Source organism: Pseudomonas sp. 50_B, assembly GCF_017491625.1.
Classification (GTDB): domain Bacteria; phylum Pseudomonadota; class Gammaproteobacteria; order Pseudomonadales; family Pseudomonadaceae; genus Aquipseudomonas; species Aquipseudomonas danubii.
This window is the reverse complement of the sequence record NZ_JAFGYX010000031.1, coordinates 1-57,042: the sequence shown is the minus strand read 5'-3', so window position 1 is coordinate 57,042 and position 57,042 is coordinate 1. Positions and strand designations below refer to the sequence as shown.

General features: G+C 63.8%; 51 protein-coding genes (1 of these 51 only partly in view). 17 read left to right on the top strand and 34 right to left on the bottom strand.

The window, feature by feature from the left end:
* The 11 genes from J5M73_RS28600 to J5M73_RS28550 all read right to left on the bottom strand — a co-directional run.
* Positions 1-1,890, bottom strand: partial view of a TonB-dependent receptor gene (locus J5M73_RS28600; protein ID WP_207816705.1) — the 5' portion only. Its footprint begins 579 nt before the window's first position; 1,890 of the gene's 2,469 nt are visible here — the first part of the coding sequence; it begins with the start codon at positions 1,888-1,890; its stop codon lies beyond the left edge, outside the window.
* Positions 1,891-1,915: 25 nt separating this feature from the next.
* Positions 1,916-2,413, bottom strand: a complete 498-nt coding sequence (locus J5M73_RS28595) for a RidA family protein (protein WP_115581768.1) — start codon at positions 2,411-2,413, stop codon at positions 1,916-1,918.
* Positions 2,414-2,501: 88 nt separating this feature from the next.
* Complete coding sequence (locus tag J5M73_RS28590) at positions 2,502-4,079, bottom strand: FAD-dependent oxidoreductase (RefSeq protein ID WP_102861546.1); 1,578 nt, start codon at positions 4,077-4,079, stop codon at positions 2,502-2,504.
* Between the two features lie 370 nt (positions 4,080-4,449).
* The gene (locus J5M73_RS28585) at positions 4,450-5,661 is read right to left on the bottom strand and encodes a dipeptidase (protein WP_207816703.1); all 1,212 of its coding nucleotides are present in this window, start codon (positions 5,659-5,661) and stop codon (positions 4,450-4,452) included.
* A gap of 128 nt (positions 5,662-5,789) precedes the next feature.
* Complete coding sequence (locus J5M73_RS28580; protein ID WP_060837934.1) at positions 5,790-6,752, bottom strand: ABC transporter substrate-binding protein; 963 nt, start codon at positions 6,750-6,752, stop codon at positions 5,790-5,792.
* Positions 6,753-6,764: 12 nt separating this feature from the next.
* Positions 6,765-7,574, bottom strand: coding sequence for a class II aldolase/adducin family protein (locus tag J5M73_RS28575; RefSeq protein ID WP_115581765.1), 810 nt, complete (start codon positions 7,572-7,574; stop codon positions 6,765-6,767).
* Between the two features lie 335 nt (positions 7,575-7,909).
* Positions 7,910-8,848: a D-isomer specific 2-hydroxyacid dehydrogenase family protein gene (locus tag J5M73_RS28570; protein WP_207816701.1), complete on the bottom strand. Its 939-nt coding sequence runs from the start codon at positions 8,846-8,848 to the stop codon at positions 7,910-7,912.
* Entirely contained in the window at positions 8,845-10,050 is a 1,206-nt protein-coding gene (locus tag J5M73_RS28565) for an acyl-CoA dehydrogenase family protein (protein WP_207816699.1), read from the bottom strand. Before J5M73_RS28565 ends, J5M73_RS28570 begins: the two co-directional genes overlap by 4 nt.
* Positions 10,047-10,826: an ABC transporter ATP-binding protein gene (locus J5M73_RS28560; RefSeq protein ID WP_115581763.1), complete on the bottom strand. Its 780-nt coding sequence runs from the start codon at positions 10,824-10,826 to the stop codon at positions 10,047-10,049. Before J5M73_RS28560 ends, J5M73_RS28565 begins: the two co-directional genes overlap by 4 nt.
* A gap of 2 nt (positions 10,827-10,828) precedes the next feature.
* Positions 10,829-11,650, bottom strand: a complete 822-nt coding sequence (locus J5M73_RS28555) for an ABC transporter permease (protein ID WP_207816697.1) — start codon at positions 11,648-11,650, stop codon at positions 10,829-10,831.
* Between the two features lie 246 nt (positions 11,651-11,896).
* On the bottom strand, positions 11,897-12,784 hold the full coding sequence (locus tag J5M73_RS28550) for a LysR family transcriptional regulator (protein ID WP_207816695.1): 888 nt from the start codon (positions 12,782-12,784) through the stop codon (positions 11,897-11,899).
* Positions 12,785-12,890: 106 nt separating this feature from the next.
* Here J5M73_RS28550 and J5M73_RS28545 point away from each other — a divergent pair, with 106 nt between their 5' ends.
* The 7 genes from J5M73_RS28545 (at position 12,891) to J5M73_RS28515 (ending at position 20,620) form a co-directional block, all read left to right on the top strand.
* On the top strand, positions 12,891-13,520 hold the full coding sequence (locus J5M73_RS28545) for a cysteine dioxygenase (RefSeq protein ID WP_207816693.1): 630 nt from the start codon (positions 12,891-12,893) through the stop codon (positions 13,518-13,520).
* A complete protein-coding gene (locus J5M73_RS28540) occupies positions 13,517-15,100 on the top strand; it encodes a rhodanese-related sulfurtransferase (RefSeq protein WP_207816692.1) in 1,584 nt (527 codons plus the stop codon). Before J5M73_RS28545 ends, J5M73_RS28540 begins: the two co-directional genes overlap by 4 nt.
* Before the next feature lie 199 nt (positions 15,101-15,299).
* Positions 15,300-15,848 carry an RNA polymerase sigma factor gene (locus J5M73_RS28535; RefSeq protein ID WP_102861537.1) on the top strand — a complete coding sequence of 183 codons (549 nt, stop codon included), beginning with the start codon at positions 15,300-15,302 and terminating at the stop codon, positions 15,846-15,848.
* Positions 15,845-16,807, top strand: a complete 963-nt coding sequence (locus tag J5M73_RS28530) for a FecR domain-containing protein (protein ID WP_102861536.1) — start codon at positions 15,845-15,847, stop codon at positions 16,805-16,807. Before J5M73_RS28535 ends, J5M73_RS28530 begins: the two co-directional genes overlap by 4 nt.
* A 120-nt stretch (positions 16,808-16,927) precedes the next feature.
* Positions 16,928-19,489: a TonB-dependent receptor gene (locus tag J5M73_RS28525; protein WP_102861535.1), complete on the top strand. Its 2,562-nt coding sequence runs from the start codon at positions 16,928-16,930 to the stop codon at positions 19,487-19,489.
* Positions 19,490-19,699: 210 nt separating this feature from the next.
* Entirely contained in the window at positions 19,700-19,990 is a 291-nt protein-coding gene (locus J5M73_RS28520; protein ID WP_240321955.1) for a hypothetical protein, read from the top strand.
* Between the two features lie 9 nt (positions 19,991-19,999).
* Positions 20,000-20,620: a hypothetical protein gene (locus J5M73_RS28515; protein WP_102861533.1), complete on the top strand. Its 621-nt coding sequence runs from the start codon at positions 20,000-20,002 to the stop codon at positions 20,618-20,620.
* 402 nt (positions 20,621-21,022) lie between these two features.
* Here J5M73_RS28515 and J5M73_RS28510 read toward each other — a convergent pair whose 3' ends face one another.
* Positions 21,023-21,328, bottom strand: coding sequence for a ribbon-helix-helix domain-containing protein (locus J5M73_RS28510; RefSeq protein ID WP_102861531.1), 306 nt, complete (start codon positions 21,326-21,328; stop codon positions 21,023-21,025).
* 14 nt (positions 21,329-21,342) lie between these two features.
* Positions 21,343-21,924 (bottom strand): DJ-1/PfpI family protein, encoded by a 582-nt coding sequence (locus J5M73_RS28505; RefSeq protein WP_102861530.1) that lies wholly within the window; start codon positions 21,922-21,924, stop codon positions 21,343-21,345.
* A gap of 254 nt (positions 21,925-22,178) precedes the next feature.
* On the opposite strand from J5M73_RS28505, the gene J5M73_RS28500 reads away from it, so the two are divergent.
* Entirely contained in the window at positions 22,179-23,093 is a 915-nt protein-coding gene (locus tag J5M73_RS28500) for a DMT family transporter (RefSeq protein WP_102861529.1), read from the top strand.
* On the opposite strand, the gene J5M73_RS28495 is transcribed toward J5M73_RS28500, so the two are convergent.
* From J5M73_RS28495 to J5M73_RS28475, 5 genes are all read right to left on the bottom strand, one after another.
* A complete protein-coding gene (locus tag J5M73_RS28495; RefSeq protein WP_207816690.1) occupies positions 23,081-24,298 on the bottom strand; it encodes an SAM-dependent methyltransferase in 1,218 nt (405 codons plus the stop codon). The two genes, J5M73_RS28500 and J5M73_RS28495, sit on opposite strands and share 13 nt — an antisense overlap.
* A gap of 169 nt (positions 24,299-24,467) precedes the next feature.
* On the bottom strand, positions 24,468-25,085 hold the full coding sequence (locus J5M73_RS28490; RefSeq protein ID WP_060837908.1) for a TPM domain-containing protein: 618 nt from the start codon (positions 25,083-25,085) through the stop codon (positions 24,468-24,470).
* Between the two features lie 29 nt (positions 25,086-25,114).
* Positions 25,115-25,873 carry a TPM domain-containing protein gene (locus J5M73_RS28485; RefSeq protein ID WP_207816688.1) on the bottom strand — a complete coding sequence of 253 codons (759 nt, stop codon included), beginning with the start codon at positions 25,871-25,873 and terminating at the stop codon, positions 25,115-25,117.
* A gap of 33 nt (positions 25,874-25,906) precedes the next feature.
* Positions 25,907-26,857, bottom strand: coding sequence for a TPM domain-containing protein (locus J5M73_RS32125; protein ID WP_102861526.1), 951 nt, complete (start codon positions 26,855-26,857; stop codon positions 25,907-25,909).
* A complete protein-coding gene (locus tag J5M73_RS28475; RefSeq protein WP_102861525.1) occupies positions 26,857-27,465 on the bottom strand; it encodes a LemA family protein in 609 nt (202 codons plus the stop codon). The genes J5M73_RS32125 and J5M73_RS28475 overlap by 1 nt, the downstream gene beginning before the upstream one ends.
* A gap of 399 nt (positions 27,466-27,864) precedes the next feature.
* Here J5M73_RS28475 and bglX point away from each other — a divergent pair, with 399 nt between their 5' ends.
* A complete protein-coding gene (gene bglX / locus J5M73_RS28470; RefSeq protein WP_102861524.1) occupies positions 27,865-30,156 on the top strand; it encodes a beta-glucosidase BglX in 2,292 nt (763 codons plus the stop codon).
* 231 nt (positions 30,157-30,387) lie between these two features.
* On the opposite strand, the gene J5M73_RS28465 is transcribed toward bglX, so the two are convergent.
* The 9 genes from J5M73_RS28465 to J5M73_RS28425 form a co-directional block, all read right to left on the bottom strand.
* On the bottom strand, positions 30,388-31,545 hold the full coding sequence (locus J5M73_RS28465; RefSeq protein ID WP_102861523.1) for a phosphatidylserine/phosphatidylglycerophosphate/cardiolipin synthase family protein: 1,158 nt from the start codon (positions 31,543-31,545) through the stop codon (positions 30,388-30,390).
* A 1-nt stretch (position 31,546) separates the two neighbouring features.
* Positions 31,547-32,128 carry a YceI family protein gene (locus J5M73_RS28460; RefSeq protein ID WP_102861522.1) on the bottom strand — a complete coding sequence of 194 codons (582 nt, stop codon included), beginning with the start codon at positions 32,126-32,128 and terminating at the stop codon, positions 31,547-31,549.
* A 100-nt stretch (positions 32,129-32,228) separates the two neighbouring features.
* On the bottom strand, positions 32,229-32,999 hold the full coding sequence (locus J5M73_RS28455) for an IclR family transcriptional regulator (protein ID WP_102861521.1): 771 nt from the start codon (positions 32,997-32,999) through the stop codon (positions 32,229-32,231).
* Between the two features lie 85 nt (positions 33,000-33,084).
* Complete coding sequence (locus J5M73_RS28450; RefSeq protein ID WP_102861724.1) at positions 33,085-34,527, bottom strand: amidase; 1,443 nt, start codon at positions 34,525-34,527, stop codon at positions 33,085-33,087.
* A gap of 17 nt (positions 34,528-34,544) precedes the next feature.
* Positions 34,545-35,855 carry an MFS transporter gene (locus J5M73_RS28445; protein WP_102861520.1) on the bottom strand — a complete coding sequence of 437 codons (1,311 nt, stop codon included), beginning with the start codon at positions 35,853-35,855 and terminating at the stop codon, positions 34,545-34,547.
* 98 nt (positions 35,856-35,953) lie between these two features.
* Complete coding sequence (locus J5M73_RS28440) at positions 35,954-37,129, bottom strand: M20 aminoacylase family protein (protein ID WP_102861519.1); 1,176 nt, start codon at positions 37,127-37,129, stop codon at positions 35,954-35,956.
* Between the two features lie 173 nt (positions 37,130-37,302).
* Complete coding sequence (locus J5M73_RS28435; protein WP_102861518.1) at positions 37,303-37,632, bottom strand: amidase; 330 nt, start codon at positions 37,630-37,632, stop codon at positions 37,303-37,305.
* Positions 37,629-38,726 carry a serine hydrolase gene (locus J5M73_RS28430; protein ID WP_102861517.1) on the bottom strand — a complete coding sequence of 366 codons (1,098 nt, stop codon included), beginning with the start codon at positions 38,724-38,726 and terminating at the stop codon, positions 37,629-37,631. Before J5M73_RS28430 ends, J5M73_RS28435 begins: the two co-directional genes overlap by 4 nt.
* A 153-nt stretch (positions 38,727-38,879) precedes the next feature.
* Positions 38,880-39,779 carry an acyl-CoA dehydrogenase gene (locus J5M73_RS28425; protein ID WP_115581749.1) on the bottom strand — a complete coding sequence of 300 codons (900 nt, stop codon included), beginning with the start codon at positions 39,777-39,779 and terminating at the stop codon, positions 38,880-38,882.
* Positions 39,780-39,919: 140 nt separating this feature from the next.
* Between J5M73_RS28425 and olsB the strand changes: the two genes are divergently transcribed.
* Together olsB and J5M73_RS28415 are read left to right on the top strand one after the other, a co-directional pair.
* Positions 39,920-40,675 (top strand): L-ornithine N(alpha)-acyltransferase, encoded by a 756-nt coding sequence (olsB, locus tag J5M73_RS28420; RefSeq protein ID WP_102861515.1) that lies wholly within the window; start codon positions 39,920-39,922, stop codon positions 40,673-40,675.
* Positions 40,675-41,469 (top strand): lysophospholipid acyltransferase family protein, encoded by a 795-nt coding sequence (locus J5M73_RS28415; RefSeq protein ID WP_102861514.1) that lies wholly within the window; start codon positions 40,675-40,677, stop codon positions 41,467-41,469. Before olsB ends, J5M73_RS28415 begins: the two co-directional genes overlap by 1 nt.
* A gap of 104 nt (positions 41,470-41,573) precedes the next feature.
* Here the strand turns inward: J5M73_RS28415 and J5M73_RS28410 are convergent, their stop codons facing one another.
* The gene (locus J5M73_RS28410) at positions 41,574-42,155 is read right to left on the bottom strand and encodes an ACP phosphodiesterase (protein WP_102861513.1); all 582 of its coding nucleotides are present in this window, start codon (positions 42,153-42,155) and stop codon (positions 41,574-41,576) included.
* Between the two features lie 153 nt (positions 42,156-42,308).
* Here J5M73_RS28410 and J5M73_RS28405 point away from each other — a divergent pair, with 153 nt between their 5' ends.
* From J5M73_RS28405 to J5M73_RS28395, 3 genes are read left to right on the top strand one after another with little or no spacing between them, the layout of a single operon-like run.
* Positions 42,309-42,611, top strand: a complete 303-nt coding sequence (locus J5M73_RS28405; RefSeq protein WP_016965050.1) for a metalloregulator ArsR/SmtB family transcription factor — start codon at positions 42,309-42,311, stop codon at positions 42,609-42,611.
* 18 nt (positions 42,612-42,629) lie between these two features.
* Positions 42,630-43,796, top strand: coding sequence for an MFS transporter (locus J5M73_RS28400; RefSeq protein ID WP_102861512.1), 1,167 nt, complete (start codon positions 42,630-42,632; stop codon positions 43,794-43,796).
* Positions 43,797-43,829: 33 nt separating this feature from the next.
* Entirely contained in the window at positions 43,830-44,879 is a 1,050-nt protein-coding gene (locus J5M73_RS28395; protein ID WP_102878651.1) for an alkene reductase, read from the top strand.
* A gap of 64 nt (positions 44,880-44,943) precedes the next feature.
* On the opposite strand, the gene J5M73_RS28390 is transcribed toward J5M73_RS28395, so the two are convergent.
* Positions 44,944-45,828 carry a DMT family transporter gene (locus J5M73_RS28390; RefSeq protein ID WP_102861510.1) on the bottom strand — a complete coding sequence of 295 codons (885 nt, stop codon included), beginning with the start codon at positions 45,826-45,828 and terminating at the stop codon, positions 44,944-44,946.
* Between the two features lie 162 nt (positions 45,829-45,990).
* Positions 45,991-46,623: an efflux system transcriptional repressor EmhR gene (gene emhR / locus J5M73_RS28385; RefSeq protein ID WP_207816709.1), complete on the bottom strand. Its 633-nt coding sequence runs from the start codon at positions 46,621-46,623 to the stop codon at positions 45,991-45,993.
* 265 nt (positions 46,624-46,888) lie between these two features.
* Here emhR and emhA point away from each other — a divergent pair, with 265 nt between their 5' ends.
* From emhA to adeC, 3 genes are read left to right on the top strand one after another with little or no spacing between them, the layout of a single operon-like run.
* Positions 46,889-48,046 carry an efflux RND transporter periplasmic adaptor subunit EmhA gene (emhA, locus tag J5M73_RS28380; protein ID WP_102861508.1) on the top strand — a complete coding sequence of 386 codons (1,158 nt, stop codon included), beginning with the start codon at positions 46,889-46,891 and terminating at the stop codon, positions 48,044-48,046.
* Between the two features lie 3 nt (positions 48,047-48,049).
* A complete protein-coding gene (locus tag J5M73_RS28375) occupies positions 48,050-51,193 on the top strand; it encodes an efflux RND transporter permease subunit (protein WP_102861507.1) in 3,144 nt (1,047 codons plus the stop codon).
* Positions 51,190-52,650 carry an AdeC/AdeK/OprM family multidrug efflux complex outer membrane factor gene (gene adeC, locus J5M73_RS28370; RefSeq protein ID WP_207816684.1) on the top strand — a complete coding sequence of 487 codons (1,461 nt, stop codon included), beginning with the start codon at positions 51,190-51,192 and terminating at the stop codon, positions 52,648-52,650. The genes J5M73_RS28375 and adeC overlap by 4 nt, the downstream gene beginning before the upstream one ends.
* A gap of 66 nt (positions 52,651-52,716) precedes the next feature.
* Here adeC and J5M73_RS28365 read toward each other — a convergent pair whose 3' ends face one another.
* The 4 genes from J5M73_RS28365 to J5M73_RS28350 form a co-directional block, all read right to left on the bottom strand.
* A complete protein-coding gene (locus J5M73_RS28365; protein WP_207816683.1) occupies positions 52,717-54,663 on the bottom strand; it encodes a DUF692 family multinuclear iron-containing protein in 1,947 nt (648 codons plus the stop codon).
* A gap of 15 nt (positions 54,664-54,678) precedes the next feature.
* Positions 54,679-55,839, bottom strand: a complete 1,161-nt coding sequence (locus J5M73_RS28360; RefSeq protein WP_115581746.1) for an HEXXH motif-containing putative peptide modification protein — start codon at positions 55,837-55,839, stop codon at positions 54,679-54,681.
* Between the two features lie 20 nt (positions 55,840-55,859).
* Complete coding sequence (locus tag J5M73_RS28355) at positions 55,860-56,330, bottom strand: GNAT family N-acetyltransferase (protein WP_240321954.1); 471 nt, start codon at positions 56,328-56,330, stop codon at positions 55,860-55,862.
* 93 nt (positions 56,331-56,423) lie between these two features.
* On the bottom strand, positions 56,424-56,681 hold the full coding sequence (locus tag J5M73_RS28350) for an Os1348 family RiPP precursor (protein WP_102861503.1): 258 nt from the start codon (positions 56,679-56,681) through the stop codon (positions 56,424-56,426).
* Between the last annotated feature and the right edge of the window lie 361 nt (positions 56,682-57,042).

Genomic DNA, 57,042 nt, shown 5'->3' with positions numbered 1-57,042 from the left:
CTCCACCAGGATCTGCGACACCGCCGGGCCCTTGAGGATGCCGGTCTGGAGGATGCGCTTGTCGATGTCGATCAGGTAGAAGTCAGCGGTCAGGCGCAGCCGTTCGGTAGGCTCGGCGGTGAAGCCCAGGCTGTAGTTGCGCGAGGTTTCCGGCTCCAGGTCCTTGGCCCCCAGGGCGATGGCTTCCGGCGAGTTGGGGCGCATCTGCTTGGTGCGCACCGAGCTGGTGGTGCCGCCCGCGCCGAACTGGGTCACGGTGCTGGTGGTGGAGAACACGCTCTGGGCCAGGGACGGCGCGCGGAAGCCGTTGCTTACCGCCGCCCGCACCGCGTAGCCGGGGAGGAACTCGTAGCGCGTGGTCAGCTTGCCGCTGGTGGTATCGCCCACCCCGAGGTTGTACTTCTCATAGCGCGCCGCCGCGCCGACGTACCAGTTGGGGGTGATGTTCAGGCCGAAATCCACATAGGCGGCTTCACTGTGGCGCTTGAGGCTGTAAGCGTCTTCCGGCGTGGTGCCATTGACCGAAAACAGCCCCGGGTCCGGTACCACGCCGGCAAAGGGACCGGTGGCCGGGACGTAGCTGCCCTGGTTGTAGGAGTTGGGTTCGCCCTCCTCCAGGGCGTATTTCTCCCAGCGGTATTCCACGCCGAAGGAGGTTTCCAGCGGGCTGCTCCAGCCGATGTCCAGGGCTCGGGAGAAGTCCAGGTTGTTGGTCCACTGGTCAAACACCAGATTGCCCAGGTGGAAGTCGTGCTGGCCGTAAGGACCGTTGGAAATGTTCAGGTTGTTGGCGGTGTCCAGCACCCCGCGATCCTTGCCATAGGTGCTGGACAGGTCCCAGTCCCAGCCGCCCAGCAGGCCCTTGGCCCCGCCGGCGACCTGGAAGTCGGTCTCGCGGATCTCCCGCCGCGCCTGGCCGCCATTGGGATATGGCGCGTTGGGTACTCCCGCCAGGCTGGTGATGTCGGTGGGTTTGCGATGGCCCAGGTTCTTGTTGCTGTTGCGGTAGCTCAGGGTCGAGAACGAATACAGCTTGAGGTCGTCGGCCAGAGGCAGCTCGGCGTTGTAGGCCAGGCTGGTGGTGCGGTCGCGACCCAGGCCGTATTCGGTGCCCCAGCCCTGGCGATTGCTTTCTCGCGGGTCCGGCGAGCCGTCGGGCTGATTGAAGTACAGCTGGCCGCTGGCGGCGCTGGAACGCTCGTAGGGTTCCTGGAGCTTGGCGTCCCAGGACAGGTTGATGAAGCCGCCGTCCTCCCCCAGCTTGTTGCCCCAGTTGAAGGCCTCGTGGCCGGTGGTGCCATCGCCGTCGTAGTACTGGCCCAGGGTGGTGTCCGAGGTCAGGCCCTCGGCGTTGCGCTTGAGGATGATGTTGATCACCCCGGCGATGGCGTCGGAGCCGTATTGCGCGGCGGCGCCGTCGCGCAGCACTTCGATGCGTTCGATGGCGGCCGTGGGAATCAGGTCCAGGTCCACCGGCACCGAGGCGTTGCCGACTCGGGCCCCGTTGTTGATCAGCGCCGAGTTGTGCCGACGCTTGCCGTTGATCAGCACCAGCACCTGATCACCGCCCAGGCCACGCATGCTCACCCCACGCACCAGGAACGCCGTGCCACCGCCGTTGATGGTGGGCACGTTGAACGACGGCAAGAGGCGCCCGAGCATTTCTTTCAGGCCGTTCTGGCCGATGCTGCGCAGCTGTTCGCTGTCGATCACATCGATCGGCGCCGGGCTGTTGGTGACGGTACGTTGCTGGCTGCCGCGCACGCCGGTGACCACTACGGTGCTGAGGGTTTCATCGGCGGCCAGCAGCTCCACCGGGGTTGCCAGGCTCAGCAGGCCAAGGCTCAGGGGCGCGGCGCCGCGAACGATTTTATGCAAGGAAATACTCATGACTTCAGATCCTTTGACAGGCGCCTCAGCGCGCTCGGGCGGCGACGGTTTCGACTTCGATCAAGGCGCCGGGCAGTACCAGCCCCGCCACTTGCACCGTGGTCCGGGCCGGTTTGAGCGGCTGTTTCTCGGTGCCGAAGAACTCGCGAAAGGCCACTTGCAGGCCGTCGAAATCCAGCTTGCCGCCCAGGGCCGGGTCGCCCACCAGGTAGATCCGCAGTTGCACCACATCCCCCAGGGTCAAGCCCTGGCTAGCAAGAATGGTTTCCACCTTGCGCAGCACCACCCGGGCCTGGGCCTCAGTGTTACCGGCAGCGTGGATCTGTTCCTTGGGCGCCTTGGGGTCCACCGGGTCCGGCAGCAGGCCGGAGAGGTAGGTCAGCTCGCTGTTGGCGGGCAAGGTCACCGATTGCAGGATCGGTGAATGGGGATAGGTGGACGGCACGCGCTGGATTCCCGCAGCCCAGCTGCTGCTGGCGGCGCACAACAGGCCCAGCCCTACGACGGTGTTTTTCAAAGACATGCAAAGACGCTCCAAGGTTGTGTTTGCCAGCCTCGGAGGTCCGCTACCCGGCAATGGGTGACTGCTGTTTTATGAGTGCTCGGCTTTTTCAGGCCGTTTGCTGTAGCGACGAGCCTTGCGCCCGTTGAAAAAGTTGCCGTACCACCCGCCGCGCGGCACCGGCAGCGGCTTCCTGCCAGATGCCCACGCCGCTGTGGGCCAGGCCGTCGCTGGTCAGGTAGACCCGCCCCTGGGGCTGGTTGAGCAGGCTGTAGTCCGGCTCGGCCACTTCATGACTGATCCACGGGCCGAAGTTGTAGGGGATCTTGCCCCAGGCAATCACCAGCGGCTTGCGCAGTTCATGGCTGTGGCCGGGGTGCAGCAGCTCCACCGCCTGACGGGAAATCTCGATCTGCTGGGCCAGGGTTTTCTCCCCGAACTTGCGCGCGGTTTCACCGTTGTTGTAGGCCGCCACCAGCACCCCCTCGGCCTGGTTGAACCCGCCGCTGGGGTACCACAGCCCGGAGGCTTCCTGATTGATGAACGACAGCCCGCCGTAGATCTGATACTGGCTTTCCCAGAAGCGCCGCGACTGCCAGGCCACCTTGTTGGCGTAGCCGAACTGCACCGCAGCAATAGCCTCGCGTACCGGTGCGCTGAAGTTGTTCTGCACCTTGGCCAACAGCGGCAGGGGCAAGGAACTGATCACGTAGTCGGCCTTAAGGCTCTGGGTGCGGCCGCTGCGGCGATCCAGGTAGACCACCTCGACACCGTCGGCCCGGTTGGTGATGGCGCGCACCTCGCTGTGCAGCCGCAACTGCCCTTGCAGGCGCCGGGCAAAGGCCTGGGGAATGCGGTCCATGCCACCCACGGGCTGGAACATGGTGGGCGAGAATTCCGGGTATTCATCGATCATCAGCGCCGTGGTCAGCGCCGGGTTGAGCAAGGTCTGCAACGGCAGCGGATCGTTCTTCTGCGCCAGTTGGTCACCGGCGCCGGGCCAGACCTTGTAGCCGGAGCGGGCCGATCCCAGGTATTCCAGCTTGTCCGAGAGATCGCCCCAGGTTTTCAGGAAGCTCAGCAGGTTGCTGCGATCAGCCGCCGTCAACTCCTGGTCCAGGGCATGCCGATTGACCGCCTTGGCCAGCAACTCGGAAAAATGCCCGCGGCTGTCATTGACCGCCTGGCGGATCTGCAGGGCCGGCTGGTTCAGGTCCGGACGCACCAGGGCATTACGGCTGGTGTTGACCAGCACTTCCAGCTCCACCCCCAGCTCGCGGCAGTAGCCGAGCATCAGTTGATGGTGACTGGGCAAGCGACCGGCCCCGGCATTCAGATAGAACCCGTCGTCGAACTCGGCGACCTGCACACTGCCGTCGCTGTACTCCACCCGATCGCCGCCCCGCACCGTCCAGTTGCGCCCGCCGACCCGGTCCCGGGCTTCCAGCAGCGTCACCTTGAACCCGGCCTTGTTCAGTTCATAGGCACTGACCAGGCCACCGATCCCGGCGCCGATCACCACCACCGAAGCGCCCTTGCCCACGGCGGCTGTGGGCAGCGACGCATAGTTCTCCTCGAAGGCCTCGGCGTTGCCCGGCCCGCCGAACAGGCCCATGACCGCACTCGCCGCCTGGACCCCGCCGACAGCGGCGATACGGGCGATCAATTGTCTTCTGGTCAGTGGCATGCCAGCGCTCCCTGCTGCGAATGGATAGTGCGTTCGGTTATAGCCCGTGGACTTATGCAGTCACTTGGGTCTATGGGAAGCCATCCTAGGGGCGCTCATTTAATAAGAGAAATACATTTTAAGCATATGCAAATATTACTTTGTTTCATATTCAAGCCGGAAGATTCTGCGCCCCGCGCATAGCCCGAAAAGCGAAACCCTCCCCCCCTTCCGCGGTAGGAGCTGGCTTGCCAGCGAAGACCATCTCCAGCACCCCGCAAACCTCAGGGCCCCTTCGCCGGCAAGCCGGCTCCTACGACAAGGGGTAGCCCCCAGCTTTTCTGCAGGAGCTGGCTTGCCAGCGAAAGCCTTCTCCAGCCCCCCTCAAACCTCAAGGCCCATTCGCCGGCAAGCTGGCTCCTGCCCGTTGGGCGGCGTCGAGCACCCGCAGCAGATTCCCACCCCAGATCTTCGCCAGATCCGCTTCGCTGTAACCCGCCGCCAGCAGGCGTTCGGTGATTCGCGCCAGCTGCGTCACATCCTCCAGCCCCTGCACCCCGCCACCGCCATCCCAGTCGGCACCGATGCCCACATGGTCCGGCCCCACCACGTCCAGGATGTGCAGCAGGTGGCGCATGTAGTCGTCCAGGCTGGCCCTGGGCTGCGGGTAACGCGCCTCGACCTGACGAATGCGCTCGGCCAGGTCCGCCACCTGCCCGGGGCTCAGGCTCGCCGCCAGGCGAAACTCGCGGTACAGCGGCCCCAGGGCCTTGTCGCGCTCGGGGTTGGGCGCGTGGTTGATCAGGTCGCTGGGAAAGCTGTTGACCTGCACCACTCCGCCCCTGGCCGCCAGCTGGCGCAGGCGCCGGTCATCCAGGTTGCGCGGATGGGCGGTGATCGCCCGGCTGCTGGAATGCGAGGCAATGATCGGCGCCGTGGACAGGGCCAGGACCTGGTCGAATACCTGGTCCGAGGCATGGGACACGTCCAGCAGGATGCCCAGGCGATTGGCCTCGGCCACCAGTTCGCGCCCCGCCGGGCTAAGGCCGTGCCACTGCGGTAGGGCGGTGGCGGAGTCGGCGAAATCGTTGTTGGCCGAGTGCACCAGGCCGAGCATGCGCAGGCCCTGGCGATGGTAAGTGAGCAAGCGCCCGGGATCGGCGGCCAGGGGCTCGGCGTTTTCCATGCTGATGAACACCACGCGCTGGCCACGGGCGATGATCGCCGGTACATCGGCAGCGCTCAAGGCCAGGGCGAAGTCCTCGGGGTGGGCGGCGATCAGGTCGCGAATCCGCGTGAGCACCGCCAGACCATGCTCGCTGGCCAGGGTCCGGCCTTCGGCATTGAGCGGGCCCTGGGGGGTGAAGATGGCCCAGAAGCCGCCGTCCAGCCCGCCCTCTTTCATCCGTGGCAGATCGACCTGGGACAGGTCGTCCCGGTAGGCATGGCGCTGGGTGATGTCCCAGCCGGGGCGGGCCAGTTGCATCGGGGTATCGAGGTGGCTGTCGAGCACCGTCAGGCGCTGGTGCAAGGATTGCACCGGGCTGGCGGCCAGCGCCCAGGGGCTGACCAGCGCCAGGCACAGCAAGGTTCGAGAAAACATCGGGCCTCCTGGCCAATCAAAGAAATCGCCCCATCGGACCGTAGGAGCTGGCTTGCCAGCGAAGGCGGCCCCGAGATCCTTGCAAGGCTCAAGGGCCCGTTCGCCGGCAAGCCGGCTGCTACAAGGGGTCAGGACCAGTGGAAGCTGCGGTCCCACAGCCCGGAAACATCCAGCTGCTGGGGCAGGACGCCGGCTTCGAAGAACAGGTCGGCCACGTCCTGCTGGGATTTCACCGCCGCGTCGTCCACCGGTTGCAACAGTCGTGGGCCGCTTTGGGCGCGGTATTGGGCCAGGAACACTTCCCGGGGCATGCCAAGAATCTTGGCGCTCTTGGTGGCCCATTCTTCGGGATGGCTGGCGATCCATTGCCAGGCGCGGTACTCGCGCAGGATGTAGTCGGTGATCGCCGCGTGCTTGAGCGGGTCGGCAATGCTGTTCTGGTTGGCGGCGATCACGTAGTTGCCGGACAGGTAGCCCTGGCCGGTCTTCAGCACCCGGGCCCCGGCCCGCAGTTCCGCCAGCTGGATGAAGTAGCCGAAGCTGACCCAGGCATCCAGGGCGCCGTTCTGGAAGGCGGCGAAACCGTCTTGCGGGGTCAGCGCCATGGGCACGATATCGGCAAAGCCCAGGCCCTGTTCCTTCAGTGCCTTGAGCAGAAAGTAGTGCGAGCTGGTGGAGCGGATGTAGCCGATGCGCTTGCCCTTGAGCTCGGCCACCGACTGCACCGCAGAGCCCTTGGGCACGATGAAGGCCTGGTTGTTGACGTCGCCGGTGAGCACCGCGATCAGTTTCACCGGGGCGTGGTTCTTGATGCCGAAGATCGGCGGGATCTCGCTCATCGGCGAGATGTCCAGGGTGCCGCTGACCAGGGCCTCGAAGCTCAGGTTGCCGCCGGTGAACTCGGCGTACCTGACCTTGTAGGGCGGCGGCTCGATGCCCGCCTCGGCGAAGAAGCTCGGCGCCGCGCCCTTGTAGGTGGCGACATTCAGGGTAACCCCGGATAGATCCACGGCGGCCCCCAGGCCCAGGCGCGGCAAGGCGGCGGCCAGACCGGCCAGGGCCGAGAGTTGGAGAAAGTGACGACGCTGCATGGGCAAGGGTCCTTAATCGAGAAAATCCGGTTCTTCGCGCACGATCCGCTCGCGGTAAGGCTGGAAGCTGAACCAGCCGCCGAACTCGGTGCCGACCTGGCGCGCGGTGTGGCGCGCCACCTCGTGGGGAATGAGTCGCGGGGTACCGGCGGCTTCCGCCAGCAGCTGGGTCTGGGCGGCGTTGTCCATGGCGATGAAGCGCCACACCGCCGCCTCGACGGTTTCGCCCACGGTCAGCAGGCCATGGTTCTGCAGGATCAGCGCCTTGTGCCCTTGCAGCGCGGCGGCGATCCGCGCGCCTTCGCTGGCCTCCAGCACCACCCCGGAGAAGTTGTCGAACAGCCCGTGCTTCTCGTAAAAGGCGCAGGCGTCCTGGGTCAGCGGGTCCAGCAGGCGGCCCAGGCTCGACCAGGCCTTGCCGTGCAACGAATGGGCATGGGCCGCGGCCACCACTTCGGGATGGGCTTCGTGCAAGGCGGCATGAATGGCGAACGCGGCGAGGTTCAGGGCGCCCTCGCCTTCGATCACCGCGCCTTCGGGGTTGACCAGCAGCAGGTCCGACACCCGCACATGGCCGAAATACACCCCCACCGGGTTGACCCAGAAATGGTCCGGGCGCCCCGGGTCGCGCACGGTGATATGCCCGGCGCCCCCCATGTCGAAGCCCAGCCGGGCGAACACCCGAAAGGCCGCGGCCAGGCTTTGCTTGCGCTGCCGGCGCTCCAGCTCGACCGTGGCCTGCTGGGGCGGGTGCTCCCAGCGAAACACCGTATGGCCATCGCGGGGCAAGTCATACACCGCGGGACGAAAATGTGCGGTCATGTCCGCTCTCCTTGAAGTGGTCATCGATACCCTGCGCGCAAAGGCCCGCAGGACCTTGCTTGGCGATCTCCCGCCAAACCTGCAGCAACCTTGAGAACCTCGCGTCCCTTCGGGCCGTTCGCAGCCTGCGGCAGCGGCTACACCTATCCCGGCCCGACATGGGCCCTGTAGCCGCTGCCGAGCCTGCGAGGCTGCGCAAAGGCCCGCAGGGCCTTGCTTGGCAATCGCCCGCCGAACCTTCAGCGACCTCAAGCCCCCTGCGTCTCCTGCGGATCCGTGCGCAGCCTGCGGCAGCGGCTACACGAAGCGCTGCAGGCCAAGGCTGGAACCGTGTGTTAGTAGCCACGCTGGATCTCCACCGGGTTTTCCAGGGGTAAACCATCACTCCAGCGCTGCAGATTGCGCCCCAGCAAGCGGGCGATATTCAGGTAGACCCGTGGCGAATGGGCCGAGGTGTGGGGCGACAGGCGAATCCGCGGGTGGCGATAAAACGCGTGGCCCGCGGGCAGCGGCTCGGGGTCGGCCACATCCAGGCTGGCCAGGCCGATGCGCCCCGTCTCCAGGGCCTGCAACAGCGCCGGCTGATCGATCAGCGCACCGCGAGCGATATTGATCAGGTGCAGCCCCGGCTTGGCCGACGCCAGGACATCGGCATCGATGATGCGCCGGGTGTGCTCGGTCAGGGGCACCGCCAGCAGCAAGTGATCGGCCCGGGCGAACAGTTGATGCAGGTCGGCCACCGGTTGAACCCCGAGCACCTCGAAAGGCTGCGCCGAACGGCGCAGGGCCAGCACCTGCATGCCCAGGGCCTGGGCCTTGGGCGCCAGTTCGCGGGCGATGCTGCCAAAGCCGAACAGCCCCAGGGTACTGCCGGCCACCGAGGCCAGCGGCCGTTGCTGCCAGTGTTCGGCGCGCTCGATCCACACCTGGGGCAGTTGCTTGGCGGCGGCGAAGATCGCCGCCAGGGCAAACTCGGCAATGCTCTCGGCGGTGCTGCCCCGGGCGCTGGCCACCGGCAGATCCTGGAACAGCCAGCGGGGAAAGTAGTCCAGGCCCGAGGTCACCAATTGCACGAAGCGCAGGCCGAAGGGCCAGCCCGCAGGCGGCTCTGGAGCATCACGAAAATCGGCATGGGGCGCCGCCAGCAGCACCTGAACATCCCCGGGCAGATCACTGGGCAGCCCTCGGGGCAGGCTCAGCACCTCGACGCCTGGCAGCGACTGGCGCAGTTGCTGGTTGAAGCCCTCGTCGAGCTGGCTGGCAATGCGCGTCACACCTGGGCTCCCCGGCTGGGCAAGGCAAAGGCGGCGCGGCCCACGGCGCCAAGGATCGCGTCGTTCTGCGGCGTGTGAATCCGGCTGCACAGCACATCACGGTAATGCCGCTCGATGGGGTTGCCCCGGGCCAGCCCGGGATTACCGATGGCCTCGATGCCCAGCTCCACGGCGCTGATGGCGTTACTGGTCACCAGGTACTTGATCTGGGGCGCCTCGCCCGGGGCGATCCGCCCTTCGGCGGCGGCATCGAGCAGCACCCGATTATTGAACAGCAAGGCATCGATGCGCCCGATCAGCTCCTGGAAACGCGGCAGGCTCGACAGCGGCGAGCCAAGGTTGGCCGGGACGCGCTGGGCCAGCCAGCCCAGCAGCCAGTCGCGGGCGGCCCGGGCCACGCCGTCATAGATCGCCGACAGCAGCACCGCCAGCCAGAGCACACCCTTGCTGTCCAGTTCGGAAGGACGAGGAACGTTGGCCGGCTGGATGTCCACCGCGTGCTCCAGGGGCACGAAGACGTCGTCGAAGATCACGTCGTGGCTGCCGGTGGCGCGCATGCCCAGGTGGTCCCAGGTTTCCTCGACGCGGATGCCGGGGCTGTCGCGGTGCACCAGCCAGGTGCCCACCTGCGGCTCGGCATCGTCGCTGCGGGCCCAGACCGCCAGCCAGGTCAGCCCGGGAATGCCGGTGGAGTAGATCTTGCGCCCGTTGAGCCGCCAGCCACCTTCGACCCGCTGCGCCAGGGTCGCGGGCAAACCGCCCCGGGCCGGGGTGCCGAGGTCCGGCTCGACCCGCAGCGCATTGATCAGGGCACCCTCTTGCACCGCCTCGCGCGCCACGCGCTGGCGCAGGTGCAGGGGCCAGGCGCTGTTCTGTTGCAGGCGGGTGTGCTGCAGGTACTGCATCACCAGCACCAGCGCGGTGGACGGTTCGCCCCGGGCCACGGCGCCGATCACCCGCCGCGCCTGGGCCAGGGTCGCCTCGCTTCCGCCCAGGGCCCGGGGCACGGTCAGGGCCAGCAGGCCATGCTCGTGCAGGCGCTGCAGGTTGGCGTGGGGAAACTCGCTGTGGCGATCGTAATGGGCCGCACTGGCGGCGAACTCCTCGCTCAACTGCTGCAGCAGGTCGGCGAACTCGCTGGAGTCCGGATCAGGGACGGGACGGGACACGGACGAAGACGGTTGCACGCTGGAAAGGCTCATCGGCTGGCAGTCCTGCTCAAGGGGTGGGAGATGTCGACGGCCGGCTCGGCCTCGGTTTCCACGCCCAGCAGTTGCAGCAACCGCGCACGCAGCGGCTGGAACCCCGGGGCGGACACCTGACGCGGACGCGGCAGGCGAATCGGCAGTTGTTCGGCGATTTGCCCGTTGGCCAGCACCAGCACTCGGTCGGCCAGCAGCAGCGCCTCGTCGACATCGTGGGTCACCAGCAGCACCGCCGGGGTGTGCGCCCGCCACAGGCGGATGATCAGTTGATGCATGCGAATCCGGGTCAGGGCGTCGAGGGCGGCGAAGGGTTCATCCAGCAGCAACAGCTGCGGTTCGCGCACCAGGGCCCGGGCCAGGGCCACGCGCTGGGCTTCGCCGCCGGACAGGGTGCCGGGCCAGGCGCCCAACCGATGGGCCAGCCCGACCTCGCCCAGCGCCGCCTCGGCCCGCTCGCGGACCCCAGCCCCACGCACGCCCAGGGCAACGTTGCGCCACACGCGCTTCCAGGGCATCAGCCGTGGCTCCTGGAACACCGCGGCCATGGCCGAAGGCACCTGCAACCGGCCCTCATCGATGGGTTCCAGCCCGGCCAGGGCCCGCAGCAAGGTGGTCTTGCCCGATCCGCTGCTGCCCAGCAGGGCGACGAACTCCCCCGGAGCGATGTTCAGGTCCAGGCTGTCGAGTACCGCCTGCCCGGCAAAACGTCGGGTCACCCCACGGCATTCGACGGCGGCGCGCACGGGGCCCGGCTGGGGCAATGACACAGTCATGGTCAGTTCCTGATAAAGGTCGGGCGCCAGGCCAGGGCGCAACGTTCGAGGCCGCGCACCAGCCCGTCGATGCCCAGGCCGAGCACGCTGTAGACCAGGAGGCAGATGACGATCACATCGGTGCGCATGAAGTCCCGGGCGTCATTGACCAGGTAGCCGATGCCGGCGCTGGCGTTGATCTGCTCCACCACCACCAGCCCCAGCCAACTGATGCCGAAGGCGTAGCGCAGGCCGACGAAGAACGCCGGCAAGGCCCCGGGCAGGATCACGTGGACGATCAGTTCCCAGCGCTTGAGGCCGAGCAGGGTCGCCGCCTCCAGCAGCTTGGGGTCCAGGCTGCGGATGCCGGAAAACAGCGTCAGGTAGATGGGAAAGGTGGTGCCCAGGGCAATCAGGGCGATCTTCGGCGTCTCGCCCACGCCGAACCAGAGAATGAACAGCGGCACGATGGCCAGGAACGGCAGGGTGCGCAGCATCTGCATCGGCGAGTCGATGGCGATCTCGCCGCGCCGCGACAGCCCCGCCAGCAGGGCCAGGACAGTGCCCAGGCTGACGCCGATGGCCAGGCCGCTGAGGGCGCGCTTGAGGGACACCCACAGATGCCCGCCCAGCTCGCCACTGCCGAGCATCTGCCACAGGGTGTCGCCGATGGTGCTGGGGGCGGCGATGATCCGCGCCGGCAACAGCCCGCTGCGGGAAGCCAGCTCCCAGAGCAGCAGCAACAACAGCGGGCTGATCAGGCGCAGCGACAGATTGCCGAGGAACTTCACTCCGGGGCGCTCGGTCCAGCGGGAATACAAGGAAAGCGGGGCTTGCGCAGGCATTTCAACATCCCTATTTCAGCGCGTTCGAGCCCCATGCTAACTACATAAAAAACGTCCGTGAAATTCGTTTTGGTTCTAACTTAATATACAAAAATTGCATTCAGCAAATAGATATATATGCAAACAAAGGATAAACCCGTAGACGTCGGCTTGCCGGCGAAAAGGCCGTTGAGCCTTGTGCCGCCCTTGCCAGCACCTTCGCTGGCAAGCCAGCTCCTACGCAGCCGGTTGGCGCCGCACCCGTGGCTAGCCGACGCGAGCGGCGACCATTTCGCCGAACAGACTCACCGGCTCCTGCAGGTTGCCGAGGAAGCGCGGGTGGATCAGCCACAGGTCGATCACCGGCTTGAAGTCGCTGACCGGGACGATCTCCAGCTTGTCCCGGTGGCTGCTGTTTTCCAGCAGCGGCAGCGGCACCAGACCGTAACCCAGGCCATTGGCGATCAGCCCCAGTTGCAGCTCGGTGCCGAAGGTTTCCAGGTTGATCTGCAAGGTCAGGCCCTGGGCGCTCAACGCTCGTTGCAGGCCGGCCCGGAAACCGCAGCCATCGGGATTCAACACCCAGCCGCGCTGGTAACAGTCGGCCAGCTTGCACGAGCGCTTGCGCACCTCGCCCTTGGCCGCCACCACCACCAGGTTCATGCTGCCCAGGGAGCTCCCCACCACCCCTTCGGGGAACACCTTGCCGGCGGGAAACAGCGCGGCCACCACGTCCAGCTCACCGTTCTCGACCTTGCTCAGCAGGTGGCTGCCCCAGCCGGTGGCCACCGAGGTCTGCAACTGTGGATAGAGGTTCTTCAACTGGCTCAGGGCATCCAGCAGCACCACGTCGCCAATGGTCTGCGGCACGCCAATGCGCAAGGCGCCGCTGGGGGCGCCGTCATTGGCCACCAGCTCGTTCAGGGCATCGATGCTGCGCAGCACTTCCAGGCACTGGCCGTAAACCCGCAAGCCCATGCTGGTGGGCTTGAGCGGCTTGGTGTTGCGGTCCAGCAACTCCACCCCCAGGGCTTCCTCGAAATTCTGCACCCGGCGGGTGATGGCCGGCTGGGTCAATTGCAGGGCATCGGCCGCTTGGCTGATGGTCTGGCAGCGGATCACCGCCACGAACGCGTTCAGATCATCTATCTTCATTCTTTTTTCGCATAATAAATGACTGGAAAAATGTTCGAGAAGAATAATACCTTTTAGCTCGCCCGTGTAGTTCGCGTCATTTGCCTTGTGTCCACGGAGGGAGCCCATGCCCCACAACGCCGCAACAGTCGCTATCGATACACCCAACTTCGCCCGCCTGCGGGACTTCATCGCCGCCCTGGCCGAGCTGCTGGACGGCCATCCCGACGAGGCCCGGATACTGGAGCACGGCGCCAACCTGCTGCAGCGCCTGGTGAGCCAGGACGACTGGCTGCCCGATGATTTCGCCCAGCCGGACCCACAGCGCTACCAGCAATTCCTGCTGCATGCCGACTCGCGCCAGCGCTTCTCCATCGTCAGCTTTGTCTGGGATCCGGGGCAGCGCACGCCGATCCACGATCACCGGGTCTGGGGGCTGATCGGCATGCTCCGCGGCGCCGAAGACTCCCAGGGGTTCGAACGCCTGGCGGACGGCCGCCTGCAACCTGCGGGGGCTCCGATTCGCCTGGTACCGGGGCAAGTGGAGGCGGTGTCGCCGCGCATTGGCGACATCCATCAGGTGAGCAACGCCTACGCCGACCAGGTGTCCATCAGCATCCATGTGTACGGCGCCAACATCGGCGCGGTACGACGGGCCGTGTACACCGCCGAAGGTCACGAGAAACCCTTTGTCTCCGGTTACTCCAACCGCTTGCTGCCTAACCTCTGGGACTTGTCGAAGGAGCCCCTGCAATGACCGATTTCCCTACCCGCAGCCCGGCGCAGATCCGTCAGGCCCTGCTCGAGCGCCAGGAACTGGCGCTGATCGATGTCCGCGAAGAGGCGCCCTTCGCCGAAGCCCACCCGCTGTTCGCGGCCAATATCCCGCTGTCGAAACTGGAGCTGGAGGTCTACGCGCGCATCCCCCGGCGCGACACCCCGATCACCCTCTATGACCAGGGCGAAGGGCTGGCCCAGCGCGCCGCGACCCGCCTGGGGCAACTGGGCTACCGCGACGTCGCCCTGCTCGAAGGCGGCCTGGAGGGCTGGCGCGCCGCCGGTGGCGAGTTGTTCAAGGACGTCAACGTCCCCAGCAAATCCTTTGGCGAACTGGTGGAAGCCGAACGTCATACCCCATCCCTGGCCGCCGAAGAACTCCAGGCGCTGCTCGACCAAGAGGCCGACCTGGTGGTACTGGATGCCCGGCGCTTCGACGAGTACCAGACCATGAGCATCCCCGGCAGCACCAGCGTGCCCGGCGCCGAACTGGTGCTGCGGGTGCGTGAGCTGGCCCCCGATCCACGCACCCGAGTGGTGGTCAACTGTGCCGGACGCACCCGCAGCATCATCGGCACACAGTCCCTGGTGAACGCCGGCATTCCCAATCCGGTGGCGGCGCTGCGCAACGGCACCATCGGCTGGACCCTGGCCGGACAGAAACTGGAGCACGGCCAGAACCGCCGGTTCAAGGCGGTGAATGAGGACCAGCGGGCGCAGGCGCAAACAGCAGCGCGGGCGGTCGCGGATCGGGCTGACGTGGCACGCATTGACCTCGCCCAATGGCGGCGCTGGCAAGCCGATCCCAAGCGCACCAGCTATCTGTTCGATGTACGCACTCCGGAGGAATTCGCCGCCGGACACCTGCCGGGAGCTCGCTCCACGCCCGGGGGACAACTGGTGCAGGAAACCGATCACTTCGCCAGCGTTCGCGGTGCGCGCCTGGTGCTGGTGGACAACGACGGCGTGCGCGCCAACATGAGCGCGTCCTGGCTGGCCCAGATGGGCTGGCAGGTGGCAGTACTCGACGGCCTGCGCGACAGCGACTTAAGCGTGCGCGGTCCCTGGCAGGCGCCGCTGCCGGATACCTCGCCGGCCGAAGAAATCAGCCCTCGGACCCTCGCCGCCTGGCTAGAGAAACCCGGCACCCTGGTCCTGGATTTCACCGCCAGCGCCAACTACGTGCAACGTCATATCCCCGGCGCCTGGTGGGCCCTGCCCAGCCAACTGCAGGAATCCCTGGCCCGGTTGCCCCAGCCCGAGCGGTTTGTCCTGACCTGCGGCAGCAGTCTGCTGGCGCGCTTTGTGGTGCCGCAATTGCAGGCCCTGACCCAGCGTCCGGTGTTTCTCCTGAGCGGTGGCACCGCGGCCTGGATCGACGCCGGCCTGCCCTTGGAGGAAAGCCGCCAGCAACTGGCCGCGCCACGGATCGACCGCTACCGCCGGCCCTATGAGGGCACCGACAACCCCAGGGAAGCCATGCAGGGTTACCTGGACTGGGAGTTTGGTCTGGTAGAACAACTGCGGCGCGACGGCACCCACGGTTTTTTCGTGATCTGAGCCTTAGTGGGGGCTTTCGCTGGCACGCCAGCTCCTACAGGCCTGCTTCCCCTTGTAGGAGCCGGCTTGCCGGCGAAGAGGGGTATTTCGGACGCGTAGGCGGTGCCGGTTGATCGTCAATCTGCTCAAGTGACAAATAGCAATAATTCTCGATATCATTCGCGACCTTGTGCTCACCGCGTCGTCAAGAAGGATATCCATGTCTCGCTCCAAGACCGACTCTGCGTCGGCGGACTCTGTTCGCGGGTTCTATGCGGACATCCTGCATTTCCTGCGTAAACGCACGGACAACGCCAGCGACGCGGCGGACATGACCCAGGACGTGTTCACCCAATGGCTCGATTACCGTGATCGGGCCCAGGTCGAGCAGCCCCGGGCCTTCCTGTTCCAGATGGCGCGCAATCTGTTGCGCGATCATTGGCGGCGCCAGCAAGTGCGCTCCAAGGTGCACCACGAGGCCCGCCACGAGGAAAATTTCGACAGCGAGCCCCTGGCCGACGAACAGCACGAGCCGCTGCCCGCCGCCCAGCGCCTGCAACGCCTGGAACAATTGAAAGAAGTCCTCGCTCAACTCTCGCCGCGCCGCCGCGAAGCCCTTATGCTGCACCGCTTCGAAGGGCTGAGCCAGGCGCAGATCGCCGAACGCATGGGGATTTCCGTGAGCATGGTGGAGAAACACATCGCCTTTGCCCTGCTGCACTGCAAGCAGCACCTACAACGAGAAAATGGCAAGGAGCAGCCTGAATGACCCGCTTTCCCGGCACTCACGACGACCTCGACAGCGAGCAGATCGATGCCCAGGCCGCCAGCTGGTTCGCCCGTAACCGCAATGATCCGGACCGTGCCACGCGCAAGGCCTTCGAGAGCTGGGTCAGTGAACCGGCCCATGCCCGGGCCTACGCCGAATTCGAGGAGCTGTGGGACGACCTGGCGCAGCTGCAACAACTGAGCCGCCCGGTGCCACTCCCCCGGCGCAAGGCGCCGCTCTGGCGCCCGGCCCTGGCAGTGGCCGCTGCTTTGCTGTGCGCGGTACTGGCGGCCAACCTGGGCACGCCCCAGGCCCCCTACCGGCAGCAGATCGCGGCCCAGGAACAGGGAGCGCGAGCCTTCAAGCTGCCGGACGGCAGCACTTTGTACGTCAATGCCAATACCCAGGTGAGCGTCGATTTCAGCGCCCATCAGCGCAACATCTGCTTGCAGGCGGGCCAGCTGTACCTGGAAGTCGCCGCCGACAAGGAGCGTCCGCTGTGGGTGCACAGTGGCGAGGCCAAGGTCCGGGTGGTGGGCACCGCTTTCGACGTGCGGCGCGGCCAGCGCCAACTGGTGGTCAGCGTGGCCCACGGCCAGGTGGCCTTCAGCCCGGACGGCAAGCCCGGGGAGCTGACCCTGCTGGGCGCTCGGCAACAGGCCACCTATGACCTGCAAAAAGGCACCTTGCGCCAACAAACCCTGGACCGCGACGAGGTGGCCGACTGGCGCAGCGGGCGCCTGGCCTTTCGCAACCGCGACCTGGCCAGTCTGGTGGACGAGTTGAACCTGTACCGCCAGCAACCGGTACAACTGGCCGAGGGCCCGCTGGGTGCCTACAAGGTTTCCGGCAACCTCGACGTCAACGATCCGGATGCCCTGGTCAAGGCTCTACCGGCCCTGATCCCGGTGAAAACCCGGGTCCAGGCCAACGGTCAGCTGAAGATCGAAGCCCGCTAATTTTTTATATGAGAATATTTTGCATTCGCATATGAGGTTTTTTTTCACTGCCGCGTCTTCCTCCTGTCTGCGCTCTGTCCGCAGCGCCTTTTTGGCCTTTAAGCCGCTCTGGGGGAAGTCATGTTTCGCGCGTTCTTGCCTGTTCCGTTAGTCCGTACCCGCCCGACCCTGCTCGCCGCCTGCCTGGCATTCAGCCTGCAGGCCCATGCCGGGCCGCTGCATTTCCAGTTGCCGGCGCAACCTCTGGCCGCCTCCCTGAGCCAGATCGCCCAGCAGGCGAAAATCCAGCTGCTGTTCGATGAACAACTGCTGCGCAATGCCAAGGCCCCGGCCCTGCAAGGCGACTACAGCCCGGAAGAGGCGATCCGCGCCCTGCTGCAGAACGGCCAGTTCAATCTGATGAAGGTCGACAACACCTACATCGTGCGCCCTGCCGAGACCAGCCTCAGCAGCGGTTCGGCCCTGCAGTTGGGGGCCATGAGCGTGATCGGCAACGGCACCGAGGTGGACGCCGCCAGCGTTGGCCGCTCGACCCTGAACCAGGCGGAAATCGATCGCCATCAGTCCAACAACGTGGTCAGCCTGATCGACACCCTGCCCGGGGTCAGCCTGGGCGGCTCGCTGAAACCCGGCGGCCAGACCATCAATATCTGGGGCCTGGGGGATGCCGAAGACGTGCCGATCACCGTCGACGGCGCCACCAAGAGCGGCTTCGAGCGCTACCAGCAGGGAGTGATCTTCATCGAGCCGGAACTGATCCGGCGGGTTGAAGTGGAGAAAGGCCCGCACTCGCCGAAGACCGGCAACGGCGGTTTCGGCGGCACCGTGCACACCGAGACCAAGGATGCCCCGGACCTGTTGCAGGACGGGCGCAATGTCGGCGCCATGGTCAAGTACGGCTACAGCAGCAACGACCATCAACAGGCCTACACCTCGGCCGTGTATGGCCGTTCCGATGACCATCGCTTCGACGCTCTGGCCTACTGGACCAAGCGCGACGGCGACGACATGAAGCTGGCCAGCTCCATTCCCGATCCGCGCAACGAGTACCTGATCAACCCCAAGCGCCAGCCCAACACCGCTCAGGACCTGGATGGCGAACTCTACAAGTTCAACATGCAACTGACCGACGAGCATCGCCTGGGATTCAGCTACATGCGCTCCAACAGCGACATCTGGGCGCCCTTCTCGGCCAAGACCTACCCAGCGCCGCCCAGCAAGGCCAACATCGACAAGTACGGTTATGACGGCGCCACCAAGCGCTACCTGGCCCAGCGCAACACCATCGACACCACCTGGCTGACCAAGTACGAGTACCAGCCGGTGGACAACCCCTGGGTCGACCTCAAGGTCCAGTACTCCAACTCCAAGACCGACCAGACCGACGAGCGCGGCCCGACCGCCTTCTATCAACCGGTCACTGGCGGGCGCAAGATCACCGTGGGCTACGAGGACAAGATCCTCGAAGTGACCAACATCAGCCGCTTCAGCACCGGTCCCCTGGAACACGCCTTCACCACAGGTGCGCAGATCCGCAAGCACACCCGTGAGGTGGACATGTGGATGCCGGGCAAGACCTATGAAGTGCCCAAATACAACTACGGCCACTACCAACCGGGCTTCATGCCCCACGGTAAGGTCGACAACAACGCCTTCTATATCCAGGACGCGATAACCCTGGGGGACTTCACCCTGACTCCATCGCTGCGCTACGACCACGTGCGCAACCGTGGCGAGCAAAACGACGCGCCGCTGTACAACAGCACCAGCCCCAAGGACGGCCATGACTACGGCGACAAGACCTACACCGGCTGGTCGCCGCGCCTCTCGGCGTTCTGGAACGTCAATCCGAACCTGGCGCTGTTCGCCGACTACAGCAAGACCTGGCGCGCACCGGTAATCGACGAGCAGTACGAGGTCCAGGCCCCCGGCAGCACGCGCTCGGCCACCAGCCGCAACCTGGACCCGGAGCGCATCACCGCACTGCGCGCGGGGACCCTCCACAACTTCTCCAAGGTGCTGACCGACAACGACAACGTGCAGATCCGCACCACGGTGTTCCAGAACAAGATCAGCAACGAGATCCTCAAGGCCACCGGCATCGGCTGCGCGGAACAACTGAGCACCGGCAAGAGCATCGCCCAGGTGTGCAAGGAGTCGCCGATGTCGGTGTATCGCAACATCGGCGACCTGACCATCAAGGGCTTTGAAGTCGAGAGCTACTACGACTCCACCTACCTGTTCGGCGCACTGTCCTACTCGTGGATCACCGGCAAGCACCAAGGCGCCTACACCAACCCCTGGGGGCCGAACGTCTGGGCCCGGGACATTCCGCCGCGCAAATGGGTGGCGACCCTGGGAGTGAAGATTCCCCAGTGGGATGCCCAGGTCGGCTGGCAAGGCCAGTGGGTGCGCCAGACCGACCGCCTGCCCAGCGACAAATACCCCAGCGGCCCGGCCAGTAGCCTGGGTGATTCCTACTGGGACCAGTACGGCAATGATCGCTACAACGTGCAGGGCCTGTTCGCCAACTGGAAGCCCCAGCAGGCCTATCTCAAGGGCACCGAAGTCAACTTCACCCTGGATAACATGTTCAACCGCGACTACCGCCCGGCCCTCAGCGGCGACAACGCCTACAGCGTCGGGCGCAATGCCAAGATCAGCGTGACCCGCTTCTTCTGACGGCCACTGGCTGCGGTGCATCGGACGCACCGCAGCAGGCCAGCCGTTGGCCATCACCGATGTATTGCAAGCCGTTAGCCCGGCCCTGCCGCCCGCGCTTGCCGGGCTAAGATCGACTCCCCCCTGAACACCGCTGAAAGGCCGTTGAGCGCTTTCAGTCAACGTCCCATTGATTATGTACGACGACTGTCGTACAACCGAGAACGCATCATGGACAGAGGCTTCAGGAAGGTCAGGCGGGACCTGATCAATGCACTACAAAGCGGTAACTATGTGCATGCCGCGCGCGGTTCGATCGAGGTCAAGAACCTGCTGGCCACTGGCGAGGTTTCGGCTGGCCAACTGATCGAGGTCATCGGCGCCTGCAAGGGCTCCGACCACCATTGCAGTGCCCACCACAGCGTCCCGGACCTTGCCGTCCATGTGCTGAAGAAGGCGGGCTGGTACATCAAGTTCTACTTTATCGAGCCAGAAACCTGGTTCATCAGCGTTCACCGATGAGGGCAACCCATGAAACTCTATCTGCAGGGCGACCGGGGCAAGGCGCTTTGTGAGCATTGCCAACAGGTCGTGGGCATCACCTACACCCGCCGCGACGTCCCTTTCAGCGACGGCAACGGCCAGGCCCGGGAGGTCCTGGTGGGGGTCTGCGACCTGTGCGCCACGGTGGTGGCCATCCCGCCCCAGTCGACGCCGGCGATCAAGGAAGCCCGCAAGCAGTCATTGACCTCCATCGAGGCGCGGCTGCCGGCGGTCTACCTCGATGTGCTGGATGCGGCGATGCACTCGGTGGCCGAAGACGCCGGGGTGCAGATGCGCAAACTGTTCTTCAGCTACTACTTCAGCGCTCCTCCGTCCTCTTCCCTGGAGCAGGTGCATGAGGGCTTCGCCGCGTACCTGGCCGAACAGGCCGAGGCCCGCCAGTTGCCGGCCGTGCCGGCCATGAAACGCCTGTCGCTGAAGGTCAACCACTATGTGGCCGAGGATCTCGCGCGCCTGCTGCAAGCCACCCGTATGACCCAGACCGAGCTGCTGAAATCGCTGATCGCGCAGATGCGCCTGGATGTGCTCGAAGGCGGCAACCCGGCGGTGATCGCCGACCTGCGCCAGCTGGCACGCCTGGGGCTCTAGCCCTCAGCCTTTGCCGCGGCCCTGAACCTTCGCGAACACCTGCAACGCCTCAAAGTGCTGTCGGTGCTCCCGGAACCGGAACCACCTGGCTTCCTCAGCAAAATCAGCCGAGCCCTGTAGCCGCTGCCGAGCCCGCGAGGCTGCGCAAAGGTCCGCAGGACCTTGCTTGGCGATCGCCCGCCAAACCTCCGGCGGCCTTCAGCTCCCCGCGTCCCTGCGGGCCGTTCGCAGCCTGCGGCAGCGGCTACACAAATCCCGACCCGGCATCGACCCTGTAGCCGCTGCCGAGCCCGCGAGGCTGCGCAAAGGTCCGCAGGACCTTGCTTGGCGATCGCCCGCCAAACCTCCGGCGGCCTTCAGCCCCCCGCGCCCCTGCGGGCCGTTCGCAGCCTGCGGCAGCGGCTACAGTGCGTTGCGCCGCACCAGGCTGAGATCGGGGGCGGTGGTGCGGCGCTGGCTCAGGTAACGGGTGCAGCTGACCCGCAGGAAGGAGGCGAAGTTCACCACTTCGCCGCGATAGTCCATGACCTCTTCATAGAGTTTGGCGATCAGCTGGTTGGTGGTCATGCCATCCACTTCGGCAATTTCGCTGAGGATGTCCCAGAACTGGTTTTCCAGGCGCAAGGTGGTGACCACGCCACAGATGCGCAGCGAGCGGGAACGGGATTCGTAGAGAATCGGGTCGGCCTTGACGTACAGCTCGCACATGGCGTGGTCCTCGCTTACAGGGTGATTTGGGTGCCCAACAGGCCGAGGAAACCCGCCAGCCAGCTGGGGTGCGCCGGCCAGGCCGGAGCGGTGGCCAGATTGCCCTGGACGTGGCCTTCGGTCACCGGGATATCGACGTAGGTGCCACCGGCCAGCCGCACTTCCGGGGCACAGGCCGGGTAGGCGCTGCACTCGCGGCCTTCGAGAATGCCCGCCGCCGCCAGCAGTTGCGCGCCATGGCACACCGCGGCAATCGGCTTGCCGGCCTGGTCGAATTCCTTGACCAGTTGCAGGACCTTTTCGTTCAGCCGCAGGTATTCCGGAGCACGTCCGCCGGGGATCAGCAGGGCGTCGTAATCAGCGGAGCTGACCTGGGCGAAGTCGTAGTTGAGGGTAAACAGGTGACCCGGTTTCTCACTGTAGGTCTGGTCGCCCTCGAAGTCATGGATCGCCGTGCGCACGGTCTGCCCGGCGCTCTTGTCGGGGCACACCGCGTGCACCTGGTGGCCGACCATCAGCAGGGCCTGGAACGGCACCATCGCTTCGTAGTCTTCGACGTAATCGCCAACCAGCATGAGGATCTTTTTCGCGGCCATGGAGTGGACTCCTATCAGGGAAATACATGGGCAGAAGGAGTACTCAAGGTAGCCCCATTCCCGCGGGCCGGGTAATAACCCGGTACTACAGCGGTAAGCTTCAAGCGGTAAGTGGACGCCTTGCAGCCTGTCGCCTGCAACTGCCCCCTTCCAACTGTACGGACAACTCTGCCGCCAGCTGTAACAGCCGCACCGGCCGGCTTTATGGCTAGATGCAAGCTCCTGTGTCCCTGTACGAATTCTGGTAGCCCCTCATGTCCTCGCGCGAAAACACCGGCATGGCCCTCGGCCTGCTGGGTGTCATCATTTTCAGCCTGACCCTGCCCTTCACCCGGATCGTGGTGGAGCAGATGCACCCCTTGCTCAACGGCCTGGGCCGCGCGCTGTTCGCGGCGATCCCGGCGGCCTTGCTGCTGCTCTGGCACCGGGAGAAGTGGCCGACCTGGAAACAGGTCAAAGGCCTGAGCGTGGTGATTCTCGGGGTAATCCTCGGCTTTCCGGTGCTTTCGGCCTGGGCCATGCAGACCCTGCCCGCGTCCCACGGTGCCCTGGTCAATGGCCTGCAACCGTTGTGCGTGGCGCTGTATGCGGCGTGGCTGTCCCACGAACGGCCGTCGAAGGCCTTCTGGGCTTGCGCCGCCCTGGGCAGTGCGCTGGTGCTGGGTTATGCGCTGCTCAGTGGCGCGGGCAGCATCCAGGCCGGTGACGTGCTGATGCTCGGGGCGATTGCCGTGGGCGGCCTGGGTTATGCCGAAGGTGGCCGGCTGGCGCGGGAGATGGGTGGCTGGCAGGTGATCTGCTGGGCCCTGGTGCTGTCCACGCCGCTGCTGATCGGCCCGGTGTGGTACCTGGCGGCGCAGCACCAGGGAGCGATTTCCATGAGGACCTGGTGGGCCTTCGGCTACGTTGCGCTGTTCTCGCAGTTCCTGGGTTTTTTCGCCTGGTATGCCGGGCTGGCCATGGGCGGAATTGCCCGAGTGAGCCAGATACAGCTATTGCAGATTTTCTTCACCATCGCCTTTTCCGCGCTGTTCTTCGATGAACAGGTGCAGCCCATTACCTGGGTGTTCGCGGTGGGCGTGATCCTCACCGTGGTCGTGGGGCGCAAGACCGCGGTGCGCCCGGCCGCCCCGCTGCCCACGCCGCTGACCAACCCTCAGCCGAGATAGCCATCGGCCTTGAGCAGGGTTTCCAGGCAGTGTTCGCTGATCTGGTAGAAGGCCTTGAGTTCTTCGATCCTGGCCAGCAACTGGGTCGGGTCAACCGGCTCGGCGCGCTTGACCGCCAGGATCATCTTGTTCTTGTTGGTGTGCTCCAGGGAGATGAACTCGAAGACCTTGGTTTCATAACCACAGGCTTCGAGGAACAGCGCCCGCAGGCTGTCGGTGACCATCTCCGCCTGCTGTCCCAGGTGCAGACCGTATTGCAGCATCGGCTTGAGCAGCGCCGGGCTCTGGATCTGCAGGCGGATCTGCTTGTGGCAGCACGGCGAGCACATGATGATCGCCGCGCCGGAGCGGATGCCGGTGTGAATCGCGTAGTCGGTGGCGATGTCGCAGGCATGCAGGGCGATCATCACGTCCAGCTGGCTGGGGGCTACGCTGCGCACGTCACCGCACTTGAACACCAGGCCCGGGTGTTCCAGGCGCTGCGCCGCGGCGTTGCACAGGGTCACCATGTCCTCGCGTAATTCGACGCCGGTGACTTCGCCCTCGGCCTTGAGGGTGTTGCGCAGGTAATCGTGGATGGCGAACGTCAGGTAGCCCTTGCCGGAGCCGAAGTCCGCGACCCGCACCGGCTGATCGAGCTTGATCGGCGAGCTGCCCAGGGCGTGGCTGAAGACCTCGATGAACTTGTTGATCTGCTTCCACTTGCGCGACATGGCCGGGATCAGTTCGTGCTGCTTGTTGGTCACCCCAAGATCGGCCAGGAAAGGCCGGCTCAGGTCGAGAAAGCGGTTCTTCTCGCGGTTGTGCTCGGCGGACGGCACATCGCGCTGGATTTGCGGCTTGCCCTTGAACAGCGAACTCTTGCCCTTCTTGCTGTATTCGAGCTGCACTTCATCGGTCAGGGTCAGCAGGTGGGCATTCTTGAACGCAGCCGGCAGCAGCTCGGCGATGGCGGCGCTGCCTTCGTCCAGGGTGAAGTTCTTGGTGATGTCGCGGGTCTTGTAGCGATAGACGAAGGACAGGCACGGCTGCTCCTTGACCGTCAGTTGCTTGATGATCAGGCGTTGCAGGTCCGCCTCCGGGCCCACGTGCTTGGCCAGTACCAGCTTGATAAAGGCGTTCTGCGCAAGGCTGGTGTCGAGCAATTGCAGGAACTGGGCGTGATGATCCGGCGCGGAGCGGGCGGAAGGAGCGGTCACAGACATGGGGGCAGGTGCCTCGGGCGATGCGGGGTGTGAATCAGGGAGTGGCGGGTATTTTAGGGAGCAAACCCCGTCGGGGCACGGAGTTATTCACCCGACGGTAAAAAAATCGTCTCCCCAGGGCAGTGCGAGGCTCAGGGGCCATGGGCCGGCAAGCCGGCCCCCAAGGGGCTCAGTTGAGCACCACCAGGCGGTTGGGCAATTCATTGCGCACCTGGGTCAGGGGCACATGGGCCTTGAGCAGTTCGCCGCTGGCCTCAATGCAGTCGAGGAAGCCCTGCAGGGTCTGGCCCTGCCGGACCTGCTGGGTAAAGTTGCGCACGATACCGTTCCACTGCTTGTTATCCAGACGCTTGGAAATGCCTTCGTCCACGAGGATTTCCACGTAGCGCTCGGCTTCGCTGACAAAGATCAGCACCCCGGTGCCGCCCACGGTGTGGTGCAGGTTCTGTTCGAGGAACTGGCGCCGGGCCAGGTTGGAGGCCCGCCAGTGACGTACCGAGCGCGGGATCAGCCGGGTGGTGATCCGCGGCAGGCGAAACACCAGGCACAGCACGATGAAGGTCGCCCATTGCGCCAGCAGCAACAGGTGCATGTTCAGCCAGCCGGTGGCGTAGTGCACCAGCCCCGGCACCACCAGCGCCAGCAGGCTGGCCCAGAGCAGCGGGATATAGGCGTAGTCGTCGGCCCGGGCGGCCAGCACTGTCACCAGTTCGGCGTCGGTCTGCTGCTCCACCCGGGCAATGGCTTCGGCCACTTGCCGTTGTTCGTATTCACTGAGTAATGCCATGTCGTTGGATTTCCGCTTCTTATTTTGAGTTACCAGCCGCCGGAGGAACCGCCGCCGCCAAAACTGCCGCCGCCACCGCTGAAGCCGCCACCGCCGGACCCACCACCAAAACCGCCACCGCCGAAACCACCCCCACCACCGCCACGACCGCTGGTGGTGGTGATGAAACCGAGCGCCTGCGCCACCATCACCACCAGGATGAACAGCAGCACCATGAAGAGGAACAGCCACGGGTGACGCTGGACAAAATCCTCCTGGTCGCTGCTCTCGCCGCCGCTGTCGTAGGCCGTGGCCGGCTCGTCCAGCGGCGTGCCGCCGAGCACCAGGAGCATGGCCGAAACCCCGTCGCTGATGCCCTTGCTGAACTGCCCGGTCTTGAACGCCGGGGTGATCACCTGGTTGATGATCACCGAGGCCTGGGCGTCGGTCAGGCGCTCCTCCAGGCCGTAGCCCACTTCGATGCGCAGCTTGCGCTCGTCCCGAGCGACGATCAGCAGCGCGCCGTTGTTCTTGTCCTTCTGGCCGATGCCCCAGTGGCGCCCCAACTGGTAGCCGAACTCCTCGATGCTGGCGCCTTGCAGGTCCGGCAGGGTCACCACCACCACCTGTTCGCTGGTGGCCTGTTCGTGGGCTTGCAGTTGCCGAGTCAGCTGGGCGCGGACGCTCGGCTCGATCATCTGCGCGTCGTCCACCACCCGCCCGGTCAGGGCAGGGAACCTGAGTTCGGCCTGGGCCGAGACCGCGAAGACCCAGAGCAACAGCACCAGGCCGATTTTATAGAGTCGCATCAGCACCTCATCCTTAATGTTTGTCCGCGTGTACTACCAACTGCCAGACGCCCCGCCACCGCCAAAACTGCCACCGCCGCCCCTGAAACTGTCCGAATCCGAGCTGGAACTGGAGCTGGAGCTGGAGCTGCTGGAGTCGAACCAGTCGAATGAACCGCTGCTCGCACGGCTGTCGCGCTCGGCCCTGGGCTCGCGCCTGGACGAGTCATCGCCGGTGTCCCGCCGCCCGGCGCTTGCCGCTTCACCGTCGTCGCGCGTGTAGAGCAAGAGCCCGACCAGCGGCACGCCGACGAACACCGAGAAAAACACCAGCTTGAACCACCACAGCCATTCGATCTGCTGGTACCAGCTCTGCACCACCCAGCGATGCTCCAGCATCCGCGTGCTGTTGGGCTCCAGCAGACGCACGATGGAGGTGGTGCCGGTAATGATCCCGGAGGAGTACAGCTCATCCTTGAAGTACGGAATGATCGAGTCGTTGATGATCAGGTGCGCCCAGATATCGTCGATCCGCCCTTCCAGCCCGTAGCCCACCTCGATCCGCACCTGGCGCTCGTCCTTGGCCACCAGCAGCAGGACACCGTTGTTCCTGTCCTTGCGGCCGATGCCCCAGTGCCGGCCCAGTTGCAGGCCGAACTCCTCGATGCTGTAGCCGCCCAGGCTCGGCACCGTGACCACCACCACCTGGTCGCTGGTGCTTTGTTCAAGCCGTTCGAGCATCTGCGTCAGGTAGACCTGCGCCGAAGGCGTCAGCAACTGGGCGGTGTCCACCACACGCCCGGTCAACGGGGGGAACAGGCTTGCAATCGGTGCCGCTGTCGCCGTGGCCGTGGCCGGTGCAGGCCCGACCTGGACAGAGGGCTGCGTCGCACGCAACGGCACCCCATCCATGGGTGTTGAACCTGAGGGTTGCGCCAGTACGGCGCCACTCACCAGCCCCAGCCACAGCAGCGCGCCTCGTAGCACGCGCTGCCCGAGGGCCATCAGAATTTCACTTGCGGCGCTTTGTCGGCGTCAGGGCTGGTGGCTTCGAAGGATTCACGCACCGGCAGGTCGCTGTACATCAGGCTGTGCCACAGGCGGCCGGGGAAGGTGCGGATCTCGGTGTTGTACTTCTGCACCGCGAGGATGAAGTCGCGGCGGGCCACGGCGATGCGGTTCTCGGTGCCTTCAAGCTGGGATTGCAGGGCCAGGAAGTTCTGGTTGGCCTTGAGATCCGGGTAGCGCTCGGACACCACCATCAGGCGGCTCAGGGCTCCGCTCAACTGGTCCTGGGCCTGCTGGAACTGCTTGAGTTTTTCCGGGTTGTCCAGGGTACTGGCGTCCACCTGGATCGAAGTGGCCTTGGCCCGCGCCTCGATCACCGCGGTCAGGGTGGCTTCCTCGTGCTTGGCGTAGCCCTTGACGGTCTCCACCAGGTTGGGGATCAGGTCGGCGCGGCGCTGATACTGGTTCTGCACCTGGCCCCAGTCGGCCTTGACCTGCTCGTCCAGGGTCGGAATGTTGTTGATGCCGCAGCCGCTGAGCAGGCTGGCAAGCAACAACAGGGCAGCGACGGGCCAGCTCAAGCGCAGGCTTTGGGTGATGTTCATGGGTGGAGCTCCTTGCACAACCTGATGGAAAAGAATCTTTTGCCCGTTTTCACACATCCTGTGGGGCAAAATCTGCCTGCGCCACTGGAATGCATCGGGCTGATGGGCTAAAAGATGCCCAGCGCGAAAAAGAGTTCAGAAATAAGGCGGTGTGAAAACGTCGCGAGTGAAGGCAAGACAAGGCAAAAACAGGCGAGGACGCGAAGTGTAGGAGCCTACATGAGCATTCCGATCGGACTCGCGCACGAGCCTGTTTTTAACGCCGTATTGCCGAACGCAGTGGTTTTCACACGGCCTGAAGTGTGCTGGATTTATCTGAACAACAATAGTCGCTCCCTAAATTTTGGCTGTTCGACGCGTCACTCATGCGTCGGTCTTGAGCCCTTGAGAACACTATTCATGAATAAGCTGTGTTTGCTGGGCCTGCTGGTCAGCCTGGCCAGTCACCCTGTATTGGCCGAATCTGCCCCGGTCCCCCTGGAAAACAAAGACGCCTTTATCAACGACCTGCTCAAGCGCATGACCCTGGAAGAGAAGATCGGCCAGTTGCGCCTGATCAGCATCGGCCCGGAAATGCCCCGCGAGCTGATCCGCAAGGAAATCGCCGCGGGCAATATCGGCGGCACTTTCAACTCCATCACCCGCCCGGAAAACCGGCCGATGCAGGACGCGGCCATGCGCAGCAGGCTGAAGATCCCGATGTTCTTCGCCTATGACGTGATCCACGGCCACCGGACCATCTTCCCCATCAGCCTGGCCCTGGCGTCCAGCTGGGATATGGACGCCATCGGTCGCTCCGGGCGCATCGCCGCCAAGGAGGCCAGCGCCGACAGCCTGGACATCACCTTCGCGCCGATGGTGGACATCTCCCGCGATCCTCGCTGGGGCCGTACCTCCGAAGGCTTCGGCGAAGACACCTACCTGGTCTCGCGCATCGCCAAGGTCATGGTCAATGCCTACCAGGGCCAGAGCCCGGCCTTGCCGGACAGCATCATGGCCAGCGTCAAGCACTTCGCCCTGTATGGCGCAGTAGAGGGCGGTCGCGACTACAACATCGTCGACATGAGCCCGGTGAAGATGTACCAGGACTACCTGCCGCCCTACCGCGCAGCCATTGACGCCGGTGCCGGCGGAGTGATGGTGGCCCTGAACTCCATCAACGGCGTGCCGGCCACCTCCAACACCTGGCTGATGAACGACCTGTTGCGCAAGGAATGGGGCTTCAAGGGCCTGGCGGTGAGCGACCACGGGGCGATCATCGAGCTGATCCGCCACGGCGTCGCCAAGGACGGTCGCGAGGCCGCCAAGCTGGCAATCAAGGCCGGCATCGACATGAGCATGAACGACTCGCTGTACGGCAAGGAACTGCCGGGGCTGCTCAAGTCCGGCGAGATCGAGCAGAAGGACATCGACAACGCGGTGCGTGAAGTGCTGGCGGCCAAGTACGACATGGGCCTGTTCAAGGACCCTTATGTGCGCATCGGCAAGGCCGAGGACGACCCGGCCGACACCAACGCCGAAAGCCGCCTGCACCGCAGCGACGCCCGGGACATCGCCCGCCGCAGCCTGGTGCTGCTGAAGAACCACAACGACACCTTGCCGCTGAAGAAAACCGCGAAGATCGCCCTGGTCGGCCCCCTGGCCAAGGCCCCCATCGACATGATGGGCAGCTGGGCCGCCGCTGGCGTACCGGCACAGTCGGTGACGCTGTACGACGGCATGCGCAACGTCCTGGGTGACAAGGCCCAACTGGTGTACGCCAGGGGCTCGAACATCACCGCCGACAAGAAGGTGGTGGACTACCTGAACTTCCTCAACTTCGATGCCCCGGAAGTGGTGGACGACCCGCGTCCGGCGCAGCAGATGATCGACGAAGCGGTCAAGGCGGCCAAGCAGGCGGACGTGATCGTGGCCGCTGTGGGCGAGTCCCGTGGCATGTCCCACGAGTCTTCGAGCCGCACCGACCTGCACATCCCCGCCAGCCAGCGCGAGCTGATCAAGGCCCTCAAGGCCACCGGCAAGCCTCTGGTGCTGGTGCTGATGAATGGCCGGCCGCTGTCACTGCTGGAAGAAAACCAGCAAGCCGACGCCATCCTGGAAACCTGGTTCAGCGGCACCGAGGGCGGCAACGCCATTGCCGACGTGCTGTTCGGCGACTACAACCCGTCGGGCAAGCTGCCGATCACCTTCCCTCGCTCCGTGGGCCAGATTCCCACCTACTACAACCACCTGACCATTGGCCGGCCGTTCACGCCGGGCAAGCCGGGCAACTACACCTCGCAGTACTTCGACGACACCACCGGCCCGCTGTATCCGTTCGGCTATGGCTTGAGCTACACCAGCTTCAGCCTGTCGGACATGGCACTGTCCTCCACCACCCTGAACAAGAGCGGCAAGCTCGATGCCAGCGTGACCGTGAAGAACACCGGCAAGCGTGACGGCGAAACCGTGGTGCAGCTGTATATCCAGGACGTGGCCGGCTCGATGATCCGCCCGATCAAGGAATTGAAGAACTTCCAGAAAGTCATGCTCAAGGCCGGCGAAGAGAAGTCCATTCACTTCACCATCACCGAGGATGACCTGAAGTTCTACAACGCCCAGCTCAAGTACGCCGCAGAACCGGGCGACTTCAATGTACAGATCGGCCTGGATTCCCAGGACGTCAAGCAACAGAGCTTCGAACTGCTCTGATGCCTGTCAGCGGCCGGCGCAGGACCTGCGCCGGCCGCCTCCTTCTGCAATCCCAGCAATCCCCACAATCGCTGCAATATCTGTAGCCGCTGCCGAGCCTGCGAGGCTGCGCAAAGGTCCGCAGGACCTTGCTTGTCGATCTACCGCCAAACCTCCATCGGACTCACGACCGCTTCGCGCTCGTTCGCAGCCTCCGGCAGCGGCTACAGCCAGCCATGTCAGCCGTGACGGTCAGCCGCGCCGGTCCAGCAGGTTGACCACCAGGCGGTCGACCCAACCCCAGATCCGCTGCTTGACCCGCCGCCACAACGGCCGGTTGCGCCACTGCGCCAGGCTGATCTCTTCACTCTGGGCGAAGTCCGCCTCGAAGCTCGCCGCCACGGAGTGGGTCAGGGGCGGGTCCAGGGCCTCCAGGTTGGCTTCCAGGTTGAAACGCAGGTTCCAGTGGTCGAAATTGCACGACCCCACACTGACCCAGTCGTCCACCAGCACCATCTTCAAATGCAGGAAACGCGGCTGATACTCGAAAATCCGCACGCCGGCCTTGAGCAACCGCGGGTAGTAACGGTGCCCGGCATAGCGCACGGCCGGGTGATCGGTGTGCGGCCCGGTCAGCAACAGGCGTACGTCGACGCCCCGGGCGGCGGCCTTGCGCAATGAGCGCCGCACCGACCACGTCGGCAAGAAGTAAGGCGTGGCCAGCCAGATGCGCTGCTGGCCGCTGTGCAGGGCACGAATCAGTGAATGCAGGATGTCGCGATGCTGACGCGAGTCGGCATAAGCCACCCGGCCCATGCCCGCCCCCGAGTCAGGCACACGGGGCAGATGGGGCAGGCCGAAATCCACGTCGGGCCGCCAGGCGCCCTTGCGCAGGTTGGCGCTCCACTGGCGGTCGAACAGCCTTTGCCAGTCCAGCACCGCGGGCCCGGCGATCTCCACCATCACTTCATGCCAGTCGCAGCTGTTGTCCTCGGGCTGCCAGAACTCATCGGTAACCCCTGTACCGCCCACCACGGCCAGGGACTGGTCCACCAACAACAGTTTTCGATGGTCGCGATACAGATTGAGAAAGCCCTGGCGCCACTTCAGGCGGTTGTAGAAACGCAGCTCGACACCGGCCGTGGTCAAGCGCAGGCGCAAGGCCTGGGTAAAAGCCAGGCTGCCATAGTCATCGAACAGACAGCGCACCCGCACCCCGCGCTCGGCAGCCTGGACCAGGGACTGGACCAGAGCGTCGGCACAGGCGCCGGCTTCCACCAGATACAGCTCCAGCTCCACCTGCTGCCGGGCGCGGGCAATGGCCACCAGCATGCGCGGAAAGAACTGGGGACCGTCGATCAACAGCTCGAAGCGGTTGCCTTCACGCCAGGGGAACACCGCTCCGCGCATTTCAGCGCGCCGTGAAGATCAGTACCGCACCCACCGGTACCGAGAAACTGATGGCCGACAAGCCAGCCACTTTGCGCAGGCTATCGAGGCCCGGTGCCAGGTTGAAGTCTTCGGCATTGAGAACCAGCGGTTCCAAGGTCACCACCTGGAAACGCCGCTCATCCAGGCGAGTGGCCAGCAGCTCGGCGTTGTAGGTGTGTTCCTGGCCGTGCAGGGCCACGGTGACCGGCAACAGCAGCTCGATCTGCGCCCCGGGGGCCAGGTCGTTGATCGGCCGCAGGTTGATCTGCGTCGTGATCTGCGCTTCGGGAAACTGCTGGACCTGGAACAGCTCCTGACGCATGCGCTCATCGCGCAGGGGAATGCCGCTGCTGATCGAGTCCAGCTCGATCTGCAACCGGGCCTGGCCCTTGGCGTCGACCTTGCCGTGCAACACCAGGAAGCGCTGGACCTCGGAAATACTGGCGTTCTTGGTGGTCACGAAGGACACCCGGGAAGACTCGTTGTCCAGGTACCAGTTGGCCTGGGCCGGCAGGGCAAGTACCCCGAGCAGGCTGATAAGAAGGCGGATCGGCGTACGCATGCAAGCTCCCGTGAACAGAAGGCGCCACCTTAACCGGCTGCCAGGGGGCTGGCAAACACCGCGCTCAAGTGGGGCCCAGCCGTTGCAGACGGGGAATGGTTCAGGCAATGGACTTCTGCAATTGCTCGATGGTGTCGGCCAGCAACCCCAAGTGACGATTGCGCACCTGCTCGACACAGCTCAGGTCCATCGGCCAATGCAGAGCGATGCTGCCGATCACCCGGCCTTCGGCCTGCAACGGCAGGGCCACGGCACGAATCAGAAAAGGCAGTCGTACCGGATATTCCCAGTGGCCCTCGGTACGCTGACCGAAGCCCAGATGCTGGGACTGGGCGCAAGCTTGTTGCTGGTCTTCGGCCGGTACTCGCTCACGCTCGGCCAGACGCTCGACTTCATCACTGGCCAGGGCCCCCAGGCAGGCCTTGCCCATGGCCGAATGAAACAGGCTGGCATGCTGGCCGACAATCCGGCTGTTGTTCGGGTAGCGCTTGCGCAACACCGCAGGCACAGCACTTTCCAGGACCTCAAGGTGCTCACCGTCAAAACTCGACAGGTCGCTGACCAGTCCGGTGCGTGCACTTAACTCCAGCATCCAGGGCGCCGCCTGCTCCACCAGATGGCGCTTGAAGCGTTGCCGGCTGTCGCCGAACAGGCTGCGGGCGCTCAGGCGATAACGCCTGTCGCTCAGTCCACGGTAGATCCAGCCCTGCTCCTGCAGGGTCAGCAACATGCGCGACACCGTGGCCTTGGCTAGGCCCGTCAGGTAGTGCAGCTCCTCCAGGCCCAGGGCCTGGTGCTGACCCAGCAACTCGACGATGGCCAGGGCCCGTTCCACGGAACGCACGCTGCCGGTTTCTACCTTGCTGGCCATAGTCCGAACTCCCTGACTGAAGATGGGTAAAGGTTTTTCCCAGCAAGATGCGGGCCTCAGAACCCTATCAACGGCATTTGCCTGGTTACAGCAGGTTACCCGGAGGGCGTTGCCGCACCCAGTGCGTCAGTTGTTCGTGGGCATAGGCCAGTTGCAGCACGGCGTGGTCGGCCTGGGCCGGCCCGATGATCTGCAAGCCCATGGGCAGGCCCGCCAGATTGAACCCCACCGGAATGCTGATACTGGGCAGGCCGGCCAGGGTCGGACCGATCACCACCTCCATCCAGCGGTGATAGGTGTCCATTTCCTGCCCATCGATCTGCCTTGGCCAGGCCTGCCGTGCATCGAAAGGGAACACCTGGGCCGTGGGCAGCAGCAGAAAATCGTAACGTTCGAACAGCCGCAGCAAGGCGCGATACCAATCGCTGCGACTCTGGGAAGCGCGGTACACGTCCGCGGCACTGAGGCTGGCCGCGCCCTCCACTTCCCAACGCGCCTCGGGCTTGAGCCAGCGGCGCTGGTCCGGGTCGTTGTGCAACAGCCCCAGGGAACCCTGGACCAGCCAGTGCCGGTGCACCAGCCAGCAGTCCCACAACTGCGCCATGGAAAACTCCGGCTGGCAGCTTTCCACTTCACAGCCCAGATGGGTGAAGTCGGCCAGGGCCTTTTCGCACAGGCTCAGGACGCCCTGCTCCATGGCCAGATAGCCGTTGTAATCACCCAGCCAGCCCAGGCGCAGGCCACGTACATCCCGTTGCAGAGGCGCCTGCAACAGCGCCGGATCGTCCTTGAGGGACAAGGGCACTCGCGGATCATATCCGGCCTGGGTGCTCAACAACCGCGCCACATCAGCCACCGTGCGCCCCATCGGCCCTTCGGTAGCCAGTTGCTGCACGAACAGCTCAGGGGTCGGGCCGAATGGCACCCGCCCCTGGGAGGGGCGCATGCCGAACACGTTGTTGAAGGCCGCCGGATTGCGCAGCGAGCCCATCATGTCGCTGCCATCGGCCACCGGCAGCATGCGCAAGGCCAGGGCCACCGCCGCCCCGCCGCTGCTGCCGCCCGCGCTCAGGCTGCTGTCATAGGCATTGCCGGTGGTGCCGAACAACTGGTTGTAGGTATGGGAGCCCAGGCCGAACTCCGGCACGTTGCTCTTGCCGACAATGATCGCGCCGCTAGCACGGACCCGGGCCACGCTGATGGCATCCACCTGGGGTACCTGATCGGCGAACAGCGGCGAGCCCATGCTGGTGGCCAGCCCTGCGGTGGCTGCCAGATCCTTGATCGCCTGGGGCATGCCATGCATCCAGCCCATGGACTGCCCCCGGTCCAGTTGCCGGTCACGCTCATCGGCCTGGGCCAGCAGATCCTGCGGATCGCACAGAGAGACCAGGGCATTGACGCCCGGGTTGTAACGCTCGATCTGCTGCAGATAAGCCTGCATCACCTCGCGACAGGACAGCTCGCGCGCATGGATCGCCCGGGATAGTGCCAAGGCATCCAACTCGACGATGGACTCGTTGGCCATTGCTTCGCTGTGCTTGATCAAGACTCGCCTCCCAGGGTCACGGCATCTTGTTTGTCGTCTCTGACTGCGTCATGCATGCAGTAGATACCCAGCAGGCTGAGGATCGAGGTCAGCAAGACATAGAAGGATGGCGCCACCGGCGTGGCCATGACCTTGCTCAGCCAGGTCACGATCAAGGGCGCAAAGCCACCGAACAACATCACCGTGACGTTATACGCCACCGACACCCCGGTGGAACGTACCTCGATGGGAAACTGCTCGGCCAGGGCCGTAGGACCGGGACCGAAAAAGCCGCCAATGGCACCGCACAGCAACATTTGCATCACCAGCAGGCGTTCAATGGACGGCGCCGCGGCGACCCACACATACAAGGGATAGACCATGACGAAAAACGCCAGGGTGAAGGCCATCAACACTGGGCGCCGGCCGATGCGGTCCGACAGCGCCCCGGCAAAGGGAATCACCAGGGTCATCAGGGCCACGGCGAACATCTGCACCAGCAGCACCTGATCCAGGGGCAGGCCGAGGTTGGTGTGGGCGAAGGTCGGCATGTTCACCAGCACCACATAGAAAGACACAGTGCTACCGCAGCACAGGCCCATGGAGACCAGGATCGCCCGGCGATGGGCCGACACCACCTGCCACAGCCCCGGCCCCTTGCCACCTGCCTGCTTGCGCGCCTCGATGAAGGCCTCCGGTTCCTCCATGTACTTGCGAATCCACAGTCCCACCGGACCGATCAGCAGGCCGATCACGAACGGCAGGCGCCAGCCCCAGAGATCCAGGGTCTGCGGCGAAAAGAGGTGGGTCACCGCCGCCGCCATCGCCGCTCCGCTGAACACCGCCAGGCACTGTCCTACCAACTGCCAGGAGCCATACAACCCCTTCTTGTCCACTGGGGCACTTTCCACCAGGTAGGCCGTGGCGCTGGCGTATTCCCCCCCGGTGGCAAAGCCCTGGAGCATCCGCGCCACCACGATCAGCAACGGCGCGCCCAGGCCAATGGCCGCGTAGTTGGGGGCAAAGACGATCATCGCAATGGCCACGGTCATCAGCTGGATGATCACCAGCATCGCCGCCTTGCGGCCTTTGCGGTCGGAATACATGCCCAGCAGCACGCCGCCCACCGGGCGCATGAAAAAACCCACGCCGAAGGTGGCCAGGGCCATCAGCAGCGAGGTGTACTCGTCTTCAGCCGGGAAAAACTGGCGGGCGATAAAGCTGGCGAGAAAGCCATAGACGATGAAGTCGTACCATTCCAGGGCGTTGCCAACCACGGCGGCAACCACTTGCCGGGTCTTGGAAACAGCAGGTATCGAGACGCTCATGGGAGGTTCCTTGATACTTTTGAGCCTTCTTGCGGGCTCGAAAAAGTGCCGGACGCATGGGACGCCCGGGCCGCACAGCACTACAGGAACAGGAGGGTTCAGACGGGCTTGAGCCAGCTCTCCGCCAGCGCGCTCCAATAGGCCGCACCGGTGAGCAGGATGTCGTCGTTGAAGTCGTAACCCGGGTTGTGCACCATCGGTTGCGCTATGCCATTGCCGATGAACAGGTAGCTGCCGGGGCAGCGCTGCAGCATCCAGCCGAAGTCTTCGCTGCCCATCAGCTTCGGCGTTTGGCCATTGACCGCCTCGGCCCCCACCAGCTCGACACCGACCCGCCGGGCAAACTCGGTTTCTTCAGGACTGTTGACCAGCACCGGATAAGCCGGGCGATGGTCGATGCTGGCGCTGCAGCCAAAGCTTTCGGCCTGGGTGCGGATGATCGACTTGACCCGCTCCAGCATCTGCTCGCGCACCGGTGCGTTGAGGGCCCTGAGGCTCAGGCGCAGTAACGCCTGCTGGGGAATCACGTTGGCCGCCTCACCCGCCTGCAAGGCCCCCACCGTCACCACCGCCGCTTCCTGCGCGTCGATGTTGCGCGCCACCACCGTCTGCAAGGCCATGACCATGCTGGCCGCGGCCACCAAGGGGTCCACCGCCAGGTGGGGCATGGAGCCGTGACCGCCGACGCCTTCGACAATCACCTCAAGCAGGTCCTGGGACGCCATCATCGGCCCCTCGCGAAAGCCCAGGTGACCGGCCGGCAGCCCAGGCATGTTGTGCAGGCCGAACAGTGCATCACAGGGGAAGCGTTCCAGCAGGCCATCGGCAAGCATCGCCTCGGCACCGCCCTGGCCCTCTTCCGCGGGCTGGAAGATCAGGTTCAGGGTGCCGTCGAACGCTCGGGTCGCCGCCAGGTAGCGCGCCGCCCCCAGCAGGATGGTGGTGTGGCCGTCATGCCCGCAGGCGTGCATGCAACCGCCATGGCGGCTGCTGTAGGGAACCCCGGTGTTCTCGATGATCGGCAAGGCGTCCATGTCCGCCCGCAGGCCCAGGGTGCGCGTGCCCGTGCCGTTGCGCAGAACACCCACGACCCCGGTTCGGCCGACGCCGGTGTGCACTTCATAACCCCACTCCTGCAGACAGCGAGCCACCAGCGCCGAAGTGCGTTGCTCTTCGAAACCCAGTTCCGGGTGGGCATGAATATCCTGGCGGATGGCCCGCAGATCGCTGGCAATGTCGTTGAGCCAGGCAAGGATGTGCTGGTGTCGGGTCATGGCGAATCTCCTCTGGGCCGGGTGGCTTCCCGTTCTTTTTTTCGGAGCGTTGCACGAGGCGCCGGAGCGTGCTCGAAGCTCGGCGTCAGATAACCGCGAGCCGGAGCACAGGACAATCAAATGTGGTTCCACTGGATGGAACACATAATCTGCAGCGCTGCCTGATCCAGGGATCAGGGGGCGAGACGGCAGCCTTCCCGGGGACCTAGCCAGAGTGCGCTGTGGGTACGCCCCAGGGCGCTGGCGGTGACACGTCGGCTCTGCGGCTCATCGCTAAAGCCGCTGATGGGCAGGTACTGGCGCACATAGGCGCGGCAGTAGTCGGCAGGTTGTTGCATCACGTAACGGCAGGAGCAGTACTCCTTGGCGGTGTAGGCACCGAGGATATCCGGGAAGGCTTGCAGGGCCACCCGGTGCTGCAAGCTCCAGCCCAGCAGCAGGAGCAGCGCCACCAACACCAGGCCGAGCAGCGGATGACGGCGGAAAAAGGCCCGACGCTTCATGGCTGCCCCTGGCTGGAAAACGCCGCCACGACTCGCTTGAGCAACTCATTGTGCCGATAGCTGCCATCGCGATCGTCGCCGTAACGCACGATCACCAGGCGCTGCGCCGGCAGGACATACAGCGCCTGTCCCCAGTGCCCCAGGGCCGCATAGGTATCCGCTGGAGCATCGGGCCAGGGCTGAGGAGCACCGTCCACCGAGCGGTTGAGCCACCAGTGCCCGCCCGCCACCGCCTCATCCTGGTTGGCCCGATAGCCGGCAAAGGGCGTGCGGCTGAACTCGACCCAGGCCCTGGGCAGCAACTGCCGGTCATGCCAGCGCCCCTCGCGCAGCATCAACAGGCCGACACGGGCCAGATCGCGGGCCGTCAGGTAGAGGTAGGAAGACGCCACGAAGGTGCCGGCGGCGTCGCGTTCCCACACCGCCTGGGTGATGCCCAGCGGTTCGAACAGGGCACGCCAGGGATAGTCCGCGTACTGGTCTGCCCCGACCATCCCCCGCAGGCTGGCCGCCAGCAGGTTGCTATCGCCGCTGGAATAACGGAAGACCTGCCCCGGTGGGGTGGAGCGCGCCTGCTGTGCAGCAAATGCCGCCATGTCCCGATGCCCGCGGGTATAGAGCATGGCCACCACTGAGGAATTGAGGGGGGCGTATTCGTAGTCTTCCTGCCAATCCAGACCCGAGGCCCAATGCAACAAATCCTCCAGGCTGATAGCCGGATGCGGCTGCAGCGCGGGGTAATATTTTGCCGCGGGGTCCTGGAGCTGGAAGCGGCCTTCACCGTAAGCAACGCCCAACACCACCGCCAACAGGCTTTTGCTGGCAGACCAGATGAGATGGGGCGTCTGTGGTCCGGTGGCGCCGGCGTAGCGTTCGTAAAGCACCTGGCCATCGCGGATCACCAGCAAGGCGTCAGTGCGAATGCCTTTGTGGGACTGGTCGTCCCTGGGCACAAAGGCATAGTCCTCCAGAGCCTTGAGCGCCGGACCACTGACAGTCGGCCCCCGACTCCATTGCTGCGCCGGCCACTCCTCGGCCCAGGCCGGCAAGCAGAGGTACACCAGTAACGCCAGCAGAATCGGAGCCTTGGCCATGGATGACACTCGAACAACGTCAGTGGCCGAGCCTAGTCCAGGCTGATGACAGTTTCACTGCAAGTGCCCCCGTTTGTTGGAGCTGGCTGGCCAGCGCAGACGTCATCGAGCCTTGTGCGAGGCTCTCGGGCCCTTTCGCCGGCAAGCCGGTTCCTAGGCAAGGGGACGCCGTTGCTGAAACGAGGCCAGGGCTTTGGCCAGGCGTTGTTCCCGGGCGCTGGCCGCCAGGTCCAGCAGGGCCTGGTCACGGGACCATTGGTTGCGCCAATGCTCGGGGCCATTAGCGAATGCGGCGTCGATTTCAGGCCGCAATACCTGGAACTGCGTGAACAAACCAGCCAATAGAATGTGCCCGCCACTCAAGGAGGGATTCTGCCGACTGACTTCGGCACAACCTGCAAGCAACCCCAGTACCTGCAACTGCAAGGGCTGCGGCCAGCCGCTGTCCTGCCCCACGCCATACAGCCAGGCGAGCATGGCGCTCAGGACATAGATGTCCTCCAGGGTGCGGAAGGGTTTGACATAGGCGTCCCAGCCATCGCCGGCCAGCAGTTCGCAGGCGGCGTTTTCCAGCAGCAGGCAGCCGTGGCTGATCTCCGGCATCAGGGCGATGGCGGGCAGGGTCTGGACCTTGACCCCAGGTTCCCCGGCATAGACCACGGTCAGGCGCAAGGTCGCCCGCTCACCCGGGGCCTCGCTGCGGGCCGCCACCAACAGCCAGTCGGCGGCATCGCCAGCGGTCACGAAATCCTTGCGCCCCTGCAGGCGCAGATCCTCCAGCCGGGTCTGCATGTCCGCCGGACGCAGGCTGCGGCGCTCAGTCGCGCACATAGCCCCCAGGCTTTGCGGCGCACTGGGCCACAACATGCGCAACGCCGCCTGGTAGCCCACCAGGAACGCCAGCCCCGGAGTCTCCATCAGACGGCCGCCGAGCACCGCCAGTTCGAAGGGCGTAACACTGCCCAAATGGGCCAGCAAAGCCCCGTAGCCCTCGGCCAGATCGGGGTTGACGGGCAGTCGGTCACGGCTCTCGAGCAGGGCTTGCCAGGGCATTCGAAGATCCTCAGGGGCTGTCATATAAGCATCACCAAAGCTTCATGGCGATGACACCGGGGCTACATAGCCTGACTTTGCACAACAAAGTCGATTGGCTGCAACCCAAGGCGGGTCGGTAGCCCGCACGGAGATTCACGATGACTCAGATCGCCCGCATCAGCGACACCGGCACTGAACGCCGCCTGCAAGCCGAACGCCTGATCGGCGCCCAGGCCCTGCAAGAAGCCCAGGCCCTGCGTTTCAACGTCTTCAGCGGCGAGTTCAACGCCAAGCTCAAGGGCGCGGAATGGGGTCTGGACATGGATGACTATGATGTTCACTGCAGCCACATCGGTGTACGCGACTTGAACACCGGGCGTCTGGTGGCCACCACCCGCCTGCTGGACCATCAGGCCGCCAGCAGCCTGGGACGCTTCTACAGCGAGGAAGAGTTCAGCCTGCACGGCCTGGCGCACCTCAAGGGCCCCATCCTGGAAATCGGCCGCACCTGTGTCGACCCGGCCTATCGCAACGGCGGCACCATCGCCGTGCTCTGGGGCGAGCTGGCGGAAGTGCTCAATCAGGGCGGCTACAGCTACCTGATGGGGTGCGCCAGCATCCCCATGCAGGACGGCGGCATCCAGGCCCAGGCCATCATGCAACGGCTGCGCGAGCGCTACCTGAGTACCGAACACCTGCGGGCCGAGCCGAAGCACCCGCTGCCCAGCCTGGATATTCCTTCCAATGTCATCGCCGAGATGCCGCCACTGCTCAAGGCCTACATGCGCCTGGGGGCGAAGATCTGCGGCGAACCCTGCTGGGACCAGGACTTCCAGGTCGCCGACGTGTTCATCCTGCTCAAGCGCGACGAGTTGTGCCCGCGTTATGCACGGCACTTCAAGGCGGCGGTCTGATGCGCCGGCTGCGGGTCTACGGGCGCATCGCCCGGGTACTGCTGGTGGTCGCGCTGGGCCTGAGCATGGCCAGTATCTTCGGCTTGCTGGAACGCCTGGGGGTCGCCAACTCCATGGTTCGGCGCCAGCGCTGGTCGCGGTTCTTCATGGCTCGCCTGAGCAATGCCCTGCCGTTTCGGGTCACGGTGCACGGCGAGTTGCCTCGCCAGCCGATGCTCTGGGTCAGCAATCACGTGTCCTGGACCGATATTCCACTGCTGGGCATGTTGACGCCGCTGTCGTTCCTGTCCAAGGCCGAGGTGCGCACCTGGCCGGTGGCGGGCTGGCTGGCGGCCAAGGCCGGCAGCCTGTTCATCCGTCGAGGGGCCGGTGACAGCCAACTGATCCGCAAGCAGATGACCCGACACCTGCAGGAGCAGCACCCGTTGCTGCTGTTTCCTGAAGGCACCACCACCGACGGCCGTGCCCTGCGCACCTTCCACGGCCGCCTGCTGGCCAGCGCCATCGATGCCGAGGTGTCCCTGCAACCGGTGGCGATCCGTTACTTGCGCGATGGCCAGATCGATACCCTGGCTCCTTTCATTGGCGACGACGACCTGCTCTCGCACCTGATGCGGCTGTTTGCCAACGACCGGGGCCAGGTGGAGATTCATGTGCTCAAGCCGATTGCCTGCCAGGGCCAGGAACGTGCGGCGCTGGCCTTTCAGGCCCAGCAAGCCGTACAGAAAGCCCTGTTCGGTGAGGTCATACAGCCCGCCGAACCACGCCGCAACGGCGAACTGGTCGCGGCCTGAAACTCGCTGTAGGAACCGGCTTGCCGGCGAAAAGGCCTTCAAGCCTGGCGCCACTCATGAAGGCGCCTTCGCTGGCAAGCAAGCGCCTCCCGGTGGAACGTTCGTCAGGGCAACTGGGTGTGCTGCGCGGCGAATGCCTGCAACTGCGGGTAGAAGGCTCGGAAATCTTCGCTCAAGGGCTGATACAGCCGCTCCAGCTCGATCATCGCTGCAGTCAATTCCTCTGGCCGTGACAAGCGTCGGGCAATGCCCCGCAAGACCTGCTCCAACACCGCGAAATCCCGATAGGAACCCAGCCAGTCATCAGCAGCCATGTACGGCGCAATCTGCGCCAGACGCGCCGGCAGTTGCGGCTCGGCCGCCAGCACCCGGTACACCTCGGCGGTGAACAGCGGCAAGGGACGATCGGCGTAATGAGCCCAGTCACGGGCCAGGCAGTGGTCGAAGAATACGTCGATGACGATGCCGGCATAGCGCCGCCGGGTCAGGGAGAAACGCGACAGTGCCGCCGTCACCCGAGGATGGCTGTCGGTGTAGGTATCGATGCGCCGATGCAGCTGGATCGCCGCCTCGACCTCGGGGGCAAACTGCCCTTGCAGGCGGCCTTTGACGAAATCGCCATACAGGCTGCCGAGTAATTGACCCGGACGCTGGCCGCCAAGGTGTAGATGTGCGAGATAATTCATTCGCGCAGCTTAGCACCGCGCCCAACATATCGTTATAACCCGATATACCGATAAGCAATGATTTAAGATCAAAATCATATTGGTATATCGCGAAATAACGATTTAAATTTCGCCTCATCGCGATACAACGTTTTATGGAAAACGAGCACCGCCATGTCCCTCGACCTCGACGAAATAATAAAAGCCCTGGCACATCCGGTTCGCAGGGAAATCCTGCACTGGCTGAAAGACCCGACAGTCGAATTTCCCGATCAGGCTCACAGCAATGAGCACGGCGTCTGTGCCGGACAGATCGATCAACGCTGCGGCCTGTCGCAGTCGACCGTGTCCGCCCACCTCGCCACGTTGCAACGCGCAGGCCTGATCAGCAGCCGGAAAGTCGGCCAATGGCATTTTTTCAAACGCAATGAGGAAGTCATCCAGCAGTTCCTCACGCAAATGAGCCAACAGCTCTGATCTGACAAGGACCCGACAATGCCCCTTTCACTCATCATCCTGGCCTTGAGTGCCTTCGCCATCGGCACCACCGAGTTCGTCATCATGGGGCTTTTGCCCGATGTGGCGGCGGACCTCGGGGTGTCGATTCCCGGTGCCGGCTGGCTGGTGACCGGCTACGCCCTGGGTGTGGCCATCGGCGCGCCGTTCATGGCCCTGGCCACCGCACGGCTGCCACGCAAGGCAGCCCTGGTAGCACTGATGGGGATCTTCATTGTCGGCAACCTGCTGTGTGCACTGGCCAGTGATTACAACGTGCTGATGTTCGCCCGGGTAATCACGGCGCTGTGCCACGGTGCCTTCTTCGGCATCGGTTCAGTGGTGGCCGCCGGCCTGGTGCCCGCCAACAAGCGCGCCTCGGCCGTGGCCCTGATGTTCACCGGCCTGACCCTGGCCAACGTACTCGGCGTGCCCCTGGGTACTGCCCTGGGCCAGGCAGCCGGCTGGCGTTCGACCTTCTGGGCGGTGACGGTCATCGGTGTGGTGGCGCTGATCGGCCTGCTGCGCTTTTTGCCGGCCAAGCGCGATGAGGAAAAACTCGACATGGGTGCGGAACTGGCGGCCCTCAAGGGCGCGGGGATCTGGCTATCCCTGAGCATGACCGCACTGTTCGCCGCGTCGATGTTCACCCTCTTCACCTACGTTGCGCCGCTGCTCGGCGACGTCACCGGCGTCTCGCCCCGGGGCGTGACCTGGACCCTGCTGCTGATCGGCCTGGGCCTGACCCTGGGCAACATCATCGGCGGCAAGCTGGCGGACAAGCGCCTGGGCGCCACCCTGATCGGCGTGTTCGCGGCCATGGCCGTGGTCTCCACCGTACTGACCTGGACCAGCGTGGCGTTGATTCCCACCGAGATCACTCTGTTCCTCTGGGCCACCGCTTCGTTTGCTGCGGTGCCGGCCTTGCAGGTCAATGTGGTGACCTTCGGCAAAGCCGCACCCAACCTGGTTTCGACCCTGAACATCGGCGCTTTCAACATCGGCAACGCCCTGGGCGCCTGGGTCGGCGGCAGCGTCATCGCCCACGGTTTCGGCCTGACCAGCGTGCCCCTGGCGGCGGCGGTCCTGGCGATCCTGGCCCTGCTGGTGACGCTGATTACCTTTCGCCAGGGCGGCAACGCCGAACTGGCTGCTGCAACCCACTGATCCGTTCCTTTCCTATATAGAAGGCTGTATTCCATGACCACTCTCTTTGATCCGATCAAGATCGGCGACCTCGAGCTGTCCAACCGCATCATCATGGCCCCACTGACCCGCTGCCGCGCCGACGCCGGCCGCGTGCCCAATGCGCTGATGGCCGAGTACTACGTGCAGCGGGCCTCCGCTGGCCTGATCCTCAGCGAGGCCACCTCGGTGACCCCAATGGGGGTGGGCTACCCGGACACCCCCGGCATCTGGTCCAACGACCAGGTGCGTGGCTGGGCCAATGTAACCAAGGCCGTGCACGGCGCTGGCGGCAAGATCTTCCTGCAGCTGTGGCACGTGGGGCGGATTTCCCACCCGTCCTACCTGGACGGTGAAACGCCAGTGGCGCCAAGCGCCATCCAGCCCAAGGGCCATGTCAGCCTGGTGCGTCCACTGGCCGACTACCCAACCCCGCGAGCCCTGGAAACCGCTGAGATCGCCGACATCGTCGACGCTTACCGGGTCGGTGCGGAAAACGCCAAGGCCGCCGGTTTCGACGGTGTGGAAATCCACGGCGCCAACGGTTACCTGCTGGATCAGTTCCTGCAAAGCAGCACCAACCAGCGTACCGACCAGTACGGCGGTTCTCTGGAGAACCGTGCCCGCCTGCTGCTGGAAGTCACCGACGCCGCCATCGAGGTCTGGGGCGCTGGCCGAGTGGGCGTGCACCTGGCACCCCGTGCCGACTCCCATGACATGGGCGACGACAACCTGGCAGAGACGTTCACCTACGTAGCCCGCGAGTTGGGCAAACGCGGCATCGCCTTTATCTGCTCCCGCGAGAAAGAAGGCGCCGACAGCCTGGGCCCGCAGTTGAAAGCGGCTTTCGGTGGCCCCTACATCGCCAACGAGCGCTTCACCAAGGACAGCGCCAATGCCTGGCTGGCCGCCGGCAAGGCTGACGCCGTTGCGTTCGGTGTACCTTTCATCGCCAACCCGGACCTGCCGGCCCGCTTGAAGGCCGATGCGCCCTTGAATGAGGCGCATCCGGAAACCTTCTACGGCAAGGGCCCAGTGGGCTACATCGACTACCCGGCGCTGTAAGCCTGCCTCTGTAAATAGAAAGCCCCGACTCTCGCGAGCCGGGGCTTTTCTTTGAGTGCCAGGATTAACGCTTGCGTTGAGTCCAGGCCACCGCCAGGCCGCTCAGGCAGATCACCGCAATCCCGATAAGGCCGTAGCGGTCCGGGGTATGGTCGAAGATCAGGTAGCCATACAGGCCAGCGAACAGTATCTGTCCGTAGCTGAAAGGCGCCAGCATCGCCGGCGCGGCATGACGGAAGGCCTGGGTCAGCAGCATATGGCCAAGCATGCCGCAGGTGCCGAGGCCGATCATGAACAGGCCGTGAATAAAGCTTGGCGTGCTCCAGAAAAACGGCAACAACGCGCTCATGATCAGGCTGTTGAAGATCCCGGTCAGGAAGTTGCTGGTAGTCGGGCTGTCGATGCCGCTGAGCTTGCGGGTGAGCAACTGATAAAAGCCGAAGCACAGCGCCGACCCCAGGGGCAGCAGGATCGCCGGAGTGAAGAGAACGCCACCAGGGCGCACCACGATCAGCACCCCGACGAAGCCCGCGAGCACCGCCAGCCATTGTCCACGGCTGACCCGCTCGCCCAGGAACGGCACAGACAAGGCCGTGACCAGCAAGGGCGCAAGAAAGTTGACCGCGGTAGCTTCCGCCAGGGGGATATAGCGCAGGCCAGTGGTGAACAGCAGGCTGGTGCCGATCAGGCACAAGGCCCGGAGCAGTTGCAGGCCGGGACGCTTGGTTCGTACCACCGCGGAAAAACCGCTGCGAGGCACGAACACCACCAGCATCAGCAAGGTATGAACCACGTAACGAGCCCAGACCACCATGACGATGGGGTAAAAGGCCGAGAGATATTTGGACAGCGTGTCGTGACTGGCGAAGAGCAGAACCGCCAGACAAATCAGGGCGATCCCCTTGATTGGCTGTTCTGCGCCTTTGAACGGTGAAGGGTTCACACTCATTCACACACCCGCAACAAAATCACTACAAAATACGTAGCTCGCTATCTATCAAGATGCAGCCAGCCCGTATATAAAAGCACCCCATCGCGATCCGGCGAGCGCGGTAATGAATCTCCCTCGCCGTAAATCTTGACATAACTGGACTCAATTACGCATTTTGTCTTAATGACGCAGGTTCGGGCTCAAGTGCAGCATGTCCAGCCCGATGTCGATCCAGCGCTCTGCCTCGGTGTGCAGAGCGAAGCTGTCAGGGGCCAGCAGCCATTGATAAAGGATGCCATCGATAAAGGCCCGCATGCTGATAGCCGCTCGCATAGTGTCGAGATTTTCGGGCAATTGCCCACGATTCACTGCATTGGTCAGCGCCAACTCGATACGCAGGTTGCAGTCCAGGCTGGCGGCACGACGCTGGCGACGCAGGTCGCACATTTCATCGGTGAATTCGCACTTATGAAACAGAATTTCATTAATGCGTCGGGTTTTCGGGTCCAGGGCAACTTGATGAAACAAATGAATGAGCAACTTGCGCATCCAGCCCAACGGATCCATTTCATCTACATTTTCACTGGCGGCAGCCATCTCATCCAAGGGTTCACGCAGGCTGTCGAGCATGGCCTGCACCAGATCGGCCTTATTGCTGAAGTGCCAATAGATGGCACCCCGAGTCACCCCTGCCAGCGCCGCGATATCGGCCAGGGTGGTACGCGCCACGCCACGCTCGTAAAAGGCCTTTTCGGCGGCCTCGAGTATCTGGCTGCGAGTTTCTTGAGCTTCCTCTTTGGTACGACGGACCATGGCAGTAAAACCTCGATCAGGATCTTTCAGCGATGCGTGAAGACCTTCTGAATAAATATGGAACGGCATCTCGAGTGCCGTTTGCCCAACCTACAATTCAACACCTACAGGGGCTTTTGTAACCGGATGGGTACGCCGCCAGGGTATTTACAAACAACCATGAACGTAAGTATATTCCTTAGCAAGCTACTAATCCACTCAGCCAACTCTTTTTACCCTTCCACTTTTCTTGTGCGCATCTTGCGTGCCTGACCCGAGGATCTTCATGCAACTCAAGCCAGCTGTTACCGCTCTGGTCACTGCCGTCGCCCTGGCATCGCTGCTCAGCGGATGTAAAAAGGAAGAGGCGGCGCCAGCCCCTCAAGCCCCTCAGGTCGGCGTCGTTACCCTGCAACCACAAGCCTTTACCTTGACTTCCGAACTCCCGGGCCGGACCACCGCTTTCCGCATCGCCGAAGTTCGCCCACAGGTAAACGGGATCATTCTCAAGCGTCTGTTCAAAGAAGGCGGAGATGTTAAGGAAGGTCAGCAGCTTTATCAGATCGATCCATCGGTCTATGAGGCAACGCTGAAGAGCGCCGAGGCCAATCTGCAATCGACCAAGTCGATTGCAGATCGCTACAAGCAATTGGTCGATGAGCAGGCCGTGAGCCGCCAGGAATACGACACCGCCGTGGCCAACCGTCTGCAATCGGAAGCCTCCCTGCAAAGTGCCCAGATCAACCTGCGCTTCACCAAAGTGCTGTCGCCCTTGACCGGCCGCATTGGCCGCTCCTCGGTAACCGAAGGCGCCTTGGTCAGCAACGGCCAGGCCAATGCCATGGCAGTGATCCAGCAGTTGGACCCGATCTACGTCGACGTCACCCAGTCCTCGGTTGAGCTGCTGGAACTGCGCCGCGAGCTGGAAAGCGGTCGCCTGCAGAAAGTGGGCGACAACGCCGCCAAGGTCAAACTGACTCTGGAAGACGGCAGCCAGTACAAGCTCGACGGCAAGCTGGAGTTCTCCGAAGTCTCGGTGGATGAAACCACCGGTTCGGTGACCCTGCGCGCCGTGTTCCCCAACCCCCAGCACACCCTGTTGCCGGGCATGTTCGTCCACGCCCAGCTGCAAGCTGGGGTCAACAGTGCAGCGATCCTGGCCCCACAACAAGGCGTGACCCGCGACCTGAAAGGCACCCCGACCGCCCTGGTGGTTGGCCCGGACAACAAGGTCGAGCTGCGCCAGCTCAAGGCCAGCCGCACCGTCGGTAGCCAGTGGCTGGTGGAAGATGGCCTGAAAGCTGGTGATCGGCTGATCACCGAAGGCCTGCAATTCGTCAAGCCGGGCATTGAAGTCAAGGCCAGCGAAGCGACCAATGTAGCAACCAAGAACCCGGCCCCTGCACAGGCAACTGACAAAGCTGCAGGCGGCAAAGGGGAGTAAACCATGTCGAAATTTTTTATCGACCGTCCGATTTTCGCCTGGGTAATTGCCCTGGTGATCATGTTGGTCGGGGCTCTATCGATCCTCAAATTGCCGATCAACCAGTACCCGAGCATCGCCCCTCCGGCGATTGCGATCTCCGTGACCTACCCAGGCGCTTCTGCACAGACCGTGCAGGACACCGTGGTCCAGGTGATCGAGCAGCAGCTCAACGGTATCGACAACCTGCGTTACGTGTCCTCGGAAAGTAACTCCGACGGCAGCATGACCATCACCGCCACCTTCGAGCAGGGCACCAACTCGGACACCGCGCAGGTCCAGGTACAGAACAAGCTCAACCTGGCCACCCCGCTGCTGCCGCAAGAAGTGCAGCAACAGGGTATCCGCGTAACCAAGGCAGTGAAGAACTTCCTGCTGGTGATCGGCGTGGTTTCCGAGGACGGCAGCATGTCCAAGGACGACCTGTCGAACTACATCGTGTCGAACATGCAGGACCCGATCTCGCGGACCGCGGGTGTGGGTGACTTCCAGGTGTTCGGTGCCCAGTACGCCATGCGGATCTGGCTCGACCCGGCCAAGCTGAACAACTTCAACCTGACCCCGGTGGACGTGAAGACCGCGGTTGCCGCGCAGAACGTCCAGGTGTCCTCCGGCCAGCTCGGTGGCCTGCCCGCCCTGCCCGGCCAGCAGCTGAACGCCACCATCATCGGCAAGACTCGCCTGCAGACGGCCGAGCAGTTCAAGGCAATCCTGCTCAAGGTCAACAAGGACGGTTCGCAAGTACGCCTGGGTGATGTTGCCGATGTAGCACTGGGCGGCGAAAACTACGCCATCAGCGCCCAGTTCAACGGCAAGCCGGCTTCCGGTCTGGCGGTGAAACTGGCCAACGGCGCCAACGCCCTGGACACCGCCAAGGCGCTGCGCAAGACCATCAGCGACCTGGAACCCTTCTTCCCGCAAGGCATGAAGGTGGTGTTCCCGTACGACACCACGCCAGTGGTGACCGAATCCATCAAGGGTGTGGTTGAAACCCTGGTGGAAGCGATTGTCCTGGTGTTCCTGGTGATGTTCCTGTTCCTGCAGAACTTCCGCGCCACGGTGATCACCACCATGACGGTGCCGGTGGTCCTGCTGGGGACCTTCGGCATCCTCGCGGCGGCCGGCTTCAGCATTAACACCCTGACCATGTTCGGTATGGTGCTGGCCATCGGCTTGCTGGTGGACGACGCCATCGTCGTGGTGGAAAACGTCGAGCGGGTGATGCACGAGGAAGGTCTGTCACCCAAGGAAGCGACGAAGAAATCCATGGGCCAGATCCAGGGCGCCCTGGTGGGTATCGCCCTGGTGCTGTCCGCGGTACTGCTGCCGATGGCGTTCTTCAGCGGCTCCACGGGCGTGATCTACAAACAGTTCTCGATCACCGTGGTGTCGGCCATGGCCCTGTCGGTGCTGGTGGCCCTGATCTTCACCCCGGCCCTATGCGCCACCATGCTCAAGCCTGTGGTTGCGGGGCAGAATCACGAGAAGCGCGGCTTCTTCGGCTGGTTCAACCGCACCTTCGATCGCAGCGTGAAAAGCTACGAGCGCGGCGTCGGCAACATGCTGCGCCACAAGGTCCCGTACCTGCTGGCCTACGTATTGATCGTCCTGGGCATGATCTGGCTGTTCACCCGCATCCCGACCGCGTTCCTGCCGGAAGAAGACCAGGGCGTTCTGTTCGCCCAGGTACAGACCCCAGCCGGCTCCAGTGCCGAACGGACCCAAGTGGTGGTGGACGAGATGCGCGCCTACCTGCTGGACAAGGAAAAGGACACCGTGGCTTCGGTGTTCACCGTGAACGGCTTCAACTTCGCCGGTCGCGGCCAGAGCTCGGGCATGGCCTTCATCATGCTCAAGCCCTGGGGCGAGCGCTCCGCAGAAAACAGCGTGTTCAACCTGGCGGCCCGCGCCCAGCAGCACTTCTTCAGCTTCCGTGACGCGATGGTGTTCGCCTTCGCCCCTCCGGCGGTACTGGAGTTGGGTAACGCCACCGGTTTCGACGTGTTCCTCCAGGACCGCGCCGGTATCGGCCACGAGAAACTCATGGCGGCACGCAACCAGTTCCTCGGCATGGCCGCCCAGAGCAAGGTGCTGTCCCAGGTGCGTCCGAACGGCCTGAACGATGAACCGCAGTACCAGTTGACCATCGATGACGAGCGCGCCAGTGCCTTGGGCGTGACCCTCACCGATATCAACAACACCCTGTCGATTGCCCTGGGCAGTAGCTACGTCAACGACTTCATCGACCGCGGTCGGGTGAAGAAGGTCTACATCCAGGGTCAGGCCGGTGCTCGCATGAGCCCTGAAGACCTGAAGAAGTGGTACGTACGCAACAGCGCCGGGACCATGGTGCCGTTCTCCGCCTTCGCCAAGGGCGAGTGGATCTACGGTTCGCCGAAACTGGCCCGTTACAACGGCGTGGAAGCCATGGAAGTCCTCGGTGCTCCAGCCCCTGGCTACAGTACCGGTGAGGCCATGGCCGAAGTCGAAGCCATTGCCGCCAAGCTGCCACCGGGTGTGGGCATCTCCTGGACCGGCCTGTCCTATGAGGAACGCCTGTCGGGTTCCCAGGCTCCAGCGCTGTACGCCTTGTCCCTGCTGATGGTGTTCCTGTGTCTGGCAGCCCTGTATGAAAGCTGGTCGATTCCGATCGCGGTCATGCTGGTGGTGCCTCTGGGGATCATCGGTGCACTGATGGCCACCAGCCTGCGGGGTCTGTCCAACGACGTGTACTTCCAGGTGGGGCTGTTGGTGACCATCGGCCTGGCGGCGAAAAACGCCATTCTGATCGTCGAGTTCGCCAAGGAACTGCACGAGCAGGGCCGCTCCCTGGTGGACGCGGCGGTGGAAGCCTGCCGTATGCGTCTGCGGCCGATCATCATGACCTCCCTGGCCTTCGTCCTCGGGGTTGTGCCACTGGCCATCTCCACCGGCGCCGGCTCGGGCAGCCAGCATGCGATCGGTACCGGGGTGATTGGCGGTATGCTCACCGCGACGATCCTGGCGATCTTCTGGGTGCCATTGTTCTTCGTCACCGTGTCGTCCATGGGCCGCAGGAAAGCGGACCAATCAGAAACTACTGCAACTGCTAATGAGGCTGGCCAATGAGCAAGTCGCTACTCTCCCTGGCAATCACCGCCATCGCGCTAAGTGGTTGCTCGCTGATACCGGATTATCAGCGACCGCAAGCGCCGGTGGCGGCGCAATTCCCCCAAGGCCCTGCCTACTCGCCCAAGGAGGCCGCCAACGTGGCGGCCGCCGAACAGGGCTGGCGGCAGTTCTTCCATGACCCGGCGTTGCAGCAGCTGATCCAGACTGCACTGGAAAACAACCGCGACCTCAAAGTCGCGGCGCTGAACATCGATGCCTATGCCGCGCAGTACCAGATCCAGCGGGCTGACCTGTTCCCTGCGGTTTCGGCCAACGCCAGCGGTAGTCGCCAGCGTACTCCAGCACGCATGTCGCAGACCGGCGAAGCCGGGATCACCAGCCAGTACTCGGCCACCGTGGGCGTCAGCGCCTATGAGCTGGACCTGTTCGGCCGGGTTCGCAGCCTGAGCGAACAAGCCCTGCAGACCTACTTCTCCAGCGAAGAGGCCCGGCGCAGCACCCAGATCAGCCTGGTGGCCAGCGTGGCCAATGCCTACATGACCTGGCAGGCCGACAAGGAACTGCTGAAACTGACCCAGGACACCCTCGGTGCCTACGAGGAAAGCTACCGGCTGACCTCCCGCAGCAACGAAGTGGGCGTGGCCTCGGCACTGGACCTGAGTCAGGCGCGAACCTCGGTGGAAAACGCCCGGGTGCAACTGGCCCGTTACACCCGCCAGGTGGCCCAGGATGAAAACAGCCTGACGCTGCTGCTGGGCACGGCGATTCCGAGCAATCTGCCGGCGGCCCAGCCGCTGTCGGCCAATCTGTTGAGCGAGCTGCCGGCCGGCCTGCCGTCGGAACTGCTGCAACGGCGTCCGGACATCCTCGAAGCCGAGTACAAGCTCAAAGCAGCCAACGCCAATATCGGCGCGGCGCGGGCGGCGTTCTTCCCGAGCATCAGCCTGACGGCCAACGCCGGCACCTTGAGCCCGGACCTTTCCGGGCTGTTCAAGGGTGGTTCGGGAACCTGGCTGTTCCAGCCGCAGATCAATCTGCCAATCTTCAACGCCGGCAGCCTGCGGGCCAGCCTGGACTACTCGAAGATCCAGAAAGACATCACCGTGGCCCAGTACGAAAAATCCATCCAGACCGCCTTCCAGGAAGTCTCCGATGGCTTGGCCGCACGCCAGACCTACAACCAGCAGTTGCAGGCCCAGCGTGACTTCGTCAACGCCAACCAGGACTACTACCGCCTGGCCGAGCGTCGCTATCGCATCGGGGTCGACAGCAACCTGACCTTCCTCGACGCCCAGCGCTCGCTGTTCAGTGCCCAGCAGGCCTTGATCACCGATCGCCTGTCGCAGCTGACCAGCGAGGTCAACCTGTACAAGGCCCTCGGCGGCGGCTGGAGCGAACAGACCGCGAAGAACGAGCCACTGGCTGAAAAGGCCCCGGCGCTGCACCTGTTCTGAAGCACAGTCTGTGCGTATGAAAAACCCACCTGACGGTGGGTTTTTTATGCCTCGCGCGCCCTCCCCTCAGCCGCCGGCACCATTGAGCAGGAACACCGGCTCGCGCAGGTAATCCAGGCCCAGTCGGGTTTCGAAGGTCTCGTCGCGCAAGGCTGCCGTGGTGCAGCTCTTGAGCCCCAGCGCCGTGGCCACCAAGGCGAAGCTCTGGCTCAGGTGGCCGCAGTCCATCAAGGCCACGCGCAAGGCCCGGCTGCCCGGGTATTTCCAGGCCAGGCGCTCAAGCCGCGCGGTGGACAGAAACACCACGGCGGCCTTGCTGATCCAGTCCTGCTCGCCACAGGCTGCGCCAATCCACTCCCCGGGGTCCTCTCGCGACAGCAGTTCAAGCCCGTGCCGACGCACCGAATAGTGGTACAACCCTGCCTCGAAGCCCTGCACATTGAGCAAGATCGGATAGACCTCGATGGCATGCAGAGAGCCGCCGGACGCCGAGGTTTTCTTCAGGAAGAAGTCGCCCATGGGGTTGCGGCGCATCTGGGTAGCGCCCCAGGTGTAATACAGCAGCAGGGACAACTGCCGGGCGCTCAAGGGCGAACCGTCGAAGGTCCGGCAAGTCTCGCGATCGCTCAAGGTATCCATCAGGCCCTGCTGACCCAACGCCGGTGCAGATGCCACCAGAGGATTGTCCAGGGCAAGGAACGGGTGAGAAAAGTAGTCCTTGAACGCCGATGGCTGACGCTGCTGCAACGCCTTGCCAGCCAGCTGTTCTTCCATCTGCGCCACACTGATGTAGGGCGTAGCGGTTTGAGTGCGAGTCCCCAGGTAGAAATCCAGGGCGTCCTGCCAATGGGCCCAGATATCGCCGGCGTCCTCGGGCTCGGCAAGGCCTTGGGACTGCCCGGGCTGCAACAGGCCCAACTCAATCAGCTCCTGGAGCACCGCCAGGCTCTCGCCCTGCAACGCGCCGGGTAGCAAGAGTGCGCTGTCCAGGGTCCGCGGGCAGAGAAAATGCCGTACCAGCGGCAAAAACTCCGTCGACAACTCCAGGTCCAGGCCGCGCCGACGATCGCGCAGGGAAAAGGCCTGATGGGCGAAACCGAGCCAGGTCCCCGGCCGCAGTTCGAACAAGCTCTGGCCATCCACCGCGCCAACCGTCGGGGCCGGCACACTGGCAACAGGCGCGGCCTGCCAGAACAGAGGTTCGGGCCGCAGGGCCTTGATCTCCTTGATCAGCGCCGACAATTGCGGGTCCTCGGCTCGATCGGCAATGTCCCACTCGATGGTGACCGCCTTGAGCGGCGCACACTGCAAGAGTTGGCGCAATATGTCCCAGTCCCGGCGCGGATCGCCGATATGCACCTCAATCAGACGTTGCAGCGGCAATGAGCGCAGGTAATCGCGCAAGTCGTAGCCCAGGGCCCTGGCCGTGCTGATGGCGCTGTCCAGGTCCAGAAGAAAGCCACTGTCACTGCGCTCGACCACACTGCAAATGAACCCGCCTTCGGAGAGTTCCTGGCCAATGTCCATGGAAAACAGCCGGGGGGCGTTCTCCAGCACCAGGGGGGTCCGGGTGAAGGCCTGCAGCTCGATGGCATTGGCCACCACCGTATCGGCCACTTCACGGGCCAGGCTCGGCAGAATGAAATGCTGGGTATCACCCCCCTGAAACCGTGACCAGGAAATATGCTCCGCCAGCCAGGGGGATGAGGTTCGATCGCACAGACGACGGGTCATGCGCAAAAACTCCCGATCCATCTCAATACCGACGCTACCCAGGGACAGGCTGGAAGAATGCAGCAGCACCGGCACCCGTCCGCCCAGCTCATTCAGCCGCGGCTGCAGAATGCAGTGGGTGGGCTGGAATTCCAGGTAATCGAAGTACGGCAGCCCTTCATCCAGAATCCGCTCGATGGTGGGATCGAGCCCTGCTGAGCCGGCCCCGGCGCCATGTGGCAAATGATATTCCAGCCCCACCCCGGCTTCGGGGAAACGTGAAGAATCGAAGTTTTGCATGTCCGCCTCCCTGGCTCAGGCCGTCAGGTGCAGGGGCGCGGCAACGGTGCTGGCACCTTCGCCTCGACTCAGCAACCCGGCATGACGACGCTCCAGCCGATGCACTTCCTGCATCAGGTTACCCAGCAGTTCCCGCCCTTGCGCGGTGAAGCCCGGTGCGGTTTCAAAATCCGCCAGCGCCTTGCTCAAGCCCCGCAGGATAAACAACATGCGCTGCTCGGCCCGGCGCATTTCCTCTGCCGGACGGGCCTGGACCCGCTCCAGGTACTTGACCAGGGCGATGTAGACGTAGAAGGCATGGAAGTAGCCATACAAGTCACGCTGCTGCCCCGACCAGGGCAAGGAATACAGGGCTTCTTTGGAGGCGTGGGGCTCCACCACCGCAGCGACTTCAACGATGTTGTACAGCAGCTGATGGGTCGCTTCATGCACCAGCGACTCTTCCATATCGAGTATCGAGTTGTCCCGGCTCGACAGCAGGATCACCCCGGTATAACGGGACGCCGAGCAACTGCGAAAACTGCCGTCGGGCAAATAGCACACGGCCTTGACCAGCACTTGCCACTGTTCATGACAGGCCGGCCAGGTGTGCTTGATCCGCAGCAGGGCAAGCTGCATGACGTCCTTGAAAAAGGCTTTGGAATAACCCGCCCGCTCCAGCTGACGCCGGGTTTGCTCATCTGGCGGATAGTCATAACTGGGCGGCGTGACCTGGGTGATCAACGGGTCGACATCGAATCGATAAACCGGCGGGTATTGCTCATCGACCTGTGCATCCTGCGAAGCTTCGATCCGTTGCAGAACTTGCGCAAACTCCAGCAGCCTGGCTTTAACTTCAGCATCATCCAGCGTCTTTCCGGTCAACAGATAGTTAACATCACGAAACGTCAGAATGCTCCAGATCTGAAACACTGGATGGGCGATAAGTTTGGCGCGAGCACTGGGCGGAGACAGAATAATATCCAGCGCCTGTTTAAAAAAAAGATTCAACGCAGAGTCGGCGACAAACAACTTTGACAGCTCGGCATATAACGCGACAAACATCGTATAACGATTCTTTTCGACTTGCTCCTGTAACTTTAAAAAACGTTCCGGCTCGCTGTCCGGGAGAAAAGTAGTGCCCTGAAATAGCTCATCAATGGAAAGTTCTGGTTGCTGACTGTTAACGCTGTCCATGGTTCAACCTTCCCTTAAGGTCACGGCAAGGGCTTGCTCATCGTCAGGCTGGCGACTTCATAGCCCAGCAGTTCATAAAGACGACGCGCCCCTAGGTTGTGCCCGAAGACATGCAAACGCATCTCGTCACACCCCCACTCACGCGCCGCCGACTCACCGGCCAGCAGCGTCTGCCTGGCGTAACCCCGGCGACGTTCGATCGGTTCGATATAAAGATCGAGGATGAAGGCAATCCGTCGAGAGCCCACCTGGCGCTCGGCGATCCACAACTCGCCCACCGCCCGTCCCGCACACAGCGCCCGCCACAAGTGATTGTGCGTACTCAGACGCCCCTGCGGCAGCAACTGGCGGAACACCTCTGCCGCCTGGAGCGACGCCTGCTCCGGCAACCACTCACCGGCCGCCACCATGCCGGCGGCGTATTCATCCAGGGCTCGCTGGGCGAAACGACTGAAGTCGGCTTCCTGCATCGACACCAGGGTGATGGACACGGACAGGCACTCCACGATGACCTTGAATCCCGGTTCCGGTGTGCCGCACTGATGAAAACTTGAGCGCGGCACACCGGACTGCACACGCCTGGCTCAGTCCATGCGCGCCTGTTGCTGTTGAGTGTCAAAGATTGCCGCGACACCAATTTTGTCGCGAATCGCCGAACCGGCGCTGGTCAGTTTTGCCGTATCGATACTTTTCACTGCACCCACTTCGGTAACACTCAGGTGCACACCGATACCTTTGGCCGCTGCTTCTGGGTCCTTTTGCAACTGTGCGGCGAACTCCTTATCCAGAAGTGCGCGACCGACTACCGACGCCAAGCGTTCCTGATTGACTCTCGTACTCATGGTATTTCTCCTTGTATATTCACAACACGATAAAAAGCCCTCTCCCGACGAAACTTTAAACTTATCCTTGTCCGCCTTGAGGAACTTCAATATAGCAAGGCAAACCTGCTTTTCCAGCGAACACAAACCTTTCACTTAAACCTTTTTACGATAATCGATAACACCGAATATCAAGTTTAACTGGCGATTAGCCCTATATCCTTTTATATAAGAACAACATCCAACAACAAGGATTTACTACTAAAGCAATAAGTCCTTTTTATTAACTAGTTGATACCGCCCGCAGCGTCATGGAAATAGCGCAACTTCCAGCATTGATCGATCAGCGAGGACAACCTCAGGATTCATCAGGGATATATCC

Coding starts and splice junctions, on each gene's coding strand:
- olsB (WP_102861515.1), top strand. CDS start 39,920: ATGACTCAGATCGCCCGCATCAGCGACACCGGCACTGAACGCCGCCTG.
- J5M73_RS28410 (WP_102861513.1), bottom strand. CDS start 42,155: ATGAATTATCTCGCACATCTACACCTTGGCGGCCAGCGTCCGGGTCAA.
- J5M73_RS28350 (WP_102861503.1), bottom strand. CDS start 56,681: ATGAGTACGAGAGTCAATCAGGAACGCTTGGCGTCGGTAGTCGGTCGC.
- J5M73_RS28490 (WP_060837908.1), bottom strand. CDS start 25,085: ATGGCATTACTCAGTGAATACGAACAACGGCAAGTGGCCGAAGCCATT.
- J5M73_RS28450 (WP_102861724.1), bottom strand. CDS start 34,527: ATGGCCAACGAGTCCATCGTCGAGTTGGATGCCTTGGCACTATCCCGG.
- J5M73_RS32125 (WP_102861526.1), bottom strand. CDS start 26,857: ATGGCCCTCGGGCAGCGCGTGCTACGAGGCGCGCTGCTGTGGCTGGGG.
- J5M73_RS28510 (WP_102861531.1), bottom strand. CDS start 21,328: ATGTGCGAGCTGTACGTCAAGGCCGACCCGATTCTCTACGAATCCCGT.
- J5M73_RS28545 (WP_207816693.1), top strand. CDS start 12,891: ATGCCCCACAACGCCGCAACAGTCGCTATCGATACACCCAACTTCGCC.
- emhR (WP_207816709.1), bottom strand. CDS start 46,623: ATGGTCCGTCGTACCAAAGAGGAAGCTCAAGAAACTCGCAGCCAGATA.
- J5M73_RS28440 (WP_102861519.1), bottom strand. CDS start 37,129: ATGACCCGACACCAGCACATCCTTGCCTGGCTCAACGACATTGCCAGC.
- J5M73_RS28530 (WP_102861536.1), top strand. CDS start 15,845: ATGACCCGCTTTCCCGGCACTCACGACGACCTCGACAGCGAGCAGATC.
- J5M73_RS28395 (WP_102878651.1), top strand. CDS start 43,830: ATGACCACTCTCTTTGATCCGATCAAGATCGGCGACCTCGAGCTGTCC.
- J5M73_RS28485 (WP_207816688.1), bottom strand. CDS start 25,873: ATGCGACTCTATAAAATCGGCCTGGTGCTGTTGCTCTGGGTCTTCGCG.
- J5M73_RS28455 (WP_102861521.1), bottom strand. CDS start 32,999: ATGGCCAGCAAGGTAGAAACCGGCAGCGTGCGTTCCGTGGAACGGGCC.
- emhA (WP_102861508.1), top strand. CDS start 46,889: ATGCAACTCAAGCCAGCTGTTACCGCTCTGGTCACTGCCGTCGCCCTG.
- J5M73_RS28405 (WP_016965050.1), top strand. CDS start 42,309: ATGTCCCTCGACCTCGACGAAATAATAAAAGCCCTGGCACATCCGGTT.
- J5M73_RS28525 (WP_102861535.1), top strand. CDS start 16,928: ATGTTTCGCGCGTTCTTGCCTGTTCCGTTAGTCCGTACCCGCCCGACC.
- J5M73_RS28550 (WP_207816695.1), bottom strand. CDS start 12,784: ATGAAGATAGATGATCTGAACGCGTTCGTGGCGGTGATCCGCTGCCAG.
- J5M73_RS28435 (WP_102861518.1), bottom strand. CDS start 37,632: ATGAAGCGTCGGGCCTTTTTCCGCCGTCATCCGCTGCTCGGCCTGGTG.
- J5M73_RS28375 (WP_102861507.1), top strand. CDS start 48,050: ATGTCGAAATTTTTTATCGACCGTCCGATTTTCGCCTGGGTAATTGCC.
- J5M73_RS28575 (WP_115581765.1), bottom strand. CDS start 7,574: ATGACCGCACATTTTCGTCCCGCGGTGTATGACTTGCCCCGCGATGGC.
- J5M73_RS28415 (WP_102861514.1), top strand. CDS start 40,675: ATGCGCCGGCTGCGGGTCTACGGGCGCATCGCCCGGGTACTGCTGGTG.
- J5M73_RS28520 (WP_240321955.1), top strand. CDS start 19,700: ATGGACAGAGGCTTCAGGAAGGTCAGGCGGGACCTGATCAATGCACTA.
- J5M73_RS28585 (WP_207816703.1), bottom strand. CDS start 5,661: ATGTTTTCTCGAACCTTGCTGTGCCTGGCGCTGGTCAGCCCCTGGGCG.
- J5M73_RS28360 (WP_115581746.1), bottom strand. CDS start 55,839: ATGGACAGCGTTAACAGTCAGCAACCAGAACTTTCCATTGATGAGCTA.
- bglX (WP_102861524.1), top strand. CDS start 27,865: ATGAATAAGCTGTGTTTGCTGGGCCTGCTGGTCAGCCTGGCCAGTCAC.
- J5M73_RS28425 (WP_115581749.1), bottom strand. CDS start 39,779: ATGCCCTGGCAAGCCCTGCTCGAGAGCCGTGACCGACTGCCCGTCAAC.
- J5M73_RS28400 (WP_102861512.1), top strand. CDS start 42,630: ATGCCCCTTTCACTCATCATCCTGGCCTTGAGTGCCTTCGCCATCGGC.
- J5M73_RS28465 (WP_102861523.1), bottom strand. CDS start 31,545: ATGCGCGGAGCGGTGTTCCCCTGGCGTGAAGGCAACCGCTTCGAGCTG.
- J5M73_RS28390 (WP_102861510.1), bottom strand. CDS start 45,828: ATGAGTGTGAACCCTTCACCGTTCAAAGGCGCAGAACAGCCAATCAAG.
- J5M73_RS28535 (WP_102861537.1), top strand. CDS start 15,300: ATGTCTCGCTCCAAGACCGACTCTGCGTCGGCGGACTCTGTTCGCGGG.
- J5M73_RS28555 (WP_207816697.1), bottom strand. CDS start 11,650: ATGCCTGCGCAAGCCCCGCTTTCCTTGTATTCCCGCTGGACCGAGCGC.
- adeC (WP_207816684.1), top strand. CDS start 51,190: ATGAGCAAGTCGCTACTCTCCCTGGCAATCACCGCCATCGCGCTAAGT.
- J5M73_RS28595 (WP_115581768.1), bottom strand. CDS start 2,413: ATGTCTTTGAAAAACACCGTCGTAGGGCTGGGCCTGTTGTGCGCCGCC.
- J5M73_RS28445 (WP_102861520.1), bottom strand. CDS start 35,855: ATGAGCGTCTCGATACCTGCTGTTTCCAAGACCCGGCAAGTGGTTGCC.
- J5M73_RS28560 (WP_115581763.1), bottom strand. CDS start 10,826: ATGACTGTGTCATTGCCCCAGCCGGGCCCCGTGCGCGCCGCCGTCGAA.
- J5M73_RS28580 (WP_060837934.1), bottom strand. CDS start 6,752: ATGCAGCGTCGTCACTTTCTCCAACTCTCGGCCCTGGCCGGTCTGGCC.
- J5M73_RS28495 (WP_207816690.1), bottom strand. CDS start 24,298: ATGTCTGTGACCGCTCCTTCCGCCCGCTCCGCGCCGGATCATCACGCC.
- J5M73_RS28500 (WP_102861529.1), top strand. CDS start 22,179: ATGTCCTCGCGCGAAAACACCGGCATGGCCCTCGGCCTGCTGGGTGTC.
- J5M73_RS28475 (WP_102861525.1), bottom strand. CDS start 27,465: ATGAACATCACCCAAAGCCTGCGCTTGAGCTGGCCCGTCGCTGCCCTG.
- J5M73_RS28365 (WP_207816683.1), bottom strand. CDS start 54,663: ATGCAAAACTTCGATTCTTCACGTTTCCCCGAAGCCGGGGTGGGGCTG.
- J5M73_RS28460 (WP_102861522.1), bottom strand. CDS start 32,128: ATGCGTACGCCGATCCGCCTTCTTATCAGCCTGCTCGGGGTACTTGCC.
- J5M73_RS28515 (WP_102861533.1), top strand. CDS start 20,000: ATGAAACTCTATCTGCAGGGCGACCGGGGCAAGGCGCTTTGTGAGCAT.
- J5M73_RS28590 (WP_102861546.1), bottom strand. CDS start 4,079: ATGCCACTGACCAGAAGACAATTGATCGCCCGTATCGCCGCTGTCGGC.
- J5M73_RS28505 (WP_102861530.1), bottom strand. CDS start 21,924: ATGGCCGCGAAAAAGATCCTCATGCTGGTTGGCGATTACGTCGAAGAC.
- J5M73_RS28565 (WP_207816699.1), bottom strand. CDS start 10,050: ATGAGCCTTTCCAGCGTGCAACCGTCTTCGTCCGTGTCCCGTCCCGTC.
- J5M73_RS28540 (WP_207816692.1), top strand. CDS start 13,517: ATGACCGATTTCCCTACCCGCAGCCCGGCGCAGATCCGTCAGGCCCTG.
- J5M73_RS28430 (WP_102861517.1), bottom strand. CDS start 38,726: ATGGCCAAGGCTCCGATTCTGCTGGCGTTACTGGTGTACCTCTGCTTG.